This window comes from Streptomyces massasporeus, from assembly GCF_014648995.1.
Lineage (GTDB): Bacteria > Actinomycetota > Actinomycetes > Streptomycetales > Streptomycetaceae > Streptomyces > Streptomyces massasporeus.
Genome location: NZ_BMSE01000025.1, coordinates 1 through 57,671, shown reverse-complemented (window position 1 = coordinate 57,671; position 57,671 = coordinate 1). Strand labels below are relative to the sequence as shown.

The 57,671-nt window shown below is 72.5% G+C and carries 40 protein-coding genes and 1 pseudogene (1 of these 41 running past the window's edge); 17 read left to right on the top strand and 24 right to left on the bottom strand.

Annotated elements, in window-relative coordinates; genetic code table 11:
• Nucleotides 1-422, bottom strand: the 5' end (the start) of a protein-coding gene (locus IE153_RS36360) for an acyl-CoA dehydrogenase family protein (RefSeq protein ID WP_189593967.1). The gene continues 1,519 nt to the left of window position 1, outside the view; the window shows 422 of its 1,941 coding nt (coding positions 1-422); it begins with the start codon at nucleotides 420-422; the stop codon falls past the left edge of the window.
• A 348-nt stretch (nucleotides 423-770) separates the two neighbouring features.
• On the opposite strand from IE153_RS36360, the gene IE153_RS36355 reads away from it, so the two are divergent.
• The 3 genes from IE153_RS36355 (at nucleotide 771) to IE153_RS36345 (ending at nucleotide 5,220) form a co-directional block, all read left to right on the top strand.
• Entirely contained in the window at nucleotides 771-1,784 is a 1,014-nt protein-coding gene (locus tag IE153_RS36355) for a LacI family DNA-binding transcriptional regulator (RefSeq protein ID WP_189593966.1), read from the top strand.
• A 95-nt stretch (nucleotides 1,785-1,879) separates the two neighbouring features.
• Nucleotides 1,880-3,922, top strand: a complete 2,043-nt coding sequence (locus tag IE153_RS36350; RefSeq protein WP_189593965.1) for a glycoside hydrolase family 31 protein — start codon at nucleotides 1,880-1,882, stop codon at nucleotides 3,920-3,922.
• A 110-nt stretch (nucleotides 3,923-4,032) separates the two neighbouring features.
• Entirely contained in the window at nucleotides 4,033-5,220 is a 1,188-nt protein-coding gene (locus tag IE153_RS36345; protein WP_189593964.1) for a sulfotransferase family protein, read from the top strand.
• A gap of 31 nt (nucleotides 5,221-5,251) precedes the next feature.
• Here IE153_RS36345 and IE153_RS36340 read toward each other — a convergent pair whose 3' ends face one another.
• The 7 genes from IE153_RS36340 to IE153_RS36310 all read right to left on the bottom strand — a co-directional run bounded on the left by IE153_RS36340 (nucleotide 5,252) and on the right by IE153_RS36310 (nucleotide 16,174).
• Nucleotides 5,252-5,965: a glycoside hydrolase family 12 protein gene (locus IE153_RS36340; protein WP_189593963.1), complete on the bottom strand. Its 714-nt coding sequence runs from the start codon at nucleotides 5,963-5,965 to the stop codon at nucleotides 5,252-5,254.
• Nucleotides 5,966-6,000: 35 nt separating this feature from the next.
• Nucleotides 6,001-8,190, bottom strand: coding sequence for a glycosyl hydrolase family 95 catalytic domain-containing protein (locus tag IE153_RS36335; RefSeq protein WP_189593962.1), 2,190 nt, complete (start codon nucleotides 8,188-8,190; stop codon nucleotides 6,001-6,003).
• Entirely contained in the window at nucleotides 8,187-10,166 is a 1,980-nt protein-coding gene (locus tag IE153_RS36330) for a beta-galactosidase (RefSeq protein ID WP_189593961.1), read from the bottom strand. Before IE153_RS36330 ends, IE153_RS36335 begins: the two co-directional genes overlap by 4 nt.
• Entirely contained in the window at nucleotides 10,166-12,367 is a 2,202-nt protein-coding gene (locus IE153_RS36325; protein ID WP_189593960.1) for a sialidase family protein, read from the bottom strand. Before IE153_RS36325 ends, IE153_RS36330 begins: the two co-directional genes overlap by 1 nt.
• A gap of 113 nt (nucleotides 12,368-12,480) precedes the next feature.
• Nucleotides 12,481-13,431 carry a carbohydrate ABC transporter permease gene (locus IE153_RS36320; RefSeq protein ID WP_189593959.1) on the bottom strand — a complete coding sequence of 317 codons (951 nt, stop codon included), beginning with the start codon at nucleotides 13,429-13,431 and terminating at the stop codon, nucleotides 12,481-12,483.
• Nucleotides 13,428-14,465 (bottom strand): ABC transporter permease, encoded by a 1,038-nt coding sequence (locus IE153_RS36315; RefSeq protein ID WP_189593958.1) that lies wholly within the window; start codon nucleotides 14,463-14,465, stop codon nucleotides 13,428-13,430. Before IE153_RS36315 ends, IE153_RS36320 begins: the two co-directional genes overlap by 4 nt.
• Before the next feature lie 26 nt (nucleotides 14,466-14,491).
• Nucleotides 14,492-16,174: a type 2 periplasmic-binding domain-containing protein gene (locus IE153_RS36310; protein ID WP_189593957.1), complete on the bottom strand. Its 1,683-nt coding sequence runs from the start codon at nucleotides 16,172-16,174 to the stop codon at nucleotides 14,492-14,494.
• 371 nt (nucleotides 16,175-16,545) lie between these two features.
• Here IE153_RS36310 and IE153_RS36305 point away from each other — a divergent pair, with 371 nt between their 5' ends.
• The gene (locus IE153_RS36305; protein WP_189593956.1) at nucleotides 16,546-19,383 is read left to right on the top strand and encodes a glycoside hydrolase family 3 C-terminal domain-containing protein; all 2,838 of its coding nucleotides are present in this window, start codon (nucleotides 16,546-16,548) and stop codon (nucleotides 19,381-19,383) included.
• Between the two features lie 120 nt (nucleotides 19,384-19,503).
• Here IE153_RS36305 and IE153_RS36300 read toward each other — a convergent pair whose 3' ends face one another.
• From IE153_RS36300 to IE153_RS36290, 3 genes are all read right to left on the bottom strand, one after another.
• Nucleotides 19,504-20,949: an aldehyde dehydrogenase family protein gene (locus IE153_RS36300; protein ID WP_189593955.1), complete on the bottom strand. Its 1,446-nt coding sequence runs from the start codon at nucleotides 20,947-20,949 to the stop codon at nucleotides 19,504-19,506.
• A gap of 122 nt (nucleotides 20,950-21,071) precedes the next feature.
• Nucleotides 21,072-22,745, bottom strand: a complete 1,674-nt coding sequence (locus IE153_RS36295) for a PucR family transcriptional regulator (RefSeq protein WP_189593954.1) — start codon at nucleotides 22,743-22,745, stop codon at nucleotides 21,072-21,074.
• A 119-nt stretch (nucleotides 22,746-22,864) separates the two neighbouring features.
• Complete coding sequence (locus IE153_RS36290) at nucleotides 22,865-24,997, bottom strand: ATP-binding protein (RefSeq protein ID WP_189593953.1); 2,133 nt, start codon at nucleotides 24,995-24,997, stop codon at nucleotides 22,865-22,867.
• A 251-nt stretch (nucleotides 24,998-25,248) separates the two neighbouring features.
• Between IE153_RS36290 and gabT the strand changes: the two genes are divergently transcribed.
• The 3 genes and pseudogenes from gabT to IE153_RS36280 all read left to right on the top strand — a co-directional run bounded on the left by gabT (nucleotide 25,249) and on the right by IE153_RS36280 (nucleotide 27,972).
• Complete coding sequence (gene gabT, locus IE153_RS36285) at nucleotides 25,249-26,583, top strand: 4-aminobutyrate--2-oxoglutarate transaminase (RefSeq protein ID WP_189593952.1); 1,335 nt, start codon at nucleotides 25,249-25,251, stop codon at nucleotides 26,581-26,583.
• A gap of 163 nt (nucleotides 26,584-26,746) precedes the next feature.
• Nucleotides 26,747-26,970: pseudogene (locus tag IE153_RS42105) on the top strand (phosphatase PAP2 family protein); the annotation flags it as partial.
• Between the two features lie 306 nt (nucleotides 26,971-27,276).
• Nucleotides 27,277-27,972, top strand: a complete 696-nt coding sequence (locus tag IE153_RS36280) for a phosphatase PAP2 family protein (RefSeq protein ID WP_189593951.1) — start codon at nucleotides 27,277-27,279, stop codon at nucleotides 27,970-27,972.
• Here the strand turns inward: IE153_RS36280 and IE153_RS36275 are convergent.
• The 7 genes from IE153_RS36275 to IE153_RS36245 all read right to left on the bottom strand — a co-directional run bounded on the left by IE153_RS36275 (nucleotide 27,969) and on the right by IE153_RS36245 (nucleotide 35,721).
• Entirely contained in the window at nucleotides 27,969-28,424 is a 456-nt protein-coding gene (locus IE153_RS36275; protein ID WP_189593950.1) for a hypothetical protein, read from the bottom strand. The two genes, IE153_RS36280 and IE153_RS36275, sit on opposite strands and share 4 nt — an antisense overlap.
• Nucleotides 28,425-28,562: 138 nt before the next feature.
• A complete protein-coding gene (locus IE153_RS36270; RefSeq protein ID WP_189593949.1) occupies nucleotides 28,563-29,981 on the bottom strand; it encodes an NAD(P)/FAD-dependent oxidoreductase in 1,419 nt (472 codons plus the stop codon).
• Nucleotides 29,982-30,000: 19 nt separating this feature from the next.
• On the bottom strand, nucleotides 30,001-30,801 hold the full coding sequence (locus IE153_RS36265) for an ABC transporter permease (protein ID WP_189593948.1): 801 nt from the start codon (nucleotides 30,799-30,801) through the stop codon (nucleotides 30,001-30,003).
• A complete protein-coding gene (locus IE153_RS36260) occupies nucleotides 30,802-31,731 on the bottom strand; it encodes an ABC transporter permease (RefSeq protein WP_189593947.1) in 930 nt (309 codons plus the stop codon).
• Nucleotides 31,731-32,876 (bottom strand): ABC transporter ATP-binding protein, encoded by a 1,146-nt coding sequence (locus IE153_RS36255; protein WP_189594007.1) that lies wholly within the window; start codon nucleotides 32,874-32,876, stop codon nucleotides 31,731-31,733. The genes IE153_RS36260 and IE153_RS36255 overlap by 1 nt, the downstream gene beginning before the upstream one ends.
• 5 nt (nucleotides 32,877-32,881) lie before the next feature.
• Nucleotides 32,882-34,129, bottom strand: coding sequence for a polyamine ABC transporter substrate-binding protein (locus IE153_RS36250; protein ID WP_189593946.1), 1,248 nt, complete (start codon nucleotides 34,127-34,129; stop codon nucleotides 32,882-32,884).
• 56 nt (nucleotides 34,130-34,185) lie between these two features.
• Nucleotides 34,186-35,721, bottom strand: coding sequence for a gamma-aminobutyraldehyde dehydrogenase (locus IE153_RS36245; RefSeq protein WP_189593945.1), 1,536 nt, complete (start codon nucleotides 35,719-35,721; stop codon nucleotides 34,186-34,188).
• Between the two features lie 199 nt (nucleotides 35,722-35,920).
• Between IE153_RS36245 and ybiA the strand changes: the two genes are divergently transcribed.
• Nucleotides 35,921-36,493, top strand: a complete 573-nt coding sequence (ybiA, locus tag IE153_RS36240) for a riboflavin biosynthesis intermediates N-glycosidase (RefSeq protein WP_189593944.1) — start codon at nucleotides 35,921-35,923, stop codon at nucleotides 36,491-36,493.
• A gap of 51 nt (nucleotides 36,494-36,544) precedes the next feature.
• Here ybiA and IE153_RS36235 read toward each other — a convergent pair whose 3' ends face one another.
• On the bottom strand, nucleotides 36,545-37,009 hold the full coding sequence (locus tag IE153_RS36235; protein WP_031105737.1) for a DUF4190 domain-containing protein: 465 nt from the start codon (nucleotides 37,007-37,009) through the stop codon (nucleotides 36,545-36,547).
• A 69-nt stretch (nucleotides 37,010-37,078) separates the two neighbouring features.
• Nucleotides 37,079-37,717, bottom strand: coding sequence for a DUF4190 domain-containing protein (locus tag IE153_RS36230; RefSeq protein ID WP_189593943.1), 639 nt, complete (start codon nucleotides 37,715-37,717; stop codon nucleotides 37,079-37,081).
• A gap of 180 nt (nucleotides 37,718-37,897) precedes the next feature.
• On the opposite strand from IE153_RS36230, the gene IE153_RS36225 reads away from it, so the two are divergent.
• Nucleotides 37,898-39,016 carry an adenosine deaminase gene (locus IE153_RS36225; protein ID WP_189594006.1) on the top strand — a complete coding sequence of 373 codons (1,119 nt, stop codon included), beginning with the start codon at nucleotides 37,898-37,900 and terminating at the stop codon, nucleotides 39,014-39,016.
• A complete protein-coding gene (locus IE153_RS36220) occupies nucleotides 39,013-39,738 on the top strand; it encodes a glycerophosphodiester phosphodiesterase (RefSeq protein ID WP_229829340.1) in 726 nt (241 codons plus the stop codon). The genes IE153_RS36225 and IE153_RS36220 overlap by 4 nt, the downstream gene beginning before the upstream one ends.
• Here the strand turns inward: IE153_RS36220 and IE153_RS36215 are convergent.
• Entirely contained in the window at nucleotides 39,683-41,323 is a 1,641-nt protein-coding gene (locus tag IE153_RS36215) for an RNA polymerase sigma factor (RefSeq protein ID WP_189593941.1), read from the bottom strand. The two genes, IE153_RS36220 and IE153_RS36215, sit on opposite strands and share 56 nt — an antisense overlap.
• Nucleotides 41,324-41,497: 174 nt before the next feature.
• Complete coding sequence (locus IE153_RS36210) at nucleotides 41,498-44,392, bottom strand: helix-turn-helix transcriptional regulator (RefSeq protein ID WP_189593940.1); 2,895 nt, start codon at nucleotides 44,390-44,392, stop codon at nucleotides 41,498-41,500.
• Between the two features lie 492 nt (nucleotides 44,393-44,884).
• Between IE153_RS36210 and IE153_RS36205 the strand changes: the two genes are divergently transcribed.
• From IE153_RS36205 to IE153_RS36195, 3 genes are all read left to right on the top strand, one after another.
• Nucleotides 44,885-45,553: a helix-turn-helix transcriptional regulator gene (locus IE153_RS36205; protein WP_189593939.1), complete on the top strand. Its 669-nt coding sequence runs from the start codon at nucleotides 44,885-44,887 to the stop codon at nucleotides 45,551-45,553.
• 182 nt (nucleotides 45,554-45,735) lie between these two features.
• Complete coding sequence (locus IE153_RS36200; protein WP_189593938.1) at nucleotides 45,736-46,422, top strand: Pvc16 family protein; 687 nt, start codon at nucleotides 45,736-45,738, stop codon at nucleotides 46,420-46,422.
• A complete protein-coding gene (locus IE153_RS36195; RefSeq protein WP_189593937.1) occupies nucleotides 46,419-48,407 on the top strand; it encodes an ATP-binding protein in 1,989 nt (662 codons plus the stop codon). The genes IE153_RS36200 and IE153_RS36195 overlap by 4 nt, the downstream gene beginning before the upstream one ends.
• Nucleotides 48,408-48,418: 11 nt before the next feature.
• Here the strand turns inward: IE153_RS36195 and IE153_RS36190 are convergent, their stop codons facing one another.
• Together IE153_RS36190 and IE153_RS36185 are read right to left on the bottom strand one after the other, a co-directional pair.
• Nucleotides 48,419-49,816 carry an RICIN domain-containing protein gene (locus tag IE153_RS36190; RefSeq protein ID WP_189593936.1) on the bottom strand — a complete coding sequence of 466 codons (1,398 nt, stop codon included), beginning with the start codon at nucleotides 49,814-49,816 and terminating at the stop codon, nucleotides 48,419-48,421.
• Nucleotides 49,817-49,902: 86 nt separating this feature from the next.
• The gene (locus tag IE153_RS36185; RefSeq protein ID WP_229829339.1) at nucleotides 49,903-51,498 is read right to left on the bottom strand and encodes an eCIS core domain-containing protein; all 1,596 of its coding nucleotides are present in this window, start codon (nucleotides 51,496-51,498) and stop codon (nucleotides 49,903-49,905) included.
• Nucleotides 51,499-51,741: 243 nt separating this feature from the next.
• On the opposite strand from IE153_RS36185, the gene IE153_RS36180 reads away from it, so the two are divergent.
• From IE153_RS36180 to IE153_RS36165, 4 genes are all read left to right on the top strand, one after another.
• Nucleotides 51,742-53,328 (top strand): phage tail sheath family protein, encoded by a 1,587-nt coding sequence (locus IE153_RS36180; RefSeq protein WP_189593935.1) that lies wholly within the window; start codon nucleotides 51,742-51,744, stop codon nucleotides 53,326-53,328.
• A 69-nt stretch (nucleotides 53,329-53,397) separates the two neighbouring features.
• A complete protein-coding gene (locus IE153_RS36175; protein ID WP_097221102.1) occupies nucleotides 53,398-53,841 on the top strand; it encodes a phage tail protein in 444 nt (147 codons plus the stop codon).
• Nucleotides 53,841-54,341 (top strand): hypothetical protein, encoded by a 501-nt coding sequence (locus tag IE153_RS36170; RefSeq protein WP_189593934.1) that lies wholly within the window; start codon nucleotides 53,841-53,843, stop codon nucleotides 54,339-54,341. The genes IE153_RS36175 and IE153_RS36170 overlap by 1 nt, the downstream gene beginning before the upstream one ends.
• Entirely contained in the window at nucleotides 54,338-54,496 is a 159-nt protein-coding gene (locus IE153_RS36165; RefSeq protein WP_097221098.1) for a DUF6760 family protein, read from the top strand. Before IE153_RS36170 ends, IE153_RS36165 begins: the two co-directional genes overlap by 4 nt.
• Nucleotides 54,497-57,671 lie beyond the last annotated feature (3,175 nt).

Here is a 57,671-nt window from a genome sequence, read left to right as displayed (position 1 = left end):
GCGGAGAGCAGCACGCCGATCGCGGGGCTGGCGGAGCCGGCCAGGGAGAGCGCCTTGTTGTAGTGCACCTGCCCGAGGCCGAGCCCGCCGTACTTGGTGTCGATCTTCATGCCGAAGGCGCCGAGCTCCTTCAGCCCGTCGATCACCTCGTCGGGGATGCGGGCCTCGCGCTCGATGAGGCCCCCGTCGACCTTCGTCTCGACGAAGTCGCGGAGCTTGGCGAGGAACTCCTCGCCGCGCTGCGCCAGCTCTTCGTCCGGGAGGGGGTGGGGGTGGATGAGGTCGAGCCGGAAGCGGCCGAGGAACAGCTCCTTGGCGAAGCTGGGCTTGCGCCAGTGCTGTTCCCGGGCGGCCTCCGCCACCTCACGGGCCTCCCGCTCGGTGACGGCGGGACGGGAAGAGGGGGTGGTGGAAGCGGACATGAGGGGCACCTCGCCGCAACTAGAAGATGGAGGACCGTTTCGTTACCGACCAGTGCTACTGGATCGTTGGTACCCGAATCCGGACGCTCCCACCAGTCCTCGCGCGTCCGTTCAGCCGAAGGGGGCGCGGCAGGCCCGGCACTTGTCGCAGGCCTGACGACGGTGTTGCATCGAGGTGCCGTCCCGGGGGACGAGTCCCGCCCTGAGAGCGCTCCGGGAAATCCGCATCGAAGCGCTTCGACAACCTATGGACACCCACTCCTGCTGGAGCTACTGTCGAACCACCCTCCCCCACCCTTATCAGCTACGCGCACTGTCGAAGCGCTTCACAAGAGCTTGGAGAGCTGGATGGTCACCCTCGCCGAGGTCGCCCAGCACGCCGGAGTCTCGGCGAGCACGGTGAGCTATGTCCTCAGCGGCAAGCGGTCCATCTCCGCGAACACCCGGCAGCGGGTCGAGCGGAGCATCCGCGAGCTCGGGTACCACCCGAACGCCGGGGCCCGCGCCCTGGCCAGCAGCAAGTCGAACATCATCGCGCTGATGGTCCCACTGCGCACGGACATGTACGTGCCGGTGATGATGGAGATCGCCATCGCCGTGGCGACCTCCGCCCGCGCCCACGGGTACGACGTGCTGCTGCTCACCGGTGAGGAGGGGCCCGACGCGGTGCGCCGCGTCGCGGGCAGCGGGCTCGCCGACGGGATGATCCTGATGGACGTCGAGCTAGACGACGAGCGGCTGCCGCTGCTGCGCGCGACGGACCAGCCGTCCGTGCTGATCGGTCTGCCCGCCGACACCTCGGGCCTGACCTGCGTCGATCTGGACTTCCGGGCGACAGGCGCGCTGTGCGTGGAGCACCTGGCCAAGCAGGGGCACCAGGACATCGCCGTCATCGGGGAGGCCCCGGCCGTCTACGAGCGGCACACCGGTTTCGCCGAACGCACCCTCGACGGACTCAGGACCCGTTCGCGGGAGCTGGGCGTGCGGCTGCTGCACCGGCCGTGCGAGGGCGGGTACGACGCGATGGCCGTGACGCTCGCCCGGATCCTCGACGAACGCCCGGACACCTCGGGGCTCATCGTGCAGAACGAGTCGGCGGTCGAGCCGCTGCTCGCGCTGCTGCGCCAGCAGGGCCGGGCCGTGCCGGAGGACGTGTCGGTGGTCGCGATCTGCCCCGACCAGGTCGCGATGCAGGCCTCGGTGCGGCTCACCTCGGTGGCCATCCCCGCGCAGGAGATGGGCCGGCACGCCGTGGACCAGCTGGTCGCCAAGCTCGAGGGGCGCGGCAGCGACGAGGTCGTGCTGCTCGCGCCCGAGCTGACGGTACGGGGCAGCACGGGGCCGGCACCGAGCCGGTCGTAGCCACTCCCAGCCACTGAGTCCTCCTCACTCACGGCCACTGAACAGCGCCCCTTCCGGGGCACCCCCATGTCTGCTTCCGCACAGGAGCCCGCCTCGTGAATCAGCCTGCTGAAACCCAGCCCCAGGTGAGCCTGGCGCAGTCCTCCCCGACCGTCGGCACGTTCCGCGAGCGGGACGGCGCACTGGAGTGGAGCGGCCGCCAGGAGACCGTACGGATCGAGCCGTGGGGTCCGGACGCGGTCCGGGTGCGTGCCCGGCTCGGCGGCCCGGTCCTCGAGGGGCTCCCGGGCGCGCTGCTCGCCGAGGCCCCCGCGACCCCCTCCACGGTGAAGACCGAGGACGGCCGAGGGCAGCTGACCGTCGGCGCGCTCACCGTCGAGGTGAGCGCCGAGGGCCTGATCCGCTTCCTGCGCACGGACGACTCCGCCGAGATCCTCGCCGAGGACCGCGCCCACTTCTGGTGGCCCGGCTCCCGCCTCTACACGGCCGTCGGCAACGGCCACCACCGCCTGGAGCAGCGCTTCGCCGCCTACGACGACGAGAAGCTGTACGGCCTCGGCCAGCACCAGCACGGGCGCCTGGACCAGAAGGGCCTGGTGCTGGACCTGATCCAGCGCAACGCCGAGGTCGGCATCCCGGTGCTGACCTCCAGCCGCGGCTACACCCTGCTGTGGAACAACCCGGCGATCGGCCGCGTGGAGCTGGCGCACAACGGCACCCGCTGGGTCGCCGACTCGGCCCGGCAGATCGACTACTGGATCACGGCGGGCGACCCGGCCGGCGGCCAGCGCCGCTACAGCGCGGTGACCGGCCGCAGCCCGATGCTGCCTCAGTGGGCGGCGGGCTTCTGGCAGTGCAAGCTGCGCTACCGCACCCAGGACGAACTGATGGCGGTGGCCCGGGAGTACAAGCGGCGGGGGCTGCCCATCTCGGCGATCGTCTGCGACTTCTTCCACTGGACGCACCTCGGCGACTGGAAGTTCGACCCGAAGGAGTGGCCCGACCCGGCGGCGATGGTGCGGGAGCTGGAGGAGCTCGGCATCAAGCTGGTGGTGAGCGTCTGGCCGTCGGTGTCGCCGCTGAGCGAGAACCACCCGGTCCTGGAGCAGCGCGGCTGGTTCATCGGCACCCAGTACGGCCCGATGGCACACGCCGACTGGCCCGACAAGGAGGTCGCCTCCACGGTCCAGGTCGCCTTCTACGACGCCACCAACCCGGACGCCCGGGAGTTCGTGTGGTCGAAGGTGAAGGAGAACTACCTCGACCCGTACGGCATCACGGCGTTCTGGCTGGACGCCTGCGAGCCGGAGCTGAAGCCGGGCTTCCAGGAGAACCTGCGCTACTGGGCGGGCCCGGGCCTGGAGGTCGGCAACGCCTACCCGGCGGAGAACGCCCGCACCTTCTACGAGGGCCTGGCCGCCACCGGCGAGGAGGAGATCGTCACCCTCAACCGCTCGGCGTGGGCGGGCAGTCAGCGCTACGGCGCCGCCCTGTGGTCCGGTGACATCGGCACGGACTTCCCCACCCTGCGCCGCCAGATCGCGGCCGGCCTCAACACGGCCCTGTCGGGCATCCCGTGGTGGAACACCGACATCGGCGGCTTCCACGGCGGCGACCCGGACGACCCGGCGTACCGGGAGGTGATGGTCCGCTGGTTCCAGTTCGGCGCGCTGTCCCCGCTGATGCGGCTGCACGGCTTCCGCGACCCGGGCATGCCGCTGGGCCCGGAGATGACCGGCGGCCCGAACGAGGTGTGGTCGTACGGCGAGGAGGCCGGGGCGATCCTGGAGCGGTACCTGCGCCTGCGCGAGCGGCTGAAGCCGTATGTGCTGGACGTGATGCGGGCGGCCCACGAGGAGGGCCTGCCGGTGATGCGGCCGCTGTTCCTGGAGTTCCCGGACGACCCGGCGACCTGGTCGGTCGACGACTCCTACCTGTTCGGCCCGGACCTGCTGGTCGCGCCGGTGCTGACGGCCGGCGCCACCGCCCGTACGGCGTACCTGCCGGCCGGGGCGTCCTGGACGGACGCGTGGACGGGTGAGACGTACGAGGGCGGCCGGGCCGTGACGGTCGACGCCCCGCTGGACCGCATCCCGCTGTTCCTGCGGGACGGGGCACGGCTGCCTGTAGCGGAGTAGCCGTGTCGGAGGGGATGGCCGGATCGATGGAGGTCTTCCGGCCATCCCCTTTCGCTCGATCGGCCAACTTCCGTTCAGTGCAAGCGAGTTCCAGGGGGTAGGTTTTCCGCGTGTCCTCGACTCCGCTCGCCCTCACCCTCGCCGACCTGGCGCTGCGGCCCGCCTTCGGCTCCCGCGGGAACCCCGGCCGGATCTTCGACCGCATCGCGGTGGAGACCGGTGAGGCGCCGGGGGACGGGGAGTTCGTCGACGGCTTCCGGGCCCTGCTGGGCTGGTGGGCGAAGGCCGAGCACCTCACTCCGGTGGGTTGGCAGGCCGCGCAGGGGCACGTCCGGAGGCATCTGGCCAACCGGGCGCGGGTGCGGCGGCTGATCGCCGAGCACCCGGAGATCGAGCGGGAGCCGATCGAGCGGCCCGTGTTCGTCGTGGGGCTGCCCCGCACCGCGACCACCGTCACGCACGCGGCGCTGTCCGTCTCCGACGAGCACCGCAGTCCGCTGCTCTGGGAACTGCTCGCGCCCGACCTGGAGTTGCCGCCCCGGCAGCGGCGGCGGGCGATCACGGCCGGGCGCCGGATGGTGCGGGGCACGGACCTGTTCGCGCCGCGCTTCCGCGACATCCACGCGATGGCCGCCGAGGGTCCTGAGGAGTGCACGTTCGCGCTGCCGCACGCCCTGATGCCGTTCTCCCAGGCGCGCATTCCCGCGTACCGGGAGTGGCACTGCGCGCGGGACTTCACCGCCGACTACCGGTACCTCAAGCAGGTCTACCAGGTGCTCCAGCACGGCCGTCCGCGGCGGCGCTGGATGCTGAAGTCCCCCATGCACCTGGAGAACCTGGACGCGCTGCGCACGGTCTTCCCGGACGCCACGATCGTGTGGTGCCACCGCGACCCGGTCACCGTCGTGGCGTCCTTCTGCTCCCTGATCGAGCACGGCATGGCCGTCAGCACCCGCCCCGTCGACCTGACCGGCATCGGCGCCACCTGGCTGGGTCTGCTGAGCCGGGCCATGACGCGGGGTCTCGCGGCCCGGGCCGCCATCCCCGCGCAGCAGCTGGTGGACGCCCCGTACGCGTGGCTCGGCTCCGATCCCGCGACCGGCGCCCCGAAGCTCTTCGCGGCCGTCGGCGCCCGGTGGACCGAGGCCGACGCGGCCCGGCTCCCCGCGGCCGTCGCACGCCCCAAGGGCATCCGCAAGCACACCTACGACCTCTCCCGCTACGGCCTGACCCGCGACCAGGTCGAGTCGGCCTTCGCGGACTACAACGTGCTGCGGGCCGAGGCCGACCGCGCCTGACGGCACGGCCGAGCCCCGGCCCCGCGACGGGTCAGCTGCTGCTGACCGTCAGGTTGTTGGTGGTGAAGTTCAGCCCGCCGGACGACGAGGTGATCTCGTAGCCGAACTGCACGTCACCGATCGTCTCGTTGCCCATCCACTTCTTGGTGTCCTTGATCCACTTCAGGATCGGCAGGATGTTCACGGTGCCGGAGCTGGAGTTGGAGGTGCGGATGAACGAGAACACCTCGTTGGCCCCGTTGGTGCCCTTGAAGACGTTCCAGGAGTGGCCGCCGAGGCTGACGCTGCCCTGCGAGGTGCCGATGGGACCGACGGCTCCGGTCTTGTTGACCCAGAGCATGATCTCGTAGTCGTGGTCCGTGTCCCAGATGTCGTACGACGTGTTGTACGCGCCGGACGACGGGACGCTGACGTTGTAGCTGCTGGACAGCGAGGTCAGCGAGGTGATCGACTTGTTGATCGCCTTCGTCTGGTTCGGGTAGGACTTGATGCCGCCGGTGTTGGGGTGGCTGGCCCAGACACCCCAGTTGGTGCCGGAGTTGGCCCAGATGCACTGGCTGCCGGCGCCGGAGCCCCAGATGTTGTTGTAGAGCGTGTAGCCGTTCAGGTTGGTCTGGCCCCACTGGTCGCAGGAGTTCCAGACGGCGGCGGAGGCGGGGGCGGAGGCGAGGCCGACGGTGGCGCCGAGGGCCAGGGCGGGAGCCAGCAGGGCCTTGGTGACCCGGCTCAGCGTGCTTGATGCCATGGTGTCCCTTCCATGGGTGGGGGGGGTGGGGGGAACTACCACGTCCTCAGGGTGAGGACGTGGTCTTCTCCGGCGACCAGGTGGAGGGATTCTGCGCCGGAGGAAGTCCGCAGTTCGACGCGGTGGGTGCGGCCGGGCCTGATGACGACGACGGCGCCGTCCCGCGTCCAGGTGACGTCGAGCTCGGCCCCGAACCGGGTGCGCACCCCGCACAGGGCGCCGGCGGGGTACGCCGACGGCAGCGCGGGCAGCAGGACCAGCCGGTCGGGGGTCGACTGGACGAGCATCTCGATCAGCACGGCGGGCAGGGTGTGCGCGGCGTCGGCGTTGTAGACGTCGCGGGCGGGGTAGTGCGCGCTCATGAGGGAGGCGTGGAAGAAGTCGCCGTCCAGGACCTGGCCGAGGGCGTGGGCGACGCGGTCCGCGTCCCGGAGCCGGGCCGCGACGAGGGCGTGGTGGAGGTGGCCGTGCGCGGAGTCGTTCTCGGCGCCGCGCAGTGCGAGGGCCCGGTGTGCGGCGTCGGCCAGTTCGGGGGTGTCGTAGGGGGTGATCTCGTCGAGCGGCCAGACGCCGTAGAGGTGGCTGAGGTGGCGGTGGTCGTAGGAGTCGGTGAGGCCGGGCCAGGCCCATTCGGCCAGGGCGCCGTCCTCGTTGATCCGGTGCGGCGGGAGCCGGTCGGCGAGGGCGTTCCAGCGGTCGGCGTCGGGGCCCGGGTGGTAGGCGGCGGCCGTACGCAGGGCGTGGCGGGCCGCGGAGAGGTCCATGGCGGCGTTGATCGTGCCCCAGCTCGCGTTCGCCGGCCGGTTCTCGGGTGAGTAGGACGGGACGACGACGAGGTGGCCGTTCTCGTCCGTCCTGGCGAGGAAGTCCTCGTAGAACAGGGCGACTTCGGCGAGGGCGGCTGCGGTGCGGGGGTCGCGGGTGCCGTGGGTGTCGTCGTGGTCGACGAGCGGCTTGAGCAGCCAGTCGGCGCCGGCGGTCCACAGGTGCAGCGGGTATTCGCGGTTGTAGTGGTAGGAGTGGCCGGACTCGCCGTCGGAGTGGGCGGGGGCGACGACGCCGCGGGTGCCGAAGATCGCGCGGGCGTTGTCGCGCCAGTCGGGGAGCAGCCGCTGGATCAGGTTCGCGTGTGCCTCGGTGACCTCGGGGAGGGCTGCGGCGGCGGCCGAGGCGGTCTGGAGGTTGAGGTTGGCGTCGTTGGTGAAGGCGCCGGACCAGGCGGTGTTCCAGTCGCCGGTCCACAGTCCGGTCAGGCGGGGCGGGAAGAGCCCGCTCGCGGAGAGCTGGTGGTAGCGCCCGGCGGCGAAGAGGCGCTCCAGCAGGGCGGCGCTGCGCGGCTGCTTGAGCAGTTCCGACCCCGGCAGGGCCCGTTCGGCGGGGTCGGCGGCGAGGTCGAGGGTGACGCGCTCGTAGGCGGTGCGGTGCAGGGCGGTGTGACGTTCGAGGAGTTCGTCGTAGGCGGCGGGCAGGTCGCGCAGGGCACGGCCCTCGGCGACCACGTCGAGCTCGCCGGGGTGCCGGTGCACCCGGGTGAGGAGCAGCACGGACCGGGCGCCCTCGATGCGCACGCCGGGGGGCACCAGGGTGGTGGTGCCGCCGGTGACGGTGACCTGGGTGACGCCGGTGCAGGCCAGGTCGCTGTCCGGGTAGCGGGCGCGCAGGCTGAGCAGGGCGCCCTCGGGGGTGAGGACGGCTCCGTGGCCGATGCCCAGCCGGGCGGGGGCGCCGGGCAGCCGGGGGTCGAGCTCGATGTCGAGGCTGAGGCCGGATCCGGTGAGGTGCTGGACGATCACGTCGTCGGCGCGGGAGACGAAGACGCGGCCGGCCCGGCCGGCCCAGGTCGTGCTCACCACTCCGGTGGTGAAGTCGACGTCCCGTCGGTAGTCGTGGCCGCCGTCCTCGGGCCGGTCCAGCCGGACCTGGAATGCCGGGTGGAAGGGCTGCACCCACTGGAGGGGGCGCCCGTCCGTGAAGTCCTCGGCAGCGGTCGTGTCACCCGCCAGGAGACGGTCCTGGAGTCCGGGCAGGTCACCGGCGAGCTGCGGCGGGCGGGGGTCCCGGCCATTGGGCCGTACCAGGGTGTGGTGGGTGACGACGACCCGCTCGGCGTGCGGATCACCGAACACCAGGGCACCGTGCCGGCCGTTGCCGCTGAGGAAGGCGTCCTCCCAGCGGGCGGCCGGGTGCGGCTCCCAGGTGCCGTGGACGGGGGCGGAGTCGGTCATGGCCGCAGCACCGCCGCCTCGTAGCGGCCGAGGGTGACCCGGTCGGTGACGTCCGTACCGGACAGCAGGTCGCGGTGGGTGCCGGGCACCTCGACGGTCACCGGCTCGCGGCCGTGGTTGAGCACGAACAGCACCTCGCCCCGCCGCACGGCCTCCACCTGCTCGGGGAGATCGTCGAGCACCGGCCGGACGCCCGCACCAGCGGCGATCGAGGCCAGCAGGTCGCGCAGCGCCTCGGGCTCCGGGAGCGTGGAGACGTACCAGGCCCGGCCCTTGCGCAGCACCGCGGGCATGCCGTCCAGTTCGCCGCCCTTGTAGCAGGTCGTGTGGTCGGGGTCGGCGGGCTCGATCTCCTCGGACCACAGGGTGCCGCCGAAGCCCTCGCAGGCGACCGTCTCCCCCGCGTCCAGCGGCCACCACTCGTGCAGCGTGCGGATGCCGAACAGCTCGCGCAGCCGGACGTCCATGCCGCCGGGGCGGACGCGGTCGTCCTGGTCGGCGACGCCGGTCTGGAAGCCGCAGACGAGGGTGCCGCCCTGCCGTACGTAGGCGAGGAGGTTGTCGGTCGCGGCGTCGGTGAGGGAGTACAGCTGCGGCACGACGACCAGCGAATACGGCGTCAGGTCGTGCTCGGGGTGGGCGAAGTCGGTGGTGAGGTGCGCCTGCCACAGGGCCCGGTGCCAGGCGCGCAGGACGTCCGGGTACTCCACCAGGCCGGACAGGCGGCCGTCCTGGGCGCCGGCCCACCAGGAGTGCCAGTCGTGCAGGACGGCGACGTTCGCGGTGAGGTGCCGGCCGGTCACCTCGGGGGCGATCCGCTCCAGGTCGGCGCCGAGCCGCTTGACCTCCTGGTACGTCCGGCCCTCCTCCCCCGCGTGGCTGACCATGCCGGAGTGGAACTTCTCCGCGCCCTGCCGGGACTGCCGCCACTGGAAGTAGCAGACGGCGTCGGCTCCCCGGGCCACGGCCTGAAGCGACCAGAGCCGGTTGAGGCCGCGCGGCTTGGGGTGGTTCACACCCCGCCAGTTGACCGGCCCGGCCGCCTGCTCCATCAGCATCCAGGGCCCGCGCGCCTGGGAGCGGGTCATGTCCTGGACCAGGGCGCCGCTCTGCGCGCCGAGGGGGTCGCGCGGGTCGGGGTAGAGGTCGACGGAGACGACGTCCTCCTCCTCGGCCCAGCGCCAGGCGTCCTGCCCGAACCACAGCGGCATGAAGTTGCTGGTGACCGGCAGATGCGGGGTGTGCCGCCGGACGATGTCCCGCTCGGCGGTGTAACACTCCAGGAGCATGTCGGAGGTGAAGCGGCGGAAGTCCAGGACCTGGCCGGGGTTGCGCATGTAGTGGGGCAGGCGGGGCGGCAGGATGCCGTCCCAGGTGTCGTAGCCCTGGCTCCAGAAGGCGGTGCCCCAGGCCTCGTTGAGGGCGTCGAGCGAGCCGTACCGCTCGCGCAGCCACCGCCGGAAGGAGGCGGCGGCCTCGTCACCGAAGTCGACGGTGCAGTACTCGTTGTTGATGTGCCACATCGTCAGGGCCGGGTGGTCGCCGTAGCGGGCGGCCAGGTCCTCGGTGATGGCGGCGGCGTAGCGCCGGTAGGTGGCGCTGGAGTGCGAGAAGTGCTGCCGGCCGCCCCACCACTCGGTGCGGCCGTCCTCGGTGACGGGCAGGGTGTCGGGGTGCAGCCGGCCCATCCAGGGCGGGGGCGAGGAGGTCGGGGTGGCGAGGACGACGCCGATGCCGCCCGCGTGCATCAGGTCCATCAGCGTGTCCAGCCAGCCGAACTCCCGTGCTCCCGGCTCGGGTTCCAGCTTCGACCAGGAGAAGACGCCGAGGGTGACCGAGTTGACGCCGGCGGCCTTCATCAGCCGGACGTCCTCGTGCCAGGTCTTCTCGGGCCACTGCTCCGGGTTGTAGTCCCCTCCGAAGAGGAGCCGGCCCCGGGTGGCGTCGCTGAGGCCGGGCCGTTTCCGCACGGTCATCAGGCGGGCTCCCCGTACTGCACGCCGCGCCCGTTGGTGGCGATGTAGACACGGCCGTGGACGCGCGGGTCGCCGGTGATGGCGGCGCCGATCCAGCCCCACTGGTGCCGGTCGTCGTTGATCCGTGTCCAGGTCTTCGCCTCGTCGTCCGAGCGGTACACGGCGGTGATCGTCTCGGTGGCGCCGACCATGTAGATCGCCGGGTAGGAGGCGCCCTCGGCGGCCTTGCCGAAGCCGAGGGTGTACGAGGCCCAGCAGCTGGCGACCTTGGTGAAGGTCGCACCGCCGTCGGTCGAGCGGTACAGCCCGTTCCACTTCACGCTCAGCCACAGGTCTCCGGACCGTCCGGGCGCCGCGACCAGCTGGAACTCGGTGTCGCCCGAGTTCAGGCCGGTGGCCCGCGCGGTGAAGGTCAGGCCGCCGTCGGTGCTGGCGTGGAGGGTGCCGGTGGTGGTGTCGAACGCGTAGAAGCGGGCCGGGTCGACGGGGTCCGCAACCGGCGTGGCGCCCTTGGGGAAGGAGGCGACCTCCGACCAGCCGGCGCCGTTGTCCGCGGAGCGGTACCCGGGGTTGGCCGCGCCGAAGGACCACAGCAGCACGCTGCCGTCGGCGCTGGTGGCGATCGGGCCGGGCGCGGACTTGGCCACGTCCGGCTGGGCCTTGAAGGGCGACCAGGTCCTGCCGCCGTCGTTCGAGAAGGCCCCGTTGCCGTTGTCGCCCCAGCCGGCCCGGACCACGTAGGACGGCTTGGCCGGGGCCAGCGACAGGCCCGTCGCCGTGCCGAACACGGGGTTCGACGCCATGCCGCGGGACGGCGATGCCGTGAGCCGCTCGTGGTACATCACGCCGATGTCCCCGGACCCGCTGAGCAAGTGAGCCTCACCGCTCGGGGGCGAGATCAACTGTCGTATGGACGCCTCTTCCACCCCGCGGATCTGCGGGGCCCAGTGCTTGAGGTCGCGGGTGCCGTAGAGGGTGGCGCCGGTGCCGTAGACCACGTGCCGGGAGTCGTACGGGTCGAGCCCGACGGCCTGGATCCACCAGCCGAACTTGGGCTTGTCGGCACCGAACGTGAGGTAGGGCGTCTCGGAGACGTCGAGGACGGCCTTGTCCTTCAGGGACATCCAGGTGCGGCCGCCGTCGGTGGTCCGGTACAGGGTGTCCACCAGCGACCAGCGGTTGTTGGTGGAGACGACGACGGTCCCCGGGTCGCGGGCGTCGACGGCGACACCGCCGTAACCGAAGGAGTCGGTCCCGCCGTCGCTCGTCGTCCCGCCGGGCTTCACCGGCGTCACCTCGGTCCACTTGCCGCTCGTCGTCCGCAGCTTGTGCACACTGCCGGTCGACTGGCCGTTGGGGCCGGGGGCGTCGGCGTACGTCACGTACAACTCGCGGGTGTGCCGGTCGTACGCGGCCCGGACCGGGACCTTGGCGGCGGTGCCGGTGGGCTGCCCGGGGACGGCCTCCCAGGTGGTGCCGTCGGACGTGCGGTACAGGTTGGGCTTCCCGGGGGTGCCGTCGGAGTCGCCCCAGCCGGCGTAGACGCTGCGTCCCGCGGCGACCAGGAGCGTGACGCCCTGGCCCGTGGCGCTCGGCGTGGCCGGGAAACTCACGGCCTGCCAACTGGAGCCCCGGTCGGTGGACTTGAGCAGCCCGTCGTGCCGGGTGCCGAGCCACAGGGTGCCGCTGTCCCGGGGATCGACCAGCAGCCGCTCACCGCAACCGCGTCCGTCCTCGTTGGCCCCGAGCTTGACGGTCAGGTCGGTGCGCTTCCAGGTGGCGCCCCGGTCCTCGGACCGCAGCACGGCCCCGTTGCCGGCCCAGGACTGCGCGTAGGTGCCGAGGGAGAGGTAGACCCGGTTCGGATGCGCCGGGTCGACGGCCATGGCCTCCACGCCCAGCAGGTTCCAGTCGTCCCAGCCGAGGTGGTCGGTGAGCGGGATCCAGCGGTCGGTCCGGTCGTCCCAGCGGTAGGCGCCGCCGATGTCGGTACGGAGGTAGGCGAGCCCGCGTACAGAGGGGTGGAACAGCACGCCGGTGATGAATCCGGTGCCGCCCTGGACCGCGTTGCGCCAGCGGTATCCGCCCTTGGCGGGTGTCACGGCCGCGGCCTGCCCCTGGATCAACGGAAGGGAGACGACCGCGGCGACGGCGGCGGTCCCGGCCAGTACGGAACGTCTGCTGAGGTGAAACGTGCTCATGACATACCTCGGTTCTTGCGCAGAGGGGGGAAGTGGGTGCCCTCAGGGGCGCGGGGAACTGCGCGACAAGCCACGAGGCAGCCGCGGACGACGAACAACCGACAGCCCTACGGTCAGCCCTTGACGGCCCCGGTGAGCATGCCCTTCTTGAAGTGCTTCTGGACGAACGGCGAGATCACGGCCACCGGCAGCAACGCCATCACCATGACGGCCATCTGGATCGCCAGCGCGGAGATCTGCCCGGTCTTGATCGCCTGGCTCACCCCCACCGGCGCCTCCTGCTTCTGCACCAGCTGGATCATGACGTTCTGCAGCGGCATCATGCTCTGGTCGCTGAGATAGATCGACGCGTTGAACCAGGCGCTCCAGTAGCCCACCGCGTAGAACAGCGTGATCACCGCGATGACGGCCCGTGAGAGCGGCATGACGATCTGCCAGAGGATCCGCCAGTCCCCCGCCCCGTCGATGCGCGCACTGTCGATGAGCTCCGGCGAGATACCCATGAAGAACGCGCGCAGCACGAGGATGTTGAAGACACTCACCGCACTCGGCAGGATCAACGCGAGATACGTGTCGGTCAGGCCCAGGGACTGCACCAGCAGATACGTCGGGATGAGCCCGGCCCCGAAGAACATGGTCGCGAGCAGCGTCATCAGCAGCCAGCGGTGCCCCAGTGACCCGCTACGGGACAGGCCGTAGGCGGCCAGCACCGACACCGTCATGGAGAACACCGTGCCGACGAGGGTGACGCACACGCTGACGATCGCGGCCCGGGTCACCTGCCCACCGCTCAGCAGTTCCTGGTAGGCGACGAAGGTGATGCCCTTCGGGATCACCACGAGGCCGCCGGCCGCGTTGATGGTCTGCTTCGAGGACAGGCTGGTGACGATGACGATCCACAGCGGGAACAGGACCGCCAGGCAGGCGGCGGCCAGGACGATGCCCTTGCCCGCGACCCCGGCCTTGCCGGGCTCGTCCTCCCAGACGGGCCTCGGCGGCGCCTCCCACCAGCGGGGTTCGCGCGCCGCCTCGTCGAGGGCGGCCTTGTCGATGACGGCGGTCACTTCTTGTACACCCCCTGCTCGCCCATGAAGTGGGCCACCTTGTTCGCGGCGAGGACGAGAGCCACGCTCACCAGGCCCTTGATCAGGCCGGCCGCGGCCGCATAGCTGAAGTCCTGGTTGCGGACACCGTTCCACCACACATAGGTGTCGAGGACTTCCGCCGCTCCCGGTCCCACCGCGTCGCGTTGCAGCAGGATCTGCTCGAAGCCGACGGTGAGCGCGTCACCGACGCGCAGCACCAGCAGCAGGGCGATCACGGGCCGCAGCGCGGGCAGCGTGACGTGCCACATCCGGCGCCAGCGACCGGCTCCGTCCATGGCCGCCGCCTCGTACAGGTCGGGGCTCACGGAGGCGAGAGCGGCGAGGAAGACGATGACGCCCCAGCCCGCGTCCTTCCAGACGCCCTCGCTCGTCACCAGGAACTTGAAGATCCCGGGGTCGGTCATGAGGTCGAAGCCCTCGTAACCGTGCTGGCGCAGGGTCTGCGCGATGATGCCCGCCCCGCCGAAGATCTGCTGGAAGATGGTGATCACCAGCACCCAGGAGAAGAAGTGCGGCAGGTAGAGGATCGCCTGCGACACCGCCCGGACGCGGGGCCTTATCACGCTGTTGATGAGCAGCGCGAGCACGATCGGGATGGGGAAGAACAGCACCAGCTGGAGACCGAACAGCACGAGCGTGTTCCGTACGGCGTCCCAGAACGCCGAGTCCGCGAAGATCCGCTGGAACTGCTCGACGCCGACCCAGGGGCTCTCCAGCATCGCGACGAAGCCGTTGTCGCTGACGTAGGGGTCGTACTCCTGGAAAGCGACGACATTGCCCAGGATCGGTATGTAGTTGAAGACCAGGACCAGCGCGACGGCCGGCAGGGTCATCAGGATCAGCGTGCGGTCGCGGCGGAACCGCAGCCTGAGGCTCAGCTTGCCGGAGAGTTTCCTCTTCCCCGGCCGCTCCCCGGTGGCGTCCGCCGCCCGGGAAGCCTTCTCGGTGGTCTCCGCCTCGGCCCTGCTGCGCGGCACCGTGCTGTTGGACACGGATTTCTCCTTGCCTCAGCGCCGGGTCACTGCGCGGAACCGTTGGTGTCGTGCAGCTTCTGGTACCAGTCCCGCAGCTTGTCGCCGCCCTGCTTCTTCCAGTCGGAGACGGCCTGCTGCACATCGCTGATCTTCTTGCGGCCGCGGACGACGTCGTCCTCCAGCTGCTCGAAGTCGTTGGAGAGGTTGGTGTAGCGGGCGGGCTCGGTGATCTGCATGCCCCAGAAGGTGGACTTCTTGGTGAAGGCGCCCATCCGCTGCTGCCACTCCACCTGCTCCTTCGCGATCTCCGGCAGGTCCGGGTGCGCGATGGTCGGGGCGGGGCTGGCGAGCATCACATAGGCGTTGATGACCTCCTGGTTGCCCTTGTCGTTCTTGGTGGGCACCCCGTCCTTGACGGTGTAGTGCGTGCCCTCCACCCCGTAGTTGGTGAGCATGTACTCCTTGGTGCCGTACGGGGCGGCGGTGACGTTGGCGGCGGCCAGGACGTCCTCGACGACGGCCTTGGAGGCCTTCTTGTTGATGAAGGCGAAGATGCCCGCGGGCGAGCCGGCCCACAGCGTGGGGTCGCCGCCGTCGGCGCCGAAGATGTCCATGCCGGAGATGCGGAAGTCGGTCTTCTGGCCCGCCTGCTCGGCCATCTTGCCCCACCAGTCCGAGATGTTCTGGTTGTACATCAGGACCTGGCCGGCGGTGAACCGGTCACCCGCGGTGCCCTGGACCGCCTTGGCGTCGGGGTGGACCACGCCCGCCGCGTAGAGCTTGCGCGTCCACTCCAGGGCCTCGAGGTACTCCTCGGTCTCGACCCGGTAGACCATCTTGCCGTCGGCGAGGTTCCAGCCGAGCGGCTTCTCGCTGCCGGAGAGCACACCGAAGAACTCGAAGGCGGCCCACTTCAGGTCGTCGCAGGCCCACACCTTGGCCTTGGGCCGGGTGATCTCCTTGGCGAGGGCGAGGAACTCGTCCGGGGACTTGGGGAGGTCGTAGCCCTCCTTGTCGAAGACGTCCTTGCGGTAGAAGGGCACGATGCCGGGGACGGAGGGAGCGGGCTGAGGCAGACCGCGCAGCTTGCCGCCGAAGATGGAGTACTGCCAAGCCCCGCTCGGGATGGCCGCGAGGTTCGGGTACTTCTTGATCGCGTCCCCGGACAGGTACGGGCCGAGGTCGGCGAACTTGCTGATGATGGCGCTGGGTATCTTGCCGCCCATGTTCCAGCTGGGGATGACCACGACGTCCGGCAGGTCGCTGGAGGCGAGCACCGCGCCCAGCTTCTCGTCGTAGGTGTTGCCGTCCTGGTTCTGCCAGGCGATGTCGACGCCGATCAGGTCGTTCATCGTCGTGTAGTAGGTGTTGTCGCCCTTCGGCGGCGTGCCCCAGAACGGCGACATGATCTTGATGCGGCTGCCCTTGCCGAGCTTCTTCGGCACCGAGGTCTTGAGGTCGGCCAGGTCGAGCTTGCCGGTGAAGCCCATGGCCGAGCCGTTCTTGGCCGGGATGTCCGGCGAGACCACGTTGCTCGCGACGTAGGCCGGCAGCAGCTTCTTGGCGCTCTTGCCGGACGTCGTGCCGTCCTTCGAGCCGCTGTCCGAACCGCCGCAGGCGGCGAGCAGCGGCATCCCGCCGGCCACGGCGGCGGTGGCGACCGCCGTGGAGGCGAGGAAACTTCTCCGGCTCGGTCCGGAGGAGGCGGAGGCGGCGTTCGGCGTCATTGCGTCAACCCTTCATGGCGCACCAGGACACCCGGCGGAGGGCCGTCGGCTGCGGTGTCTCGAGTGGAACTGGCTGAGCCGAAGCGATACTCCGACGCGTGACGCGGAATGTGCACCACCGGGTGGCGGACTTCACAGTCGAAGCGCTTCGATGTTGCTGCGAGGTTAAGTGAACACCCAGGGGTGCACAAGGGGCGATTCCAAGATTCCTCCGAGGTGTGCACGAGCGCGTGCGGCTCTCGTGGGGCATTGGAATGCCGCCCGAAGCTCGGAGTTGTTGCGCCGGGGTGTCTTGACACCCACCCCTGCGTCGATCGAGCATCGAAGCGCTTCGAAAGCGCCTCGCCGCTCCATCGCAAAGGGATTCCCACGTGACCGCACCCACGCCGCCCATGCCGCCGTTCCGCGATCCGCGCCTGCCGTTCGCGAAGCGGATCGACGACCTCCTGTCGCGGCTCACGCCTCAGGAGAAGACCGCGTTCCTGCACCAGTTCGCGCCGGCCGTCGAACGGCTCGGCGTCGCCGCCTTCCGCACCGGCCAGGAGGCCCTGCACGGCGTGGCGTGGATGGGGCCGGCGACGGTGTTCCCGCAGGCGGTCGGCCTCGGCGCCACCTGGAACCCGGAGCTGGTGCGGCGCGTCGGCGACGCGGTGTCCCGGGAGGTCCGCGCGATGCGCGCCAAGGACGACCGGGTCGGCCTGAACGTCTGGGCCCCGACGGCCAACCTGCTGCGCCATCCGCTGTGGGGCCGCAACGAGGAGGGCTACTCGGAGGACCCGAAGCTCACCTCCGCGATCGCCACGGCCTACACGCACGGTCTGCGCGGCGAGCACCCCACCTACTGGCGCACCGCGCCGGTGCTGAAGCACTGGCTGGCCCACAACAACGAGACGGACCGCTCCACGACGTCGAGCTCGGTGCGCCCGCGCGTGCTGCACGAGTACGACCTGCGGGCCTTCCGCGACACCGTGGAGGCGGGCGCGGTGGCCGGGGTGATGCCGGCGTACAACCTGGTCAACGGGCGCCCCAACCACGTCTCCCCGTACCTGGCCGAGCACCTGCGGACCTGGACCGAGGAGGAGCTGCTGGTCTGCTCGGACGCGGGGGCGCCGAGCAATCTGGTCGACTCCGAGCACTACTTCGACACCCACGAGGAGGCCACCGCCGCCGCCCTCGTCGCGGGTGTCGACAGCTTCACCGACCACGGCACGGACTCCTCGCAGATCATCGGACGGCTGCGCGGCGCCCTGGAGCGCGGCCTGCTGACCGAGGCCGATCTCGACACGGCCGTCCGCCGTCAGCTGTCGGTCCGTTTCCGGCTCGGCGAGTTCGACCCGAGCTACGACCCGCACGACCCGACCGGCGAGTTCGACACCCCGGCGCACCGCGCTCTCGCCCAGGAGGCCGCCGAACAGGCGATCGTGCTGCTGAAGAACGACGGCGTGCTGCCGCTGGCCCCGGACACCCGGATCGCCGTGGTGGGCCTGCTCGCCGACGAGTGCAAGCTCGACTGGTACAGCGGCACGCTCATCCACCGCTCGACCCCGCTGGAGGGCCTGTACGAGCGGTTCGGCGCGGAGCGCGTGGAGTTCGCGGAGGGCGTGGACCGGGTCCGGCTGAAGACCTCCACGGGGGCGTTCCTGCACGTGCCGGCGGCCGAGGGGGCCACCGACGAGGTGCGCGGCGCCGAGGGCGCACTCGACCCGGCGCTGCTCAGGGGCCGCACCGACCTGCCCGTGCTCACGACCGACGCCGCCGGCACCGAGTTGGCGCTCGCGGACTGGGGCGGGGGCGTGCTGACCCTGCGCGCCCCCGACGGCCGCTATCTCTCGGTCGCCGACGACGGCTGCCTGCGCGCCTCTGCCGACCAGCCGGGCGGCTGGTTCGTGCAGGAGACGTTCCGCCTGGAACCGCATGGGAACGGGCACCTCCTGAAGCACCTGGGGACGGGTCGGCACGTCTGTGTCTCCGCCGACGGCGTGAAGGTTGCCGACGAGGATCCCGAGGTCTTCGAGCTGGTCGTCGCCGAGCGCGGCGAGGAGGCGGTGGCGCGTGCCGCCGCGGCGGCCGACGTGGTCGTGGTGGTCGCGGGCAACGACCCGTACATCAACGGCCGCGAGACCGAGGACCGGACGACCCTGCGGCTGCCCGGGCAGCAGGAGCGGCTGCTGCGGGCCGCCCGCGCGGCGAACCCGGCCACCGTGCTGGCGCTGGTCGCCGCCTACCCGTACGCCGTCGACCCGGCCGAGCTCCCGGCGGTGCTGTGGACCGCGCACGGCGGGCAGGCGGCCGGCACCGCCCTGGCCCGCGTCCTGGCCGGCGACGTCTCCCCCGCCGGCCGCCTCCCGCAGACCTGGTACGCCGACGACGCCGACCTGCCCGGCCTCCTCGACTACGACGTGATCGGCGCCCGCCAGACGTACCTGTACTTCGAGGGCACACCCCTGTTCCCCTTCGGGCACGGCCTGTCGTACGCCTCCTTCGCGTACGGCGACCTGACGGCCCGGGTCGAGGACGAGGCGGTGCGGGTCTCCTTCTCGGTCACCAACACCGGTGACGTGACGGCCGACGAGGTGGCCCAGCTCTACGGCCGGGCGGTCGACGCGTCGGTGCCGCGTCCGCGCCGCGAGCTGCTCGACCACCGCCGCGTCACGCTCGCCCCCGGAGAAACGGCCGAGCTGGGCTTCGACGTCCCGCTGACCGCGTTCGCGTTCTGGGACGTCGCCCGGGACCGGTGGCGCGTGGAGCCGGGCGGGTACGAGCTGCTGGCCGGGGCGTCCAGCGAGGACGTCCGGCTGCGGACGACGGTCACGCTCGACGGCGAGCCGACCCTGCCGCGCGCGGTCCTCGCGGCCGGCCTGGCCGCGGCCGGGTTCGACGAGCAGCGGGGCACCGCGATCGTCGACCGGACGAAGGTCTCGGGCGACGCGGTGACACCGGCGGGCCCCGAGCCGGGCGAACTGGTCTACCGCGCCTGCGACTTCGGCCGGGGCCTCTCCCAGGTGACGGTGGAGGTGGCCGGCGAGGGCACGGTCGAGCTGTCCCTCGACGGCGGCCCCGCGCTCGCGGTGCTGTCGCCCGCCGCACCGACCTCGGGTCCGTACGACTACGTCTCCCTCAGCGCGTCGATCGCCGCCGCGGGCGTCCATGACGTGCACCTCAGGCTGCGCGGCCCGCTGCGGCTCGCGCACGTCGGCTTCTCCGGTTGAGGGTCCGGAGCAGGCCGGCGTCAAGAAGGGGCCCGGCACCGGAAGGCATCGGTGCCGGGCCTCTTCACAGAGCTTATATGAAAATGGTTTCCATAAGCCAGAGGGTGGGTCGGATGTGCGTCAGAGGTCGATGCCGGTCAGCACCAGCACCCGCTCGTACGTGTAGTCCTCCATGGCGAACCGCACGCCCTCGCGGCCCACGCCGGACTGCTTGACGCCGCCGTACGGCATCTGGTCGGCACGGTAGGACGGCACGTCGCCGATGACCACGCCGCCGACCTCGAGGGCGCGGTGGGCGCGGAAGGCGGTCTGGAGGTCGTGGGTGAACACGCCCGCCTGGAGGCCGTACTTGGAGTGGTTGACGGCGGCGAAGGCCGCGGCCTCGCCGTCCGCCTTCTGCACGGTCAGCACCGGCCCGAAGACCTCCTCGCAGGAGATCGTCGCGTCGCCCGGGACCTCGGCCAGGACGGTCGGCGCGTAGGAGGCGCCGTCGCGCTTGCCGCCGGTGAGCAGCTGCGCCCCGGCGTCCACGGCCTCCTGGACCCACGTCTCGACGCGCCGGGCGGCGTCCTCGCTGACCAGCGGGCCGACGTCGGTCTTGTCGTCGCTCGGGTCGCCGGTGACCTGGGCCTCGACGGCGGCGACGATGCGCGGCAGCAGCCGGTCGTACACCGAGGCGTCGGCGATGACCCGCTGCACGGAGATGCAGGACTGGCCGCCCTGGTAGTTGGAGAAGGTGGCGATGCGGTTCGCCGCCCGGTCCAGGTCCTCGTCGCTCGCCCAGTCGGCGAGGACGACGGCCGCGCCGTTGCCGCCCAGCTCCAGGGTGCAGTGCTTGCGCGGCACCGAGTCCATGATCGCGTAGCCGACCTTCTCGGAGCCCGTGAAGGAGATGACGGGCAGGCGCTCGTCCTGCACCAGGGCCGGCATCTTGTCGTTGGCGACCGGCAGGATGCTCCAGGAGCCGGTCGGCAGCTCGGTCTCGGCCAGCAGGTCGCCGATGATCAGGCCGGACAGCGGGGTCGCCGGAGCCGGCTTGAGGATGATCGGGGCGCCGGCGGCGATGGCCGGGGCGATCTTGTGGGCGCAGAGGTTCAGCGGGAAGTTGAACGGCGCGATGCCGAGCACGACGCCCTTCGGGAAGCGGCGGGTGAGGGCGAGCCGCCCCTGGCCGCCGAGGTCGGTGTCGAGGCGCTGGGCCTCGCCGCCGTTGAACCGCCGGGCCTCCTCGGCCGCGAACCGGAACACGGACACGGCCCGGCCGACCTCGCCGCGCGCCCACTTCAGGGGCTTGCCGTTCTCGGCGGAGATCAGCCGCGCGATCTCCTCGGTGCGCTCGACGAGGCGCTTGCTGACGTGGTCGAGGGCGGCGGCCCGCACGTGGGCGGGGGTGGCGGCGAACTCGTCCAGGACGGCGTGCGCGGCGGCCACGGCCTCCTCGACCTGCGCGTCGGTCGGCAGGCTCACCGTGCCGACGAGCCGCCCGTCCCAGGGGGAGGTGACGTCGAAGGTGTCCTCGCCGGTGGCCTGGCGGCCGGCGAGCCAGAAGGCGTGGGTGGAGGTCATGTGGGTTCCGGCCCTTCGGCGTTGGGGGTGATCCTGTTCTACCGGACCAACGGTAGGCGCGAGGTGGCCGAAGGGCGTTTGTCCGAGCCGTAGCAGTGCGGGACGCGGACACTACGGTTTGGCTACTCGGTACTGCTCGCCTTCAGGGCCAGCCACAGCTCCATCCGGACGTCCGGGTCGTCCAGGGACCGGCCGAGGATCTCCTCGACCCGGCGCATGCGGTAGCGCAGGGTGTGCCGGTGGACGCCGAGGTCCGCCGCCGCCGCGTCCCACTGGCCGTGCTTGGACAGCCAGGCGTGCAGGGAGGCCACGAGGTCACCGCGGCCCGTGGCGTCGTGCTCGTACAGCGGCCGCAGCATGCCGTCGGCGAAGGCCCGTACGGCGTCGTCCGCGAGCAGCGGCAGCACCGATCCGGCCGCCATCCGCTCGTGCTCCACGAGGATGCGTCCGCGTCGCCGCGCCACCGACAGCGCCTGCTCGGCCTGCTTGTAGGCGGCGGACGCGGCGATCGGCCCGGCCGGTGCCGACAGGCCCACGACCAGTTCGCCCTCCTCGCCGCCCGGAACCTTCTCGCGTATCCCGGCCCGGGCCGTCTCCAGGGCGGCCGCGTACTCCCCGCAGGCCGCGGCGGCGGCGCCGCCGTCCGCGGCCAGCACCACCAGCCGCTCCCCCTCCGGCACCACCAGCACGGCCTCGCCCGCCCGGGCCGCCGCGGACTCCACGACGTCGGCGAGCACCGCGAGGGGGTCGCCGCCGGTGTCGGTGGCGGCGAGCGCGGCGGCCGAGGGCCGCTCGACGGGCGGAGCGCCCTTGCGCGCCTCGGCCCGGGCCAGCGCGGCCGACGCCGACACCGGCACCCGCTCCGCGACCATCATCCGGAACGGCGCGTCCAGCAGCTCGCCGTACAGGTCCCCGGCGACCGCTCGCGCGTGGTCCGGCTCCCCGGCCAGCAGCATGCGCAGCACCGCCGCGCCGACCCGCTGCTCGGCCGCCTGGAGGGACCGGGAGCGTTCCGTGGTCAGGGTCAGCAGGGCGATGGCCGAGTGGACGGCGTAGCGCTCCGCGGTGCCGGGGGCGGCGGCCGTGCCCACGGCGAGGGCTGCCCGGGGGCGCCGGCCGGTGCCGATGGTGTGCAGTTCGACCCGGTCCTCGTTCTCCGGCCCGCCGACCACGGAGGAAGCGGGCGCGGGGCGGTCCCGCAGCTTCTGCACGTCACCGGTGAGGCGCGCGGCGCGCCGCCCCGCCCACTCCGGTGCCGTGGCGACGACCGCGCCCGAGGCGTCGTACAGCGCCGCCCAGCCGTCGACCTGCGAGGCCAGCGCGGCCAGCAGCCCCTCCGGGCCGCCGGTCTGGGCCTGCCGGGTCAGCTCGCGCTGGGCGGCGAACCCGGCGGTGACGGCCCGGTACTGGTCGGCGGCGATCGCGGCGGACACGGCCTTGCTGATGGCGAGGAACGGCGTGCGGCGCGGCACCTCCAGCAGCGGCAGGCCCTCCTCGTCCGCCGCGTCGACGAGCGCCTTGGGCGTCTCCTCGTAGTTGACGCCGACGGCGAAGCCGAGGCCGACCACTCCGGCCCCGGCCAGCCGCCGGACGTAGCGGCGCATGGCCTCCGGGTCCTCGGCGTCCAGCTTCAGCGCGGTGATCAGCAGCAGTTCCCCGCCCTCCATGTAGGGCACGGGGTCGGCGAGCTCGCTGACGTGCGCCCAGCGCACGGGCACGTCGAGGCGGTCTTCGCCCGCCCGCACGGTCAGCTTCAGCGCGGAGTGGTGGACGAGCGAGGCGAGCGTCGGGGGCATGAGGCCTTCTGCGTCAGGGCTGTGAGATCTCTGTGGTCATTTGGCCGCCGCGTATGAACGACCTGTGACGATTCTGCCTCACCGTACGGTCCCCGCGTACCCGCGCAGGTGGGAAGGGGTCAGTCCCGCAGATCCACCAGCAGCGGAGGCGCGTGCTCGCCCTTGACGTCGGTCAGCGACAGCACCGCGTGCCCCGCCGGCACGGCGTGCGCCAGCTCGGAGGCGGACCAGCGCTCCCGCTCGACCTGCCGCACGGTCACCGCCCGCGCGGTCGGGGCCTTGCCGGTGATCACCCGGCGCAGCATGTGCACGGCCTTGCCCGCCGGGGTCTCCGCGATGATCTGCCGGTCGGTGACGTCGCGGGCCTCTGTCCACTCCTTGCCCCACACCTCGGCGAAGTCCTGCCCGTCCCACGGGGTGAGTCCCGACAGCGCCATCCGGCAGCCGGTCGCGCCGAGCAGCGGCCCGCGCAGTGGCCGGGCCACGTCGTCCAGGGTGCGCAGGGTGAGCACGACCCCGGCGTTGCCGGAGCGCAGCCGCTGGATGCCGCGCACGGCCTCGGGCGTCACCACCCCGGTCGCGTCGTCCAGCAGCAGGCAGGCGAACAGCGACCGGTCCTCGCGTACGGCGACACTGGCCGTGAACTGCGCGAGCACGAGCCGGGCCAGCATCTTGGAGGCGTCGGCGTGCCCGCGCTGGGGCAGGTCGATGCGCACCCGCACCGGGTGGTCGAGGGCCTTGAGCGTGAAGGGACGGGACTGCCCGGAGGTGTCGAAGAACCCGGCGAAGGCCGGCCGGTCGAGCAGCGCGACGCGATCGCCCAGCACCCCGCCGACGTCCCCCGGCTGCCCCATCTGCCGCTCCCGGGCGTCGAGCTCCCGCAGCAGCGACCCCTGACCGGCCTCCTGGAGCCCCTGCCGCAGCGCGGCGAACGGCCCCGGCGCGCCGTCCAGCAGCTGCCGCAGCTCCGGTACGGAGGGGAAACGCCCGTGCACGGCCCGGAACGGCCCGAGCAGCTGGGCGAGGACGGTGGTGGAACGGCGGCTGTCGCTGCCGGGGTGCGGGTCGGCGAGGTCCCCGACGAGCGCCTCGGCGAGCACGGCCGCGGCCTCGTCCGGGTCGGTGGTGCCGCCGTACAGGTCGAGGTCGTACTCGGACTCCTGGTTCCCGATCCGTACGACCACGTCGTAAGCGTCGGCCGGTCCGAGCCCCGCGCCGGCCGCCCCCACGACGACCACGGCGGCCCGCCCGGCGAGGGCGTGCAGGCAGAGCGACTCGGCGAGCGGACGGACGACGGTGCCGGTCTTGCCGGATCCGGCGGGGCCGACGGCGACGAGCGAGGTGCCGAGCAGGTCGGGCCCGAGGGCCAGGCCCGTGCCACGGTAGGCGTACGGGTTGCGGGCATCGTCGACGGTGGTCCCGAGCCGCACCTGCCCGGTGACGAGGTCGTGCCGGGCGAGCCGGGCGGGCAGGTCGCGCTCCCCGGAGGGGTGGAGGCACGCGGCGGCGCCGTCCTTGAGCACGGCGCCGCTGAAGGTGGCGAGGCTGTGCCGTCCGGTGCGCACGCCCTGCCAGGCCCGCAGGATCCGGGCGTGGTCGACGTCGCGCATCAGTCCGGAACGGGCCTCGGTGGCGAGGCGCTCGGCGGCGTCCGGGGCCCCGGCGGCACGCAGTTCGTTCCACTGGGCCGGGTCGTCCCCGGGGGCCGTGCGGGCCTCCTGGGGCTCGGGCCGGCGGAAGCGAGGGGTGACGAAGCGGCGCCACACCTCGCCCCAGCGGCCGAGCCGGGCCGCCCCGATCATGATCCCCAGGGCTACGAGCAGCTCGTAGCCCTGGTAGACGATGAACGTCCCGGTCTCCCCGAGGTCGCTGTCGCCACCCCGCCAGGCGTCGGGGACGATCAGGTCGAACGGCACCCACCACCAGGTGCCGACGTAGCCGTTCTGCAGCAGCGACCAGATCAGCCATCCCACGAGGAAGGCGATCAGCGCCCCGCTCAGCAGCTGCCGGGTGGGGATCTCCTCGGGTTCCTCCGCGGGCCGCGGCCGGTGCCCGAACCGCCACACGCCCGGCGCGGCGTCGGGGCGCGGCGCGCGCAGCCAGGTGAGGAACGCCGACCCGTCCGGCAGCGGCGGCGTCGCCGGTGCCCGGGGCGGCCGGGGAGGCATCGCGGGCACCTCCGGCGGCCCCGCCGGGCGCGGCACGGGACTCGCATGCGTACCCCGCGCGTCCTGCGTCCCGTCGCTGTCCATCGCCCTTGCCCCCTGACCAGCCGCTCCGTCCACCATCAGCGAGCCAATCTAACGCCCTCCCCTGGGGAGTTCACCGCTTACGCGGCCGGGGCGTGGGCACCGGGTCCACGAGACGGCCATGTCCACCCCGGACAAGGCGCCCCGCCGACAACGCCCACATGGAGCATGCCCACCCCCCTTCCTCCGCCCTAGCCTGCGAGAAAGAAGCCAAGCGTCCGTACAGACCATCCGCACCACCCCAGGAGCCCCGCATGACCGCACTTCCGCAGGAGCGCCGCGTCGTCACCGCCATTCCCGGCCCGAAGTCGCAGGAACTGCAGGCCCGCCGTACCGCCGCGGTCGCGCAGGGCGTGGGGTCCGTGCTGCCCGTGTTCACGGCGCGTGCCGGTGGCGGGATCATCGAGGACGTCGACGGCAACCGGCTGATCGACTTCGGGTCGGGCATCGCCGTGACGTCCGTGGGCGCCTCCGCCGAGGCCGTCGTACGGCGGGCGTCGGCGCAGCTCGCCGACTTCACCCACACCTGTTTCATGGTCACGCCCTACGAGGGCTACGTCGAGGTCGCCGAGGCGCTCGCCGAGCTGACCCCCGGTGACCACGCCAAGAAGAGCGCCCTGTTCAACTCCGGCGCCGAGGCCGTCGAGAACGCCGTGAAGATCGCGCGGGCGTACACCAAGCGGCAGGCCGTCGTGGTGTTCGACCACGGCTACCACGGGCGCACCAACCTGACGATGGCGCTGACCGCGAAGAACATGCCGTACAAGCACGGCTTCGGGCCGTTCGCGCCCGAGGTCTACCGGGTGCCGGTGGCCTACGGCTACCGCTGGCCGACCGGGCCCGAGAACGCCGGCCCCGAGGCCGCCGCGCAGGCCATCGACCAGATCAGCAAGCAGGTCGGCGCGGAGAACGTCGCCGCGATCATCATCGAGCCGGTGCTCGGCGAGGGCGGGTTCATCGAGCCGGCCAAGGGTTTCCTGCCGGCGATCAGCAAGTTCGCGCAGGACAACGGCATCGTCTTCGTCGCCGACGAGATCCAGTCGGGCTTCTGCCGTACGGGCCAGTGGTTCGCGTGTGAGGACGAGGGCATCGTCCCGGACCTCATCACGACGGCGAAGGGCATCGCGGGCGGTCTGCCGCTCGCGGCCGTCACCGGTCGCGCCGAGATCATGGACGCCGCGCACGCCGGTGGCCTGGGCGGCACCTACGGCGGCAACCCGGTCGCCTGCGCCGGTGCGCTCGGCTCGATCGAGACGATGAAGGAGCTCGACCTCAACGCCAAGGCGAAGAACATCGAGGCGATCATGAAGGCCCGCCTCGGTGCCATGGCCGAGAAGTTCGACATCATCGGCGACATCCGTGGCCGCGGCGCCATGATCGCCATCGAGCTGGTCAAGGACCGCGCCACCAAGGAGCCGAACCCGGAGGCGACCGCCGCGCTCGCCAAGGCCTGCCACGCCGAAGGCCTGCTGGTCCTGACCTGTGGCACCTACGGCAACGTGCTCCGTTTCCTGCCCCCGCTGGTCATCGGGGACGACCTGCTGAACGAGGGCCTCGACATCATCGAGCAGGCGTTCTCCCGCGTCTGAGCCCGCGGCGCGCGCATCTGAGCCGGCCTTCGGGCAGGTGAGCCGCCCCGGTTCCGTCACCGGGGCGGCGAGCGGCAGAGCGTGTGAAGAAGGTGTGCGAGGTGGATGACAGGGGGCCCCGCGGCCTGTCCTGCGCCCCCGCCCTGTCGTAGGTTCTACCCAGATGAGAGATACACCCCGCCCACAGGGGACTGTGGGTGACATCAGGCCGGGGCCTCCCCAGCTTCGACCTGGTCGTGCCCTCGCGCACACAACCGGAGCCTGAGGCTCTGGATCTCCTCACCGATCGGACAGTCGCCCGCCCCAAACCCCCCGGGGCGCGCGACGTTCCGGTCCGACGGCCGCCCCGGAACCACCCCCCCTGTTCCGGGGCGGCCGACCTCTCTTTCTGCGCCCCCTCGCGATGCCCGGTCAGGCCTTCCCGGCGGGCGCGGGCTCCGGGCGGTGGATCCCCCGCGGGCGGTAGCCCAGGGCGTCGGCCAGGCCGAGAACGTCCGCGAGCGGCCAGACGATCGCGAGCCACATCTCCGTGCCCTGGAGTCCGGGTTCACGTCCCGGGCCGGTTCCGTCCGACGTGGGGCGTACCGCCGCACCTGCCCGCCTCGAAGAGGCCGGCGTCGTGGGACGGCTGGTTCACGTGATCCTCCGCGGGGGCCGCTGGTCGGCGTCTGTGCTCGTGCCAAGCTGTGCCCCATGCCGATCTCCGCGAACCAGGAACGCGCCACGCTCCCGGGTTCCGTCGCCCTCCTGCTCGCCCTTGCGGCCCTCCTGTTCGCCCTGATCACCTGGCAGGTCGCCGCCGACGGCCCGCTCGTCCGGCTCGACGAGCGGCTCAGCCGCGTCCTGGTGAACCCGGACCGTTTCTCGGAACTCCTCGCCGACCTCGGCAACATCCCGGTCGCGGTCCCGGTCCTCGCGGTCGCGCTGGGGTACGTCGCCGTACGCGGGCGCCGCGCCGGTGCGGACCGCTGGTGGCTCCCCGTCGCCGCGGCGGCCCTGCTCATGGCCCTGGTCCCGGCACTGGTCGTGCCGCTGAAGGCGCTGATGTCCCGCCCGGGCACCCCGGCCGAACCGCCCGGCACCGGCTACTACCCCTCGGGCCACACCGCCACGGCCGCCGTCGCCTACGGCTCCGCGACCCTGCTCCTGCTCCCCTGGCTGCGCACGGCCCTGGCCCGCCGCGCCCTGATCATCCTGTGCGCGGCCCTGGTCCTCGGCGCGAGCTACGGCCTGGTCCGCCGCGGCTACCACTGGCCGCTGGACGTGGTGGGCAGTTGGTGTCTGTGCGCGGTGCTGCTCACGTCGCTGGGGCTGTTCCTCCGGCGGGCGACGGCGCCGGACCGACCGCGGCGACCGGCCCTGGAACCTGATCCACGCGACGGGCCCTAGCCGTCGTTCTCCGTCGCCAGGCCCGCAGCCGCCTCGTGCATCGCCAGTTCCAGCAGGGCCGGGTCCGTCAACAGGCCCGAGCCGTCCGGCGGGACCAGCCAGCGGACGCCGCCGGGTGAGGAGCGGCCCGGGTACGGCACGACGATCCAGGTGCCGGCGCCCGCCGTGCGGATGCCCGTGCCGAGCCAGCGGGCCGCGGTGCCCGGCGGCACGAAGAACCCCATGCGGGCGTCACCGAAGTCGACGAGCACGGGACCCGGCCGGTCGAGGACGCGGGTGAGCACGTCGAGCGTGGCGTACCCGAGTGCGCCGGGCAGGATGAGCACGTCCCAGGCGCTGCCGGCGGGCAGCAGCGCGACCCCGAGCGGGTTGCGCTCCCACTCCCAGCGGCAGGCCTCGGGATCGGGTGCGACGGATGCGAGCCACTCGACCGCCGTCTTCGCACCGGTCATCGGAAAGACCCCTTCTCTCTCACGAACCTCACGGACGCGGGGCGTCCGGAGGGCATCACGAGGGAGAAGGGGGTGTCCCCCCGGCCATTACGCGGGTTCCGGCACCTCGTTGGAGTGAACCGGATCACACCCGGTCGCTCAGCTGTCGAATCCCAGCCCCAAGCGGTCCATCGTGCGCAGCCACAGATTGCGGCGACCGCCCTGGGCGTCCGCGCGAGCCAGGGACCACTTGGTGAGGGCGATGCCCGTCCAGGCGAAGGGCTCCGGCGGGAAGGGCAGGGGCTTCTTGCGGACCATTTCCAGTTCCGTGCGTTCCGTGCGTTCGCCGGACAGCAGGTCCAGCATCACCTCGGCGCCGAAGCGGGTGGCACCGACCCCGAGGCCGGTGTACCCGGCCGCGTACGCCACCTTGTTCTGGTGGGCGGTGCCGAAGAACGCCGAGAAGCGGGAGCAGGTGTCGATCGCGCCGCCCCAGGCGTGGCTGAAGCGGACGCCCTCCAACTGCGGGAAGCAGGTGAAGAAGTGCCCGGCGAGCTTGGCGTAGGTCTCGGGGCGGTCGTCGTACTCGGCGCGGACGCGGCCGCCGTAGGGGTAGATCGCGTCGTAGCCGCCCCACAGGATCCGGTTGCCGGCGGACAGCCGGAAGTAGTGGAACTGGTTGGCGCTGTCGCCGAGGCCCTGGCGGTTCTTCCAGCCGATCGAGTCGAGCTGCTCGGGCGTGAGCGGCTCGGTCATCAGGGCGTAGTCGTAGACCGGGACGGTGTACGAGCGGACGCGTCTGACCAAGTTCGGGAAGATGTTGGTGCCGAGGGCGACCCGGCGGGCGCGGATCCGGCCGTAGGGGGTGGTCACGGCCATGCCGGGCCCGTACGGCTTCAGGGTCAGGGCGGGGGTGTTCTCGTAGACGCGCACGCCCAGTTCCACGCACGCCCGCCTCAGGCCCCAGGCGAGCTTCGCCGGGTGCAGCATGGCGACGCCCCTGCGGTCCCACAGGCCCGCCTGGAAGGTGGGTGAGTTCACCTGCTCCCGTACGGCGTCGGCGTCCAGGAACTCGACGCCGCCGGCCAGACCCCGGCGGGACGTCTCCTCGTGCCACTCGCGCAGTTCGCGCGCCTGGTAGGGCTCGGTGGCGACGTCGATCTCGCCGGTGCGCTCGAAGTCGCAGTCGATGGAGTGCCGGGCGAGGGCCGCCTCGATCTCGTCGAGGTTGCTCTCACCCATCCGCTGGAGCGTGTGGATCTCGTCGGGCCAGCGGGTGAGGCCGTTGGGCAGGCCGTGGGTGAGGGAGGCGGCGCAGAATCCGCCGTTGCGGCCGGAGGCGGCCCAGCCCGCCTCGCGGCCCTCCACCAGCACCACGTCCCGCTGCGGGTCGCGTTCCTTGGCGATCAGCGCCGTCCACAGGCCGCTGTAGCCGCCTCCGACGACCAGCAGGTCGCAGGTCTCGGAGGTGGTGAGGGCGGGTTCGGGACGGGGCCGGCCGGGGTCGTCCAGCCAGTACGGGACCGGCTGGACGTCGGAAAGCGAACGGGTCCACTGATTCATGGCGCTCGGGGCCATGATTTCAACTCCCTACGGGTTATGCCTTCTGCCTGTTGCGGCGGTTTCCGGCAACCATGGAAACCAGGACGAACAGTACGGCGACGACGAACATGGTCGTGCCGATGACATTGATCTGAACGGGCGTTCCGCGCTGCGCCGAACCCCAGACGAACATGGGGAAGGTGACGGTCGAGCCCGCGTTGAAATTGGTGATGATGAAATCGTCGAAGGACAGCGCGAAGGCGAGCAGCGCACCCGCCGCGATTCCCGGTGCGGCGATGGGCAGGGTCACCCGGACGAAGGTCTGGAACGGGCCCGCGTACAGGTCCCGGGCCGCCTCCTCCAGTTTGGGATCCATCGACATCACGCGTGCTTTGACGGCCGTGACCACGAAACTCAGGCAGAACATGATGTGCGCGATGAGAATCGTCCAGAAGCCCAGCTGAGCGCCCATGTTGAGGAACAGGGTGAGCAGCGAGGCGGCCATGACGACCTCGGGCATCGCCATCGGCAGGAAGATCAGCGAGTTCACGGCGCCGCGGGCGCGGAACCGGTAGCGGACCAGGGCGAAGGCGATCAGGGTGCCGAGGAGGGTTGCGCCCAGTGTCGCCCAGACCGCGATCTGGAGGCTGAGGGACAGTGACCCGCACAGCCCGGAGACACCGCACGGGTCCTTCCAGGCGTCCAGGGAGAACTGCTGCCATTCGTAGTTGAAGCGCCCCTTCGGTTTGTTGAAGGAGAACACCGTCACGACGACGTTCGGCAGCAGCAGATAGCTGAGGGTCAGCAGTCCCGCCAGGACCACGAGATTTCTCTTGAGCCAGTTGACGAAGGGCATTTAGACCAGATCCTCCGTCCCGGACCTGCGGATGTAGAGGGTGACCATGAGCAGAATGGCCGCCATGAGGATGAAGGAGAGCGCCGCGGCCGTCGGATAGTCGAGGACTCTCAGGAACTGCGTCTGGATGACGTTTCCGACCATGCGGGTGTCGGTGGAGCCGAGCAGGTCGGCGTTCACGTAGTCACCGGCCGCCGGGATGAAGGTCAGCAGCGTGCCGGAGACGACACCCGGCATCGACAGCGGGAAGGTGACCTTGCGGAACGTCGTCCAGGGCCGGGCGTACAGGTCTCCCGCGGCCTCGTGGAGCCGTCCGTCGATGCGCTCCAGCGAGGTGTAGAGCGGCAGGATCATGAACGGCAGGAAGTTGTACGTCAGACCGCAGACCACCGCGAGCGGGGTGGCCAGGACGCGGTCGCCGGCGGTCATGCCGAGCCAGTTGGTGACGTCCAGGACGTGCAGCGTGTTGAACGCGCCCACGACCGGTCCGCCGTCCGCGAGGATCGTCTTCCAGGCGAGGGTGCGGATCAGGAAGCTGGTGAAGAACGGCGCGATCACCAGGATCATGATCAGGTTCTTCCAGCGGCCGGCGCGGAAGGCGATCAGATACGCCAGCGGGTAGCCGAGCAGCAGGCACAGGATCGTCGCCGTGCCCGCGTAGAGCACCGAGCGGACGAACTGCGGCCAGTACGCGGACAGCGCGTCCCAGTACGTGGCGAAGTGCCAGGTGACCTTGTAGCCCTGCTCCAGGGAGCCCGTCTGCACGGACGTGGAGGCCTGGTAGATCATCGGCAGCGCGAAGAAGACGACCAGCCACAGGATGCCGGGCAGCAGCAGCCAGTACGGCGTGAAGCGGCCCCGGCGCTTGGGGGGCTTGGATTCGGGTGCCCCAGGCGCGAGAGGCGGTGGCGCCTCGGTGAGGGTCGGCATCAGGCGGCCTCTTCCACTCCGGCGTCGGCGTCCTGCGCGGCGTCCAGGCCGAAGGTGTGGGCCGGGTTCCAGTGCAGGACGACCTCGGCGCCGGGGACCAGGCGGGGGTCGCGGTCGATGTTCTGGGCGTAGACCTCGAAGTCGGAGCAGACCGGGCTGTCGACGACGTACTGCGTGGAGACGCCGATGAAGCTGGAGTCGGCGATCCGGCCCGTGATGCGGTTGCGGCCCTCGGGTATCTCGCCGGCGTCGTCGGCGTGGGTGAGGGAGATCTTCTCCGGGCGGACCCCGACCAGCACCTTGCCGCCGGTGCCCGCGGGCGCGGAACATCGCGCCTCGGGCAGGACGAGCTTGCCGCCGCCGGCCTTCAGCACGATCTCCTCGCCGCTCTTGGAGTCGACCTCGGCCTCGATGAAGTTGGAGGTGCCGAGGAAGTTCGCGACGAACGTGGTGCGCGGGTTCTCGTAGAGCTCGGTGGGCGCGCCCAGTTGCTCGACGCGGCCCGCGTTCATCACGGCGACCGTGTCGGCCATGGTCATGGCCTCCTCCTGGTCGTGCGTGACGTGGACGAAGGTGATGCCGACCTCGGTCTGGATGCGCTTGAGCTCCAACTGCATCTGGCGGCGCAGCTTGAGGTCGAGGGCGCCGAGCGGCTCGTCGAGCAGGAGCACCTTGGGGTGGTTGATCAGCGCGCGGGCGACGGCGACGCGCTGCTGCTGGCCGCCGGAGAGCTGGTGCGGCTTCTTGCGGGCCTGCTCGCCGAGCTGCACGAGCTCCAGCATCTCCTCGACCTGCTTCTTCACCGACTTCCATCCGCGCCGGCGCAGGCCGAAGGCGACGTTCTCGAAGATGTCGAGGTGCGGGAAGAGCGCGTAGGACTGGAAGACCGTGTTCACCGGCCGCTTGTACGGCGGGAGGGCGGTCACGTCCTGATCGCCGAGGAAGACGGTGCCGGCGGAGGGCTCCTCCAGGCCGGCGATCATGCGCAGGGTGGTGGTCTTGCCGCAGCCGGAGGCGCCGAGCAGGGCGAAGAAGGAGCCCTGCGGCACGGTCAGGTCGAGCGGGTGGACGGCGGTGAAGGAGCCGTAGGTCTTGGCTATGCCCGTGAGGCGGACGTCGCCGCTGGGGTCGGTCTTGTTCGTCATGGTGGTCACGCCCCCGTCAGCTTCGCGAACTTCGCTTCGAACTCGGTCTCTTCCTTCGAGCTCAGCGAGCGGAAGGCGTGGGACTTGGCGGCCATGGCCTTGTCGGGAATGATCAGCGGGTTGTTCGCCGCGTCCTCGTCGATCTTCGCGAGTTCGGTCTTCACACCGTCGACGGGACACACGTAGTTGATGTACGCGGCGAGTTCGGCGGCGGCCTTCGGCTCGTAGTAGAAGTCGATGAGCCGTTCGGCGTTGGTCTTGTGCCGGGCCTTGTTGGGGATCAGCAGGTTGTCGGTCGACGTCACGTAGCCGCTGTCCGGGATGAGGAAGTCGATGTCGGGGCTGTCCGCCTTGAGCTGGACGACGTCACCGGCCCAGGCGACACAGGCCGCGAAGTCGCCGCTGGTCAGGTCCGAGGTGTAGTCGTTGCCGGTGAAGCGGCGGATCTGGCCCTTGTCGACGGCCTTCTGCAGACGGGCGATGGCCGCGTCGTAGTCGTCGGCGGTGAAGTCGGCCGGGTCCTTGCCCATGTCGAGCAGCGTCATGCCGATGCTGTCGCGCATCTCCGACAGGAACCCGACCCGGCCCTTGAGCCTGGGGTTGTCCAGCAGGTCGGATATCGACTTCACCTCGACGCCGTCGAGGGCCTTCTTGTTGTACGCGATGACGGTCGAGATGCCCTGCCAGACGTACGAGTAGGCGCGGCCCGGGTCCCAGTCGGGGCTGCGGAACTGGGCGGAGAGGTGGGCGTAGGCGTGCGGCAGGTTGCTCGGGTCGAGCTTCTGCACCCAGCCGAGGCGGATGAGGCGGGCGGCCAGCCAGTCGGTGAGGACGATCAGGTCGCGGCCGGTGTCCTGGCCCGCGGCGAGCTGCGGCTTGATCTTGCCGAAGAACTCGTTGTTGTCGTTGATGTCCTCGCTGTACTTGACCTTGATGCCGGTCCGCTCGGCGAACTGGTCCAGGGTCGGGTGGTGCTTTCCGCTGTCGTCGACGTCCATGTACTCGGTCCAGTTGGAGAAGTTCACCGTCTTCTCCTTGGCCGAGTGGTCCTCTGCCGAGACGCCGCCCTTCGACTGGCCGGCCGCCGGGATGCCGCAGGCGCTCAGCGTCCCCAGCCCGCCGGCCGCGAGCGCCCCGCCCGCCGAGGCGCGCAGCAGGGACCGCCGGGTGAGGGAGGCCCTGCCGTTCTTGAAACTGCGCCTCATGGCGGCCCTTTGGGCCGCGGACAGGCGGTCGGGCTCGTACTGCTCCATGCGCGTGGTGCCCTTTCGGAGGGTGGACGGCCGTTGGTCAGGCGGCCTGCATACGGCTATCGATCCCCGAACACGGTGCGGTGCCAGTCCTTCGCGGCCACCGCGGTGTTGTCGAACATGACGTGCTTGATCTGGGTGTACTCCTCGAACGAGTACGCGGACATGTCCTTGCCGTAGCCGGAGGACTTGTAGCCGCCGTGCGGCATCTCGCTGATGATCGGGATGTGGTCGTTGATCCACACGCAGCCGGCCTTGATCTCGCGCGTGGCCCGGTTCGCCCGGTACACGTCCCGGCTCCAGGCGGAGGCGGCCAGGCCGTAGGGGGTGTCGTTGGCGAGGGCGAGGCCCTCGTCGTCGGTGTCGAACGGCAGCACGACCAGGACCGGCCCGAAGATCTCCGACTGGACGACCTCGCTGTCCTGGGCCGCGTCGGCGATCAGGGTGGGCCGGTAGTAGGCGCCCTTGGCGAGCTCCCCCTCGGGTGCCTCGCCGCCGGTGACCACGCGCGCGTAGGCCCGCGCCCGGTCCACGAATCCGGCGACCCGGTCGCGCTGTACGTGCGAGATCAGCGGGCCGAGGTCGGTGCCGGCGGCGAAGGGGTCGCCGAGCCGGACCGTCTCCATGAGCGCCGCGGTCCGCTCCACGAAGGCGTCGTAGAGCGGCCGCTGCACGTACGCGCGCGTGGCGGCCGTGCAGTCCTGCCCGGTGTTGATCAGGGAGCCCGCGACCGCGCCGTGGGCGGCGGCCTCCAGGTCGGCGTCGTCGAAGACCACGAAGGGTGCCTTGCCGCCGAGCTCCAGGTGGAGGCGTTTGACGGTGGCGGTGGCGACCTCGGCGACGCGCTTGCCGACGGCGGTGGAGCCGGTGAAGGAGGTCATGGCCACGTCGGGGTGGCCGACGAGGTGCTCTCCGGCCTCCCTGCCGGTGCCCGTGACGATGTTGACGACGCCGTCCGGGATCCCGGCGTCCGTGGCCGCCTGGGCGAAGAGCAGCGAGGTCAGCGGGGTGAGCTCGGCGGGCTTCAGAACGACGGTGTTGCCCGCGGCGATCGCCGGGAGGATCTTCCAGGCGGCCATCTGGAGGGGGTAGTTCCAGGGCGCGATCGACCCGACGACCCCGATGGGCTCGCGCCGGACGTACGAGGTGTGGTCGCCGGAGTACTCACCGGCGGACTGCCCCTGCAGATGCCGTGCGGCACCGGCGAAGAAGGCGGCGTTGTCGATGGTCCCGGGGACGTCGAACTCGCGGGTCAGCTTCAGCGGCTTGCCGCACTGGAGCGACTCGGCGCGGGCGAAGTCCTCGGCGCGGTCGGCGAGGACCGCGGCGAACCGGTGCAGGGCGTCGGACCGCTCACCGGGGGTGGCTCCCGCCCAGCCGGGGAAGGCCGCGCGGGCGGCGGCGACGGCCCGGTCGACGTCGGCCGTGCCCGCCAGTTCGTAGGTGAGGACCTCCTCGCCCGACGCCGGGTCGACGACCGCGTGCGTGCGGCCGGAGGTGCCCCTGGTCAGGCGCCCCGCGATGTACTGCGCGCCCTCCGCGAAGCGCTCCTCGGCCGGAAATCGGTCCGGGGTGGCAATGCCCGGGTTGTGCATGTCGCTCTCCTCCGTGTCCCCTGGTGGGGCCGGCGTGGCTCAGGCTCGATTTGAGTGCCGATCCTGACAGAGGTATGCCACTCCAACAAGTGATTCCGTTGTTGATTTTTGGTTACGCGACGGAATCTGTCGACCAGGTGTCGAGTTCGCCGCGAAAAGGCAGGACGCTGTGTCAGTGGTGCGTGCCACACTCGCGTGCATGGAGAAGATCACGGGGGCGGTCGGCTCGCAGGAGGCTCTGATCAGGGCGGTCCGCGCGGGGGCCAGGGTCGGGTATCTGCACTTCTGGGGGCACCGGCCGCGGCCGGACGGCCGGATCGGGGCGAGCTGTCTGAGCCAGTGGTGGCCGGCGCCGTTCACGGTGGACGGCGTGGCCTACGCGACGGCGGAGCACTGGATGATGGCCGGCAAGGCCCGGCTCTTCGGGGACGCGGCGGCGGAGCGTGCCGTCCTGGCCGCGGAGCATCCCGCCGAGGCGAAGAAGGCCGGGCGGCTGGTGCGCGGGTTCGACGAGGCGGTGTGGGCGCGGGAGCGGTTCCGGATCGTGGTGGAGGGCAGCGTCCACAAGTTCGGCGCGCACCCCGAGCTGCTGGGATACCTGCTGGGCACGGGCGACCGGGTGCTGGTGGAGGCGAGCCCCGTGGACCGGGTGTGGGGCATCGGGCTGGCCGCGGACGACGAGGCGGCGGCCGATCCGCAGCGGTGGCGGGGGCCGAATCTGCTGGGCTTCGCGCTGATGGAGGCGCGGGAGCGGCTGCGGGCGGGAGCATGAGCAAGGGGCCGGTCCCGAGGACCGGCCCCTTCTGTAGCTCCGGGAGCCGCGTCAGGACGCCGCGCCGAGACCGCCCATGATGCTGGCGAACAGCAGGAAGCCCAGCAGCGGAAGGATCACGGTGGCGATGATGCCGCAGACCAGGCCCGCGGTCGCCGCGCCCTTGTTCGTGGCCTCACCGCGAGTGGCCCTGCCGCGGCCGATGGCGCCGAAGATGATCGCGAGAATGCCCAGGATCACGCCGAAGAACCACATGATGAACGTGACGCTGCACACCACGCCGATGATGCCCAGCACCAGTCCCGTGGTGCCCATGCCGTTGCTGGGCTGCGCGGGCATCCCGTAACCGGGCGCCTGCGGGTAGCCCACGGGCGGCGCGGCCGGGTAGCCGGGGCCGCCCTGGGGGTAGCCGTAGCCCGGGCCGGGCTGCTGCGGATAGCCGTATCCCGGGGCCGGCTGCTGCGGCGGCTGGGCCGGTGGGCCGAAACCACCCGGGGGCGGGTTGGTGTTGGACATGGACGAACTCCCCTCCGTTGTCAGACCAGGGCATCGTAGTGGCCAACTCGGCCGTGCAGAGCCCCGGTTTCAGCGGTGGGACGCGGCGGCGGCCACCGGGCCGAGGGTCCCGTAGTACGGGTCGTCGTCGTTGCTGTCGCTGTTGATCGCGGCCGTGATGCCGACGGCGATCAGCACGATCACCGCGATGCCGAGGATGATCCCGATGATGCCCATGATCAGACCGGCCTGGGCCTGCCCGTGGTTGGTGGCCACTCCGGCCTCGGCGCGCTTGCGGCCCTTGATGCCGAAGACGACGGCGAGGATGCCGGTGATCAGGGAGACCACGCCGTAGAGGCAGAAGAGGGTGCAGGAGACGATGCCGAGCACCATCGCGGCGATGCCCAGGCCGTTCTGGGGGGCCGGGGGCATGCCGGGCCAGCCGTAGCCGGACTGGGGGTAGCCCGGGTAGCCGTAGCCGCCGGGCGCTCCCGGGCCGGTGGGGGCCACGGGCGGGGGCGGGACGGCGCCGGTGCCGGACGGGTCGTACTGGGGCGTGCCGGTGGGCGGGGTGAAGCCCGGCATCGAGGTGACCGTGGCCTGGTCGTGCACCGACGGCGGCCCCGCGGCGGGGTGCTGGTGCTTGTCGAGTGAGGGCGTGTGCTCCGGGGGTGCCCACGGGTCGTGGCCGGCGCCTCCGCCTCCGTCGGGCTGCGTCGCGTCCGTCATCCTGTTCCCCCCTGGGTCGATCGTGTGGTCATGCTACGGGGCGGTTCGGTGCGTGCCACAGTGCGGGTGCGCGGGGGCTGGTCACGCCCCCGCGGAGCCGCCCGTCGACAGCGTCCCGCGCCCCTGAAAAGAAGGGCGCCGGACCGCGGCATACGATGAATTCCAGTCAACGATCAGCCGATCACCCGCGCCCCGCCCGCCTCACGCCGGCAGCGGCGCCGTTCCGGGGAGGAACCCTTGACCGAGCATCTTGTCGACCCCAGCGCCCCACGCGACCTGAAGGCCTTCATCACCGGGCTTCCCAAGGCCGAACTGCATGTGCACCACGTGGGATCCGCCTCCCCCCGGATCGTCTCCGAACTGGCCGCGCGGCACCCCGACTCGAAGGTGCCGACCGATCCCGAGGCGCTGGTCGACTACTTCACGTTCACCGACTTCGCGCACTTCATCGACGTGTACCTGTCGGTCGTGGACCTGATCCGCACCCCGGAGGACGTCCGGCTGCTGACCTACGAGGTGGCCCGCGACCTGGCCCGGCAGCAGGTGCGGTACGCCGAGCTGACCATCACGCCCTTCTCGTCCACCCGGCGCGGCATCGACGAGCGGGCCTTCATGGACGCCATCGAGGACGCCCGCAAGGCCGCCGAGGCCGACTTCGGGACGGTGCTGCGCTGGTGCTTCGACATCCCCGGCGAGGCGGGTCTGGAGGCCGCCGAGGAGACCACCCGGCTCGCGACCGACGACCGGCTGCGCCCGGAGGGCCTGGTCTCCTTCGGTCTCGGCGGGCCCGAGGTCGGTGTGGAACGGCCGCAGTTCAAGCCGTACTTCGACCGGGCGATCGCAGCGGGGCTGCACTCCGTACCGCATGCCGGGGAGACGACCGGCCCGCAGACGGTGTGGGACGCGCTGACCCACCTGCGGGCCGAGCGCATCGGGCACGGCACCAGCTCCGCGCAGGACCCGAAGCTGCTCGCGCACCTCGCCGAGCACCGGATCCCGCTGGAGGTGTGCCCGACCTCGAACATCGCCACCCGCGCGGTGCGCACCCTCGACGAGCACCCGATCAAGGAGTTCGTGCGGGCCGGGGTCCTCGTCACCGTCAACTCCGACGACCCGCCCATGTTCGGCACGACCCTCGAGAACGAGTACGCCGTCGCCGCCCGGCTCCTCGACCTCGACGAGCGGGGCCTGGCCGAGCTGGCGAAGAACGCCGTCGAGGCGTCCTTCCTGGACGCCGCGGGCAAGACGCGGATCACCGGCGAGATCGACACGTACACCGCGCAGTGGCTCGCCCCGTGACGCCCGCCCCGGTCGCCGTGGCCCACCGGGGCGACCCCTACCGCGTCCGCGAGAACACCGTGGCCTCGCTGCGTTCCGCCCTGCGCCGGGGCGCGGACGCGGTGGAGATCGACGTACGGCTCACCCGGGACGGCGTGCCGGTGCTGCTGCACGACGCGACACTGAAGCGCCTGTGGGAGCACGAACGGCCGGTGAACGCGCTGTCCTTCGAGGAGGTGCGCGGGCTGACCGGCGGCGGGGTGCCGGCCCTGGCCGAGGCGCTGGCCGCGACCGGCGGGCACCGGGTGATGATCGACCTGCCCGGGTCGCCCGATGTGCGGGCGGTGCGCCGGATCATGGGCGTGGTGGAGGAGGCGGGGGCGGCGGAGCGCGTCTACTACTGCGCGGGCGCCGACGCCATGCTCGCCGTGCGCGCGGCGGATGCGGGCGCCGAGATCGCCCTCACCTGGACGACGCTGGCCCCGCCGCGGCCCGCACTGCTGGAGGTGATCCGCCCGCGCTGGCTCAACTACCGCTTCTCCCTGGTGGACCGCCCCCTCGCCGAGCGCGTGCACCGGGACGGGTATCTGGTGTCCGTCTGGACCCCCGACACCCGCCGCTCCATGCGCCGGCTGCTGGAGGCGGGCGTGGACTCGATCACGACGAACCGCGTCGACGTGCTGTGCGCTACACGCGCGAGCGCTGCGGCACCGTCGCCGGATCGGCCGGTGTCGCACGCGTGACGTACTGCGGCACCGGCGCGCTGTCCGTGCCGGTGTCGCGGACGAGTCCGTAGCGGATGGCGCCCTGGGGCGGGCCCTGGTCGATGTCCTCGACCACGGCGTCCCGGTTCGACGGGAAGACGATGAGGCCGTAGTCGCAGCCCCGTTCGTTCTGGGTGAGGGTGACGGTGCCGTCGAGGTAGAAGTACTCGTTCTGCCACATCTGCTGGGTGCCGGGCGGGAGGACGGCGTAGCCGATGCTCGGGCCGCCCATGCCGGTGGCGTAGCCGTTCGGGGCGCCGGGCAGCGGGTCGTCCATCCGCCGCGAGCCGCCGGACGCCACATGGAACAGCCTGCCCTTCAGGCCGGTCCAGGACGGCATGACCAGCGCGCCGGGCCGGGACCCGGGCGAGATCTGCCAGCGGACCAGGACGTAGCCCCGGCCGGTGAGGGTCACGCTGTCGCCGCGGTGCTGCATGACGGCCTTCGGGCCGCCGGTGCTGGTGATGCCGGACTCGGGGCGGCGCGGCAGGGCGGCGGGCCGGGCGTTCGGGTCGGGTGCGCGGTCGACGGCGTCGACGACCGTGCCGTACGGGTCGGCCTTCTTCGTCGCCGTCGGCGAGGACTTGGGGGTCGGGGCGGGCGGGGCGGAGGTGCCCGGCGGTGCGGATCCGGTCGTGGCCGTGGGGGTGACCGCGGCCCGGGGCGGCGGGGCGCCCGGCGGCTGGGTGACGACGTAGGCGCCGCCCGCGACGATCGTCGCGCCCGCCGTCATCGCGACGGCCGGCTTGGTGAGCGCGCCGAGCAGCTTGGCGGACCAGCCGGCCGAGGTGGCGGCCGCCGCGGTCTTGCCGCCGAGGGCGAGTGACAGGGTGAAGCCGACGGGCAGCGGGACCAGGGCGATGCCGACCAGGAGGCGTTCGGCCGGGACGACGGCCTCGCGGGTGCCGCCGCAGTAGCCGCAGCCGCGCAGGTGCCGGGCCAGCCGCTTGCGCCACACCGAGTCGGGCCGGCCGTTCCACCGGCCGGTCACCTCCCGCAGGTCGGGGCAGGCGCCGTCCAGGGCGCGGACGATGCCGCGCGAGGTCTCCAGGCGCTCCTTCATCCGCTGGACGCGCACGGCGGCGTGCTGCCGGGTGATGCCCACGGCGGCGGCCAGTTCGCGCCGGGTCAGTTCGCCCGCGACCTCCAGCCACCACAGCGACAGCAGGTGCCGGTCCTCGTCGTCGAGCCATCGCACCGCCTCGGCGACCTCGCGCCGCTGCCCCTCCAACTGGAGCCGCAGCACGGTCAGTTCGGCGAAGTCGGAGGCCGCTGCCTCCTCCAGCCGGTCCGGGGTCCTGCGCCGGGCCCGGTCGCGGATCTGCCGCATGGCGATCGCCACCAGCCAGGACCGGAAACGGTCCGGGTCGCGCAGGGAGCCGAGGTTGCCGACCGCGCGCAACATGGTCTCCTGCACGACGTCGTCGACGTCGGCGTGCCCGTTCAGGGCCCGGCCCACGATGTTGTAGACCAGCGGCAGCCAGCCCTCGACCAGCTCGTCCAGCGCCCGCCGGTCGCCGGCCTGTGCCGCCGTGATGACGGCGCGCCAGTGCTGACTGTCCACGGTGGCCTCTCGACGCCTGGGTTCACTGATGTACCGCACGCACCCTCTCAGCCGGTCCCGGGGTCCTCGCCATGTCGGGGATCACACGGGTGGAGACGACGTGAAGGACGGGCGATAACACTTTTTGCTTCCCAGGGGCTCGATGGCGCCTTTCGGTTCTGTTCGGGCGGGGCGTCAGTCCCCGGCCAGTGCCTGCCCGAGCTCGGCCCGCCGCCGGATGCCCAGCTTCTTGTACGTGCTGGTCAGATGGGTCTCCACGGTGCGCCGGGCGAGGTGGAGGAGGCCGGCGATCTCCGCGTTCGTGCGGCCGCCGGCGGCCAGGCGGGCGATGCGCAGCTCGCTCGCGGTGAGGGATCCGGAGCCGGTGCGGACGGTGGCGGCGCGGCGGGCCCCGCCTTCGCGCAGGGCCGCCTCCGCGAGGGTCCGCAGCCGGACCGCGCCCAGGCGTTCGGCCTTCAGGGCCGCTGTCCGCAGGCACTCCCGGGCCCGGGCGCGTTCCCCTGCGGCGGTCAGCTGCCGGCCCTGCGCGAGCAGCGCGGCGGCCAGCTCCCCCTGCGCGGCGGCCGGCGCGTCCGTGAGGAGTCCTACGGCCTCCTCGGCCAGGCGCAGCCCCCGGCGGCCGCCGGTGATCGTGCCGAGCACCCTGAGGGACCGGCCGACCGTGCGGGGTGTGTTCCACACCCGGGCCAGGCGCAGCTCCTCCTCGGCCAGGGCGAGCGCCTCCCGGGGGCTGCCGAGGGCCAGGCGGCACTCGGCGGCGGCGGAGCGCCACGGGGTGACGACCGGGCTGACCACGTCGCGGGCCGTCTGGCGGCGCCCGCATTCCAGGAAGTCGAGCAGCGCCCCGGCCGTGTCGCCCGCCGCGGCCCGCTGCACGCCCCGCGCGTACAGGAACCGGTTCAGCTCCCAGTTGTCGGGCGCCTCGCGCAGGTCGAAGCCGTCCGCGAGGCGCCGGGCCTCCTCGGCGCGGCCGGTCTCCACGAGGGCGATCAGCGTGGTGGCGTGCACGTTGGAGGGCCCGGCTGCGGGGGCGGGCCGTTCGGCGGGCAGCAGCGCGTACTCGCCGCGTGCGGCGGCGATGTCGGCCCGGGTGTTGAGCAGGGCCGCGTGCATCGGGTGCAGCAGGTCGGGGCGCTGGCCGGCCAGTCCGCGGTCCACGAGGCGGTCGGCCTCGTCGAGTTCATCGGCCCACTGGGCGACCGCGGCGGCCGTGCCCAGCAGGAACGGCTCGGTCAGCGGGTGGGCCGGTTCGGCGAGCAGGGCCCGCACCTGCCGCATCGCGTCGTCCGCCGAGGTCAGTGCGGCCGTGGCCGCGTACCGCACGAGCAGTGCCCGTGCGGCCGGGCCGACGAGTTCCGGGGAGTGCTCGGCGGTGTCGCTCAGGCAGCGGTACACGTCCTGACGGACCGTCTGGTCCTGGTCGGACAGCAGGGCGGACGCGGTCTGGAGCGTGGCGCCCAGGTCGGGGTGCCCGGAGAGCTGGCCGTCCACCGTGCGCAGCACCTCCACGGCGGCCCGGGTCCGGCCGCGTCCGGCCAGTGCGGTGCCGAGGGCGACGGCGGCACGCACCCGGTCCTGCGGCGTGCCGTGCAGCCGCAGCGCCTCGGTGAGCCGGGTCATCCCGGCCGAGGAGTCCCGCCCCGCGCACTCCAGGGACCCCAGTTCGGTCAGGATCCGCTGCCGGTGGTCCTCCGGGAGCGGCTCCTGAAGGGCCCTGCGCAGGAACACGACCGCCTGGCCGGAGCGGCCGTCGCGCAGGGCGAGGGCGGTGGCGTCGCGCAGCACGGCCGGGGCCCAGGGGGCGCCCACGGGGCCGGACAGCAGCAACTGCCGGGCCACGACCCCGGTGGGGGCGCCGCGGTGCAGCATCGCCTCGGCGGCGGCCCGGTGCACCGCGCGCCGCCGGGCGTCGGGGACCCCGGTGAGGACGGCGTCCCGCAGCAGCGGATGGGCGTAGCGGGGGTGCCCGTCCGGGCCGGGGCGCAGGACGCCGAGCCCGGTCATCGCGGTGAGCCAGCCCGCCACCCGGGCCGGATCGGCCCCGGCGACCTCGGCCAGCAGTCCCGCCCCACCGGGGGCACTGCCGGCCGGTTCCGCTGTGCTGCCCCGGCCCGGTTCCTCCGGTTCGCCGCCGCCGGGTTCCTCCGTGCCGCCGCCCCGCCCTTCTTCGAGCACGGCGAGGACCCGGGCGACCTCGGCGGTGGCGGGTCCGGCGCTGTCCAGCCACCAGTGCACGGCGGCCGGGTAGGAGCCGGGGTAGAGGGCGGCGGAGGTTTCGGGGAGGGGCGGGTAGGGGGTGAGGGTGCTCGCCTCGCCGGAAGGACGGTGCGGACCGACGGCGGGAAGCACGGCCCCGAGGTCGTCCAGGAGCGCCCTCAGCAGCAGGGGGCTGCCGGCGCCGGCCCGGGCGCAGGCGGCGATCCACTCGGGCGGGGCGTCCGGGTGCTCCGCGCGCACCAGCCGCGCCGCCGAGTCCGCGGTCAGCGGGGGCAGTGTGTGGGTGTCGACGAGGGCGGGCGAGAGGGTGTGGGTGAAGCCGGGGGCCGGCGGCTCGATGTCGTACTGGCTGCGTTCGGTGACGGCCAGCAGGACCGGCAGGGGTAATCGGCCCACATGCCGGGCCATTTCGACGAGCCAGCGGTAGGAGGGCCCGTCGGCCAGGTGGACGTCGTCCACGGCGAGCAGCATCGGGGTCTCGTCGGCGTGCGCGTACAGGATCCGCCGGAGCAGGGCGGCCTGCTCGCGTTCGTCGCCGGCCGGGTCGGGTTTCTCGAACTCGACCACGCAGTCGAGGAGTTGGTGGACGGCGGCGAAGGGCTCGGCCACGTAGCCAGGTGCGCAGCGTGCGCGCAGCACCCGCACGCCCTGCGCGGCGGCGTCCTCGGCGGCGGCCTCCAGGACGCTGGTCCGCCCGGTGCCGGTCGCGCCGCGCAGCAGGACGAGACCGCCCGTTCCGGACCGTGCGCGGGCGATGCCGGCGGCCAGCAGGGCGGCGGCCTCCCGGTGTTCGCCGGGCCGGTCGGGCCGTAACCGCACGGGCGGGGGCTGCTCGCGCTGCGGATCGGGCATTCCTGCCTCCTTGGTCGGACGTGGCGACTTCCCCCGTCGAGGACGGTCTGGGCGCGGGGCCGGTGCCGTGACAAGAACCACGGGGTCGGATTCCGGCCCCGGCGCAACCGAACGGGTGGTCATGCCCGGCCCCCGCGCGCCCGAGCGGGAGGTCATGTCCCGCCCCCTGCACGGCGGGGCGTCGTCACGGCACGGCGGTTCGTGGTCACGGCACGGCGGTTCGTGGTCACGGCACGGTGGATCGTCGTTACGGCACGGCGGTTCGTGGTCACGGCACGGCGGTTCGTGCTCAGGGCACGGCGGTTCGTGCTCAGGGCACGGCGTTTCGTGCTCACCGCACGGCGGTTCGTGGTCACACCCGCCTCCCGATCTCGTGGTCGCCCTCGTGGTCCTCCACGATTGCGCCCGGCCCACCCGCCCCAGAAGGCTGAGGAGCGCACATGCGTCACCGTCCCCACGAAGGTGGCGCGCACGCGGACATAGGGGAAACGGTTGCTCAGCTCATCGCGGACCACACGCCCCGGCACGCCCGACTCCGCGGCCCGGATACCCGTGGCGGTACACGCCGCGGACCCGATCTCACGCGAGGGGGCGGTCAGCCAGCTGCGCCGCTTCCCGGAGATCGACCTGCGGGAGGAGGCCGGGTCCGGTCCCGGCACGGTGGCCCTGCTCATCGACGACGTGCTCGACGACGCGGCGCTGACCCGGCTGCGCCGGCTCGTGCGCAGCGAGGGCGCGCGGGCGGTGCTCGTGGTGGGTGCCCTGCGGGAGACGGAGCTGCTCGACGTGATCGAGTGCGGGGTCGGTGCCATCGTGTGGCGGCGGGAGGCCACCGCGACCCGGCTGGTGCAGGCCGTGCTCGCGGCCGCCCGCGGCGACGGCGACCTGCCCGCCGACCTGCTCGGCAGGCTCATCAACCAGGTGGGCACCCTGCACCGCGGTGCTGCCGGCCGTACCGGTGCCCCGGTCTCGGGGATGACACCGCGCGAGGTGGACGTGCTGCGCCTGGTCGCCGAGGGGTTCGACACCGGTGAGATCGCCAGCAAGCTGTCCTACTCCGAACGCACCGTCAAGAACGTGATGCACGGGCTGACCACCCGACTGCACCTGCGCAACCGGGCGCACGCCGTGGCGCATGCCCTGCGGGAAGGCTACATCTGACCGAACGGACATCCGAAGTCGCCCCCGTGGGCAGCGCTTTCTGCCCCGCCGCCGTCCCCGGCGTCCCTGCGGGGCCCGGGGTCACGGAGGGCAGGATCGCGGAGGGCGGCAGGTGACGGGCCGGACGAGCGGGGCGGAAGCAGGAGCGCAGCGGTGATGCACCAGGGACGAGCGGGTCGACGGTGATCCACGAAGTGGACGAGGTCCTCAAGGGCCTGCTGAGCGGCGGCGCGCTGGCCGGCTCCGGCATCGACATCGCCCTGGACGCCCCGACCCGGGACTGGGCCGCCCGCCGCAATGCGCCCACCGTCAACGCCTACCTCTACGACATCCGTGAGGACGTCAACCGCCGCCAGCGGGGGCAGCTCCCGGTCCGGGACGAGCGGGACGTCATCGTCAAGCGCCGCCAGCCGCCGCGCTGGTTCCGGCTGTCGTACCTGGTGACGGCCTGGACGAAGCAGCCCCAGGACGAGCACCGGCTGCTGTCCGCCGTGCTGGCCACACTCATCCCGCGCGAGCTGCTGCCGCCCTCCGAACTCACCGGCTCACTGGCCGCGCTGGGCATGACGATCCCGGTGTCGGTGGCCGGTATCCAGACCGAGTCGCGCTCCCTCGCGGAGATCTGGTCCGCGCTCGGCGGCGAACTCAAACCGTCCCTGGACCTGGTGATCACCGCGCCCTTCCCGGCCTACCCCGAGTACGACGCCGGGCCGCCCGTCACCGAGGGCGCCGCGGTGCGGATGAGCGGCCTGGACGGCACGCCCGGCACGGAGGAACGCGTGCACAGCCCCCGGCAGGTGGCGGCGGCCGAGGAGGCCCGCAGGAGAGCCCGGCGCATCGCGGGACGGGGACGGAGACCGGCGCCGTGACCACCCGGACCTCCGAGACGGCCCCCGCCACCGCCCTTCTCGCCCGCCTCGCCGAGCTGCGGCACCGGGCCGCCCTGCTGGTCGAGCACCGGTCGGCCGACGACCCCACGGCCGGCGACCCGCTGCGCGGCCTGTACCTGTCGGACGAGGCGGTACGGCATCTGCTGCGCCCTGCCGAGCCGCTGCCGCTCGCCTGCCCCGACCCGGACGGCCCGCCCGGCGACCGGCTGGCGGAGCTGTCCGCCCGGCTCGGGCTGACGGAGCTCGACAGCGCGCTGCTCCTGATCGCCCTCGCCCCGGACCTGGACCGGGGTTTCGAGCCGCTGTACGGCTACCTCAACGACGACGTCAGCAGGCGGCGGGCCAGCGTGGCCCTCGCTCTCGACCTGTGCGGCTTTCCCGTCCACCTGGCCGAGGCCCGGGGCCGGCTGCGTCCCACGGCCCCGCTGTCCACGCTCGGGCTGCTCACCGTGGAGGAGCCCGAACGGCCCTTCCTCAGCCGCTCGTTGCGGGTGCCGGACCGGCTCGTGGCGCATCTCCTCGGCGACGACACCCCTGACGCGGCACTCGCCGGGCACCTCCATCCGCTGCCGCACACCGCCCCCGGCGACGACCAGGAGTTCACCCGCTTCACCGGCCTGCTGGCCGCCCGCCTCACCACCGGGACACCCCTCACCGCGTACGTCCGGGAGCGCCACGAGGGCGACGGGCTCCCCGGCGTCACCACCGCCCTGCGGAGCGCGGGCGTCCCGGCCGTACGGTTCTCGGGCCCCGAGGACCGGGTTCCCGATCTGCTGCGCGAGGCCCGGCTGGGCGGCCTCGCGGTCGTCGTCACCGGGCTCCCGGATCAACCCGGTTCGCTGCTGAGGCAGTTGACCGCGGCGGACGACGTGCCCGTCCTGGTCACCGGGACGCGCCCGTACGACCCCGGGTGGTGCGACGACGGGGACCCGCTGGTCCTGGACGCTCCCCCGCGGCGTGCGGGTGCGGTGCAGGCCTGGGCGGCCGCCCTCGGCGGGGAGCCGGACTTCGACCTGGCCGAAACCGTCGCCCCGTACCGCCTCGCCGGTGACCACATCACCCGTGCCGCCCGGGCGGCCCGTGACCTCGCGGCGTTCGAGGGCGCCCCGCTCTCCCCCGCCCATCTGCGTCTCGCCGCCCGCCGGCAGTCCGCCTCCGGGCTGGAGCAGCACGCCCGGCGGATCCGGCCCGCCGTCGACTGGCGGGACCTCGTCCTGCCAGAGGGGCCTCTGTCCCAGCTGCGGGAGCTCTCCCTGCGCGCCCGCCATCGCGACCGGGTCCTCGGTGACTGGCGGCTCAGCGCCGGCGGCGGCCGGGGCCGGGGCGTCCTCGGCCTGTTCGCGGGCGACTCCGGCACCGGCAAGACGCTCTCGGCGGAGGTGGTGGCGGCCGATCTCGGCCTCGACCTGTACGTCGTCCAGCTGTCGTCCGTGGTGGACAAGTACGTCGGGGAGACCGAGAAGAACCTCGAACGCATCTTCACCGAGGCCGACCGCACCGACGCGGTGCTGCTCTTCGACGAGGCCGACGCCGTCTTCGGCAAGCGGTCCGAGGTGAAGGGCGCGCACGACCGGTACGCCAACCTGGAGAGCTCCTACCTGCTCCAGCGGCTGGAGTCCTTCGACGGCATCGCGCTGCTCACCACCAACCTGCGCGCCAACATCGACGAGGCGTTCACCCGACGCCTGGACCTGGTGGTCGACTTCCCGTTCCCGGACGCCGGGCAGCGCCTCGCCCTGTGGCGGCACAGCCTGTCGCACGTGCCCGGCGGGGAGGGCATCGAACCGGGCCCGGTGGCCGAAGGCTTCGAGCTGGCGGGCGGCTCCATCCGCAGCGCCGTGGTGACCGCCGCGTATCTGGCCGCCGGGCGCGGGGGGAAGGTCACGGCGGGCGACCTCCTGGAGGGCGCCCGCCGTGAGTACCGCAAGGCCGGCCGCCTGGTGCCGGGGGAAGGCACCTGGTAGCGGCCTCGCGCTCAGCCCTCCGACGGCTTGACGATCTCCCATTCCTGGTCGTCGGTGTTGGAGCAGTCGAAGAGGGTCAGGTTGGTGCCGTCGACGCCGGTGCTGTAACCGGCCACGTCCAGGCACTTGTTGTTGCTGGCGAAGTTGCGGATCCAGTAGGCGCCGCTCGGCTGCTTGTCGATCCACCACAGCTGGTTGTCGCGGGTCGTGCCGTCACAGGTGTACTTGGTGATCGGGGACCGCACGGCAGCCGCCCCGTAGTCGGGCAGGTCCACGCAGAGCTGCTGCTCCTTGACGTTGCGGATCAGGAAGAGCGCGTGGCCGCCCGGCCCCTTGTCCGGTTCCGTCACCTCGAGGTTCCACCGCTGGGTGCCCTGCGGGGACTCGTTGCACGTGTACTGATGCGGGCGGCCGTCGTCCTTGTCGGCGCCCGGCAGGCCGACGCACATCTTGGTGGTGGTGTTGCGCAGCAGGATGTTCTCCGCCGGCACCACGGGCTTGGGGGGCTTCTTGGTGGGCTTGGGCTCGCCGCCTCCGCCACCTCCGCCCTCCGGCTGCTGCGGGGTCGGCGACGGTGGCGGCGGGGCCGAGGTGAGGGCCGGGGTGGGGCTCGGCGAGGGCGCGAGCGTGCTGCCGGCCTCGACGGCCGCCCCGGGGTTGGCCTTGCTGGCGACCGCGGGCTTGTACGTGATCCACAGCATGAGGAACGTGAACGCGAGGGCGAACAGGATCCCGAAGCAGGTCGCCAGCCAGCGCGGCAGGAAGCCCCGCTGGACGAACGTCCCCTCCACGGGCAGCGGTTCGGCGCCCGAGCGCTGGACCGTGAGGGTGTAGGGCCGCTGCTCCTTCGAACCGAACCAGATGATGTTCTTCGGCTTGAGCGTGGCCTTGACGAAAGCGGCCCGGCCCGGCTCGATCTGCACATTGCCCGGCTGGAGGTCGTACGACAGCTCGTCGCCGTTGTCGCTGCCGCCGAGGGACGCGGTGAGCCTGGTGTTGCCCACGTTGTCGACCGCGAGCCGGGGCCGCCCGCGCAGCCGCCCCTTGACCGTGGGCGGCACCAGCTCCGCCCGCACCTCCGTGAACGGGGTGATGGTCAGGTTCCCCTCGGGGACGGTCGTCGCCTCGGGGTGCTCGGTCGGCGTGATGCGCACCGCGTACGGGTTGGGTCCCGCCGTGGCGTCGGGGGTGCGCGGCGGGGCGAACGTCAGCTCCACCGTGCCGGTCGTGCCGGGGTAGAGGCGCAGGGTCGCCGGTTCGACCGTCGTCCAGGGGGCGACGGGCCCGACCGGTTCGAAGCGGTATTCGTCGACGACGTCGCCGGTGTTGCGCAGGCGCAGCCGGACGCGCGTCACGCTGCCCGGATCGACGGTCGCGGACGCGGGTTCCAGGGAAGTCCACAGGCTCACTGTCGCGACGCTAGCCGGGGGCCGACGGTGCGTCAGGAAGCGTCGGGGCACGATGACATGACCGAACGGGCCATGCCACGGGGCCGTCAGGTCCGGGGCGTCTGCTCCCCGGTCGCCGTGAGGATGAACTGGGCGTAGGAGTCGGCGTTCATGAGGGCGCGCCGGCCGAGGGCGTACCAGTTGGCCTGCTTGGGCCGGAACGTCTGCTCGTCCTTGCCGGTGAACTCCTTGGGGTCACGCACCGTGCGCCGGTCCAGCACCGAGGGCTCCATCGCCGCCGTCACCTCCGCGTCCGCCGTGGCCAGGAAGTCGTCCTCCTTCACCTCCTCGAAGTACGGGCTGTACTGGAAGTCGAGGGTGCCGGCGAACCGGTGGGTGGCCTCGTGGACGATGTACCAGGCGTTCTGGCCGCGCTCCAGCAGGTGGATGGGGCCGGAGCGCTCCAGCATCGGCGGCAGTTCCTCGCTGGTCTTGCGGTGGCCGAGGTTGAACAGGCCCGCGAGGTTCTCGGACAGGTTCCCGTCGACCCAGGCGGTGGCGTTGCCCGGGACGCCGGGCACTCCGCTGCCGACCAGGGCGATCTGCGCGCCCTGGGCGTTGAGCCCGGTCTGGATGCGCCGGACGACCTCGATGATGTGCGGCAGGAAGGCCGTGAGCTGCTGGGCCGGGACGCTGCGGAACAGGGGGAAGCCCGACCGCAGAGCGGCCAGAAGCGGACCGCCGGGGGTGTCGCCGGCCGCCTTCAGCAGCTGGAGCGCCGTGGCGATGCGGTGTTTGGCCTCGGCGACCGCGCGGCTGGTCCCCGTGGTGAGGCGGGCGAGATCCCGCTCCGGGATGCTGCCCTTGGTGGAGAACGCGACGTTCTCGCTGCTGTGGAGCTGTTCGGTCTCGTCGTCGTAGCGGTCACCGGGCCGGGGCTTGCGCCGGGGGTCCAGGCCCAGGTCGCCGGAGGTCTTGAGGGCGGTCGGGTCGTCACCGCTGCGCCACCGGTAGTGGGGGCGTTCACGCTCGTCCTGGACGCTGGCGCCCTGGTCGAACGTCCACACCGTGCGCTGCACCGTCCCCGCCCGCGGCACACCGCCGGCCCGTCCCGCGGTGCCCTCGTCCGGTGACCGCTGCACGGCCGGCACCGGCCCGTTCATCACCCGCCGGGCGTTGTCCACGGCGTGCCGTTCACCCGAGTCGTTCTCCTGGGAGACCCGTACCCCGGCGCCGTTGTCCGTGCCGGGGACGGGGCCGGTCATCTGGTCCTGGTAGTGGGTGAGTTCGTGCGCCCAGTCCTCCTTGGTCAGGGGCGCGCCCTCGACGATGTGGGCCCCGGAGGTGTACGCCTTGGCGCCCAGCTCCGCCGCCGACTCCTGGGCGAGGGGGCCCTTGTGCACCCGCACACCGCTGAAGTCGGCTCCGCCGAACCGGGCTTCCATCTCGGTCCGCAGCCCGGCGTCCATGCCCTGCCCCGGGCTGTTCAGCACGTCGTGCACCAGGGCGCGGCGCTGCACGGAGGGGGTGTGCCCGCAGTTCCCGTCGTGCTCGTGCCGCTCCTGCTCGACGGCGCGGGTCACGGCCGCGTTGCCCGCCATGCGCTGCAGGTCCAGCATCCGGTGGGCCGGCGCGCCGGGGGCGTCCGCGCGGCGGCCGTCCCGGTCGGCGGCCCGCCCGCCCCGTGTTCCGTGTGCGTGCACGGCGTTCCCCTCGATGATCTGCTCCCGACCCGTCAGCTGTACCCGCCCGCGCGGCGGCACGGGAGGGCCGGGAGGGCAGATGCGGGGGCAGAGCCGCCGTGCCGGGGTCCGGGGGCACCTTCGGTCCTGCCCTCGCGGGCAACGGGATTGCCCCCGCTCCGGCACCGGAGGCCGTTTCGGCGGCGGTCGGGCGCGCGCGAGGGTGAGGGGTGTTCGTGTCTCGTACCCCGAGGAGAGCAGAGCATGCCGTCCTACCTGTCGCCCGGCGTCTACGTCGAGGAGGTGGCCAGCGGCTCGCGCCCGATCGAGGGGGTGGGGACGTCGGTGGCGGCCTTCGTGGGGCTCGCGCCGACCGGTCCCCTGAACGAGCCGACGCTGGTGACCAACTGGACGCAGTACGTGGCGGCCTTCGGTGAGTTCACCGACGGGTACTACCTCGCGCACTCCGTCTACGGCTTCTTCAACAACGGCGGTTCCGCCGCGTACGTCGTCCGCGTGGGCGGTTCCGCCGAGGGCGCTCCCGTCGACGCGGAGCAGGGCCCCGCCGCCGTCACCGGCCGTTCGAACGCCCCGGCCGCGCTGCCCGCGGGCGAGCCGAAGCAGCTCGGCACGTTCTCCGTCACCGCCGTGGCACAGGGCGATCTGAGCGTCGAGGTCGCGGACCCCGAGGGCGAGGGCCCCGCCGAGCGGTTCAGGCTGATCGTGAAGGACGACGGCAAGCCGGTCGAGACGTTCGACGTGACCGCCAAGAAGGGCGGCCGCAACTACGTCGTCACGCAGGTCAAGGAGCGCTCCAAGCTCATCACCGTCGCCGAGGCCGCGCCGGCCGCACAGCTGGCCCGCCCGGACAACCAGACGGTGGCCCTGGCGGCCCCGGCTCCCGCCCCCGCCGCCCCCGCCGAGCGCGCGGGCACCTCGCAGCCGGGCCCGGCCCAGTACCTCGGCGACTCCGCCGACCGCACGGGCTTCGGCGGCCTGGAGGCGGTCGACGAGATCTCCATGGTCGCGGTGCCCGACCTGATGGCCGCCTACCAGCGCGGCTCGATCGACCTGGAGGCCGTCAAGGCGGTCCAGCTCGGCCTGATCGCGCACTGCGAGCTGATGGGCGACCGGGTCGCCGTCATCGACCCGCCGCCGGGCCTGAACGCCCGCCAGATCCGCGTCTGGCGCCAGGAGACCGCCGGGTACGACTCCAAGTACGCGGCCCTGTACTACCCCTGGATCAAGACCTTCGACCCGGCCAGCGGCCAGGCCCGGCTGGTTCCGCCGAGCGGCCACGTCGCCGGCATCTGGGCGCGCAGCGACGCCGAGCGCGGGGTGCACAAGGCGCCCGCCAACGAGGTCGTCCGCGGTGCGGTGGACCTGGAGACCCAGATCACCCGCGGCGAGCAGGACCTGCTCAACCCCATCGGGGTCAACTGCATCCGCGCCTTCCCGGGCCGCGGCATCCGCGTCTGGGGCGCCCGCACCCTCTCCTCCGACCCGGCCTGGCGCTACCTCAACATCCGCCGGTACTTCAACTACCTGGAGGAGTCGATCCTGATCGGCACCCAGTGGGTGGTGTTCGAGCCGAACGACCACAACCTGTGGGCCCGGATCCGCCGCAACATCTCGGCGTTCCTGGTCAACGAGTGGCGCAGCGGGGCGCTCTTCGGGCAGCGGCCCGAGGAGGCGTACTACGTCAAGTGCGACGAGGAGACCAACCCGCCCGAGTCGGTCGACGTCGGCCGGGTCGTCTGCGAGATCGGCATCGCCCCGGTCAAGCCCGCCGAGTTCGTGATCTTCCGGCTGGCCCAGTTCTCCAGCGGCAACGGGGAGCTGGAGGAGTAACCGCCCCCGGCCCCCGGCCGCGCCCTCTCGTACCCCCCTCACGACCTCTGTCACAAGGACATTTCACACATGAGTCTCCAGCCGGGTGACGCCCTCACCTCACACAACTTCGGCCTCCAGATCGACGGTGTGATGGTCGAGTACCTCGCCGAGGTCAGCGGCCTCACCCTCGAGCAGGACGTCATCACCTACCAGCAGAACACCGCGCAGGGCAGGTCCGGTGTGGCCCTGCTGCCGGGCGTGCAGAAGAACGGGCAGTGCACCGTCGTGCGCGGCATGACCCAGTCGGCGTCGTTCACCCAGTGGATCAACGACTCCATCGCCGGCCGGATGGCCACGGCCCGCAAGAACGCCTCGATCATCATGATGGACTTCGAGGACAACCCGGTGAAGCGGTACAACCTGCGCAACGCCTGGTGCAGCAAGATCGACACGAGCACGGTGAAGGCCGGCGAGGCGGCCGCCCTCACGGAGACCGTCACGATCGTGTTCGAAGAACTGGTCATCGAGTAATGCGGCGTACGGCTGCGAGGGCGGGCGGGGCCGCGGGCGTGCCGGAGGCACCGGGCGCCGCGGAGCCCGGGCCGGAAGCGGTCCCGGACTCCGCCGCCCCCGCGCAGGCCCCGCTCCTCCCGCAGGACCACCTGCGCACCGAGTTCCCCTTCCAGCTGCCGCGCGGCTACGTCGACGACTCGGGCACCGTCCACCGGGACGGCGTCATGCGCCTGTCGACGGCGAGGGACGAACTGGTCCCGCTGCGGGACGTCCGCGTCCAGGAGAACCCGGCGTACCTGTCGGTGGTGCTGCTGGGCCGGGTCATCACCCGGCTCGGCACGCTGCCGATGGTCCACGACGGGATCGTGGAGAACATGTTCGCCTCCGACCTGGCGTTCCTTCAGGACTTCTACCGCCAGATCAACGCGGAGGGGCACACCCGCGCGGCCGTGCGGTGCCCCCACTGCGCGGAGCACTTCGAGGTGGAACTCGGCGGGAGCCGCCTGGGGGAATCGTGACGTACGCGACCGACCGGCTGCACGAGGAGATCGCGTACGTCGCCTACCACTTCCACTGGAGCATGGACGAGATCCTGGACCTGGAACACCACGACCGCCGCCGCTTCACCAACGAGATCGCGTCCCTGGTGACGCGTGCCGGGTCGGAGGGCTGAGGGATGGGGTTCCTGGGGCGGTTGCGGGGGCGCGGGAACGGGACGGAGGCCTCGGGCTCCGGTGACGGCGAGGTGGTGTCGTCCGGGGGTGAGGTGGGAGCCGGGGCCGGGGAGCGGTCCGATGCCGGTACGGGTGTATCGGGCGTGGGGTCGGGTGCCGGTCCTGTGGTGACCGCCTCCTGGTCGGGGCTGCCGCCGATCCGGCGTGCGCTGGCTTCGGGGCAGGAGTCCGGGGTCGCGGACGCGGGCTTCGGCGGGCGGTTGCCGACGTGGCAGAACCCGTCGTTCATGGGCATGGCGTCCCACGCGATCCTGGACGGGCAGTCCAGTGCCCTCCTGGGCGACGCACCGCGCCCGACCTCGGGCCGCCCGGTGTCGGGCCTCGAACGCCGCGGGGGTGCGCTGCCGTTGGTGCCGTCGGTGCCGTCGGCGGGTTCGGAGCAGGTACCGCAGCGGCCACCGGCGGTGCCGTTGCGCGCGCTTGCGCCGACGGAGCCGGGGGTTGGCGGGGGACGTGGGGTTGGCGGGGGACGTGGGGCCGCCGGAGCCGTGGCTGGCGCTGCCCGGGGTGGTCTCGGGGGCACCGGGAACGGGCCCGTGGTGCAGCGGGCGGCCAGTGGCGTGCAGGGTGGTCGCCGGGGCGCCGAGAACAGCCCTGTCGGACAGCGGACGCGTGGCGGCACGCCGGGCGGTCTGCGGGGCACCGGGAACGGGCCCGTGGTGCAGCGGGCGGCCAGTGGCGTGCAGGGTGGTCGCCGGGGCGCCGAGAACAGCCCTGTCGGACAGCGGACGCGTGGCGGTTCCCCGGGCACCGGGGACGGGCCCGTGGTGCAGAGGGTGGCCAGTGGTACGCCGGGTGGTCGCCGGGGTGCAGAGAACGGACCGGTTGTGCAGCGGACGGGTGGCGGCACGTCGGGCGGTCCCCCGGGCACCGGGAACGGACCGGTCGCGCAGCGGGCGGCCCGTGGCACGCCGGCTGCGTCCGTTGCCTCGTCACCGGGTTCGGTGAGTGGGGCGAGGACATCGCCCCTGACCGCTTCCACCGGCCGTGGCACGGCCGCGGCTCCCAGCAGTGGCGTGCCCGCCGACACCGGCCGTGGCGCGGCACCTTCCACCAGCCGCAGTGCGGCACCTTCCACCGACCGTGGCGCGGCACCTTCCACCAGCCGTGGCGCGGCACCTTTCACCGAACGTGGCACCGTCCCGGTGACCCAGCCGGGCCCCTCGCCCGCCCGGACCGGCACGCCGTCGGCCGCGCCGTCCACGGCTGCTGCTGCCGGTGCCGCGCGCTCGGGCCGGGCCCTGAGCGCTTCGACGCCCGTGGTCAGGCCCCTTCCCGCCACTGCGCTGAGCTCCCCGGCCGCCGATCCCGCACCCCCCGGCCGCGGGACGGGTGTGAGTACTACGCCGCCCACGGTCACGACCTCTCCCTCGACTGCGCCGCGATCCCCCGCCGCCACGCCCGAGCACCCGGGCCGGCGGACGGGTGACTCGACACCACCTGCTCCCGACTCAGCGCTGGGAACCCACTCGGCGTCGCCGCGCGCCCCGTCCGGCGGCACTGCTGCCGCGCCGTCCGCATCAGGACTTCGAGTCACCCCGGTGCCGACGAACCAGCCGCCCCGGTCGGGGTCGTTGACGAGGCCGTCGGCGGCAGCGACTCCGGTACAGCGACGGACGCTGCCGACGACACGCGGACCGGCCAAGCCCTCCGAGGGCAGCAAGGCGGGTCGGGCTCCGGCGGCAACTGACGGCAGCCAAGCGCAAGTTCCCACCAGCCCGACGGCCGCATCGCCCGAGTCGCACACCATCGCCCCGGCTTCGGACGGCCGACCCGCCGACACCGCACCAGAGTTGAGCACCACAGGGACGACCGAGGACATACCGGTCCGGCCAACGGACACGGCGCCAAGCAGCAGTTCGGCAGCACAGCCCCGCATCCCGACGAGGCCCCAGAGCGCGCGACCCGGCTCCCAGGTGCCGGTGCAGCGCACGCCCTCCCGGCCCGACGGCAACTCGGCAGCACGGCCCGGTATCCCCGCGACCGACCCCGGCGGGAGCCCCCGAACGACGCCCCCCGGCTCCGCCCAAACCTCCGTCCGGCACACGCTCCGCCCGGCAACACCACCCGGCACCCCCGCACCCGAGCCCGACCGGAACCGCCGCATCACGGCACCCGTCTCCCCTGACGTCTCGGTGCAGCGGTCGCCCCTCCCACCGACCGGCAGCAACTCCGCAGCGCAGCCCAACAGCCCGGAGCCCCAATCCGGCGGCGTCCCGGCACAGCGCGCGACCGCGGTCCGGCGCGATGCGGTGCGCGACCACGGCCGAAGCACACCCGGGAACGGCCAAGTGCCGTCAGCTCCGGCCCCCTCCGGCCCGACGGCCGCGACCCCGGCGTTCGACACGCACGCCGACCACCACCCGCCCGCCACGGAAGCGCCCGCGCGCCCACTCGCCGGCCCGGCCAAGCCCACAGACCCGGCCGGACCGCAACGCCCCACGGCAGGACCCGCCCAGCAACCCCCCGGCGGGCCCACGTCTCCGCCCCCGACCGAAATGCCACGCCCCGCCCCCGGCAACCCCGCGCACGCGAACACCCCCTCACCCTCCGCCAGGACAGCGCGCGCAACCCCCGACGTCCCCAGTGGACTCCCCGCCGTCCAGCGCAGCCCGGCCGCCTCCGGCCCGTCGCCCCACCAACCGGCCATCACCAGCCGTACGACGCCCGACAGCCCCAGCTCCGCACTCACCCGCACCACCGGCAGCGGTGCGGCGCCCAGCCCTGCACCGCGGCCCGGCGAGCAACCCCACAGCATGGCACCCCGAGCCGTCAGAGCACCTCACATCCAGGGCACCCCCTCCACCCGACGGGTGACGGTCCAGCCCGCCAAGCCGGTGCCCCCGGCCTCGGCCACGCCGCCCAAACCCGCACCCCCGGCCGCCACACCCTCGGTCCAGCGCAGCACCACCCCCCACCCCCCTCGCCTCGGCCTCGGCGCCCCTCTCACCACACGGCCCACCCCCGCAACGCCCCCTCCCCCCTCACGCACCCTGACCACCCACTCGCCCACCCCCCGCCGCTCCCCCCTCGGCGCCCCCGTACCGACCACCCCCACCCACGCGACCCCGCTCCCCGCAGACGCCCCACCCCACCCGGCACCCCAACCCCCCG

Coding starts and splice junctions, on each gene's coding strand:
- IE153_RS36245 (WP_189593945.1), bottom strand. CDS start 35,721: ATGCACAACCCGGGCATTGCCACCCCGGACCGATTTCCGGCCGAGGAG.
- IE153_RS36355 (WP_189593966.1), top strand. CDS start 771: ATGGTCACCCTCGCCGAGGTCGCCCAGCACGCCGGAGTCTCGGCGAGC.
- IE153_RS36265 (WP_189593948.1), bottom strand. CDS start 30,801: ATGCCCTTCGTCAACTGGCTCAAGAGAAATCTCGTGGTCCTGGCGGGA.
- IE153_RS36175 (WP_097221102.1), top strand. CDS start 53,398: ATGAGTCTCCAGCCGGGTGACGCCCTCACCTCACACAACTTCGGCCTC.
- IE153_RS36290 (WP_189593953.1), bottom strand. CDS start 24,997: ATGGACAGCGACGGGACGCAGGACGCGCGGGGTACGCATGCGAGTCCC.
- IE153_RS36210 (WP_189593940.1), bottom strand. CDS start 44,392: ATGCCCGATCCGCAGCGCGAGCAGCCCCCGCCCGTGCGGTTACGGCCC.
- IE153_RS36250 (WP_189593946.1), bottom strand. CDS start 34,129: ATGGAGCAGTACGAGCCCGACCGCCTGTCCGCGGCCCAAAGGGCCGCC.
- IE153_RS36180 (WP_189593935.1), top strand. CDS start 51,742: ATGCCGTCCTACCTGTCGCCCGGCGTCTACGTCGAGGAGGTGGCCAGC.
- ybiA (WP_189593944.1), top strand. CDS start 35,921: ATGGAGAAGATCACGGGGGCGGTCGGCTCGCAGGAGGCTCTGATCAGG.
- IE153_RS36280 (WP_189593951.1), top strand. CDS start 27,277: ATGCCGATCTCCGCGAACCAGGAACGCGCCACGCTCCCGGGTTCCGTC.
- IE153_RS36310 (WP_189593957.1), bottom strand. CDS start 16,174: ATGACGCCGAACGCCGCCTCCGCCTCCTCCGGACCGAGCCGGAGAAGT.
- IE153_RS36330 (WP_189593961.1), bottom strand. CDS start 10,166: ATGACCGTGCGGAAACGGCCCGGCCTCAGCGACGCCACCCGGGGCCGG.
- IE153_RS36325 (WP_189593960.1), bottom strand. CDS start 12,367: ATGAGCACGTTTCACCTCAGCAGACGTTCCGTACTGGCCGGGACCGCC.
- IE153_RS36235 (WP_031105737.1), bottom strand. CDS start 37,009: ATGTCCAACACCAACCCGCCCCCGGGTGGTTTCGGCCCACCGGCCCAG.
- IE153_RS36230 (WP_189593943.1), bottom strand. CDS start 37,717: ATGACGGACGCGACGCAGCCCGACGGAGGCGGAGGCGCCGGCCACGAC.
- IE153_RS36260 (WP_189593947.1), bottom strand. CDS start 31,731: ATGCCGACCCTCACCGAGGCGCCACCGCCTCTCGCGCCTGGGGCACCC.
- gabT (WP_189593952.1), top strand. CDS start 25,249: ATGACCGCACTTCCGCAGGAGCGCCGCGTCGTCACCGCCATTCCCGGC.
- IE153_RS36300 (WP_189593955.1), bottom strand. CDS start 20,949: ATGACCTCCACCCACGCCTTCTGGCTCGCCGGCCGCCAGGCCACCGGC.
- IE153_RS36335 (WP_189593962.1), bottom strand. CDS start 8,190: ATGACCGACTCCGCCCCCGTCCACGGCACCTGGGAGCCGCACCCGGCC.
- IE153_RS36270 (WP_189593949.1), bottom strand. CDS start 29,981: ATGGCCCCGAGCGCCATGAATCAGTGGACCCGTTCGCTTTCCGACGTC.
- IE153_RS36170 (WP_189593934.1), top strand. CDS start 53,841: ATGCGGCGTACGGCTGCGAGGGCGGGCGGGGCCGCGGGCGTGCCGGAG.
- IE153_RS36255 (WP_189594007.1), bottom strand. CDS start 32,876: ATGACGAACAAGACCGACCCCAGCGGCGACGTCCGCCTCACGGGCATA.
- IE153_RS36295 (WP_189593954.1), bottom strand. CDS start 22,745: ATGCCCCCGACGCTCGCCTCGCTCGTCCACCACTCCGCGCTGAAGCTG.
- IE153_RS36275 (WP_189593950.1), bottom strand. CDS start 28,424: ATGACCGGTGCGAAGACGGCGGTCGAGTGGCTCGCATCCGTCGCACCC.
- IE153_RS36340 (WP_189593963.1), bottom strand. CDS start 5,965: ATGGCATCAAGCACGCTGAGCCGGGTCACCAAGGCCCTGCTGGCTCCC.